We start from the raw sequence: 57,215 nt of genomic DNA on the forward strand, positions 1-57,215 counted from the left end.
GACCATGGCGGCCGTCTCCGGCACCGACGAGGGCGCCACGGCCGGCATGCAGATGGCCGACGCGCCCAGTACTCCCGGCTCGATTCTGCGGGTCGGCCGCGACAAGGCGGTCTGCCGGCTGGGCACCCCGTCGGACTGGTTGTTCGTCTCGCGGGTCCACCTCGAGTTCCAGTACGGGTCCGACGGCGCCTGGCACCTGACCTGGCTGCGCGGCTCGCAGCCGGACCCCTCCTCGGAGGTCGGCGTGCTCATCGGCGGCGTCACCCATCCGGTGGCGTACGGCGGCACCGTCGCGCTGCCGCCCGGCGGTTCCGGCGAGGTCGTCGTCCAGGACCGCACCTCGCCCCGCAGCGTCAACGTGGGCTTCTACCACGAGCTGTGACACCGGGGGCCGGGACCGACCGGACCTGGCCGACCGGCCCGACCGGCCCGGCCCGCCCGAACCGTGCCGACCGAACCGTGCCGACCGGACCCGCGCGGCGGGCGGGCGTTCCGTCAGGAGATCACCCGCGCCAGCGCGAAGCCGTCGTAGCCCTTGGCGCCCACGGTCTGCAGCGCGGTGCCGCTGAGCCGCGGGTGCCCGGCGATCAGTTCCAGCGCCTCGCGGGTCCCGCGGACGTCCGGCGCATCGCTCCCGGCGTCGGCGACACGGCCACCGCGGACCACGTTGTCGACGACGATCAGACTGCCCGGCCGGGTGAGCCGCAGCGCCCACTCCACGTAGTGCGCGTTGTTGACCTTGTCGGCGTCGACGAAGACCAGGTCGAACGGGGGCGGGTCCTCGTCGGCCAGCCTCGGCAGCGACTCCAGCGCCGGGCCCACCCGCACCTCCACGACGCCGTCCAGGCCCGCCCGGGCGAGGTTCCTGCGGGCGATCTCCGCGTGCCTCTCCTCGTACTCCAGGGTGACCAGGCGGCCCTCCGGGGGCAGGGCACGCGCCATCCAGATGGTGCTGTACCCGGCCAGCGTGCCGATCTCCAGGATGTTCCGCGCGCCCTGCGTCTCGGCCAGCAGACGCAGCAGTTTCCCGGTGCCGGGCGACACGCTGATCGGCGGCAGACCCGCCGCCTCCGCGTCGCGCAGCGCCGCGGTCAGCGCCTCGTCCCCGGGGGCCAGCAGGGTGGACAGGTAGTCGTCGACGTCGTTCCAGCGAGCCGAGTCGCTCATCGGGCCTGACCCTTCCTCGAGATGGTGACGCTTCCTCGGATTGTCGTCCCGTCGCCCCGTCTCCGGCGAGAGCGCCGCGCCCTCCACGGACCCACCGCGCGGTCAGTCCTGGACGCGGCCGAAGCGCGGGCCGTAGGAGTCGACGGTCACCTCGTAGTCGGCGACCCGCCCGCCGTCGCGGACCGTCCGGCACAGGTGTCCGGTGGGGGCGCCCTCGTCGACGGCCTCGGCGACGGGCATGTCCGCGCAGCTCAGCGTCATGCCGGCGGACCCGCCGAACTGCTCCCAGAACGCGTCGTGGACGCGCTTGGCGAGCAGCAGGCGCTTCTTCGGCTCGGCGCGGTACGGGGTGAGGACGTCGCCCTCCTCGTAGGACTCGCCGATGGTGACGGTGTACGGGATCTCGACACCCTCGTAGGTCACGATGCACGCGCTGGAGGCGTTCGCCTTCCGGGTGACGCCGTCCGGGCACACCGCGGTGGTCCTCCCCTCCACCCGGGCGTCGCTGAGCAGGTCTCCCTGGAGCGCGTACTCGACCTGGCTGGTGAAGTCGGCACCGCGGCCGGGCCTGCCGGGCGGATCCTCCATGTCGGAGCCGCTCGCGGCCACGCCCTGCTGGGGCCCGGTGATCCTCACCGGCAAGGGGTCGGCGTCCGCCGTGGAACGTGCCGGCGCCGGGCTGGAGGCGGCTCCCGGCTTGTCCGCCGGGTCACCCGGAGCCGCCTCGTCCTCGGAACCGCAGCCGGCGATCAGCAGGGCGGCGGCCGTGACGCCCAGGAACAGTCGGGGAATTCGTCGCATGGGCGAAACCCTACAAATCCGCCCGACGCGGCGGGGTGGAAACGGCGTGCCCGGGACAGGGCGGGGGCGGAAATCGGTTGGCGGGCCGGTGGTGCGCCGTCAGGATCGGGACATGAGCACTCCCGCGCCGACTCCGTCCCCGTCCGCGGCCCCGTCGCCCCTGCCGCCGTCCGGGCCTCCTCGTACGGCGCCGCCCGCGACGGGGGTCGCCTCCGCGGCCTGGTCGGTGTCCCCGGAGGACGTGGGTTCGGCCGACGCCGCCGCTCTCTGGCGCGCGTACTACACGGAGGTCAGCGACCGCTACTACCTGCTCCACGAGGGCCGGCGCAGCGATCCGGACCAGTTGGCGCGGGGGATCGCCGCCGAGACCGGGGAGACGCTGCGTCCGCCGGGCGGCACGCTGCTGGTCGCGCGGTACGACGGCGTGGCGGCGGGGACGGCGGGCGTGCGCCTGCTGGGCGACCCGGAGGAGGGGGTCGCCGAGCTCAAGCGGGTGTTCCTGCTGCCCCGGTTCCGCGGCAGGGGCGGCGCGGCACTGCTGATCGGCGCGGCGGAGGACGCGGCCCGGGCGCTGGGCGCGAGGCGCCTGATCCTGGACACCCGCAGCGACCTGGTCGAGGCGAGGGCGCTGTACGCGCGGCTCGGCTACCGGGAGACCGCGCCGTACAACGACGACGCCTACGCCGAGCACTGGTACGCCAAGGAGCTCCCCCCACCGGACCGCCCGCCGACCGCCCGCAAACCTGCCGCGCACTGACCCCGGCGGAACGAGCACCGGCCCCGGCCCGACCTGCGCACCGCCCCCGGGCGGATCGCACATGCCCGCCGGACCGGCCGCCGACCCGCCGCGCAGCCACCACGCACTGACCCCGGCCGGAACGAGCGCCGGCCTCCGGGCCCGACCTGTGCACCGTCCCCTGGCGGACCGCACATGCCCGCCGGGCCGGCCGCGAAGCCGCCGGGCACTGACCCCGGGTGGACCCGGGCCCGACCTGCGCACCGCCTGCTGGGCGGATCGCGCATGCCTACCGGGCCGGCCGCGGGCCGGCCGCGCAGCCGCCGCGCACTGACCCCGGGCGGAACGAGCGCCGGCCTCCGGGCCCGACCTGCGCACCGTCCCCGGGCGGAACGAGCACCGGCCCCCGGCCGGAACGAGCACCGGCTCCCGGGCCGGGCCCGCGCACCGTCCGCCGGGCGGACCGCGCACCTCCCCCCGGGGCGGCCCCGGTGGGCGCAAGACCGGCCGTTTCGCCGATGCAGCGGCCGGACGGGCGGCGCGACTCTGGCGGCGTCGGATTCCCCACCCCCGTTCGGAGGGTCCCATGCGTCGCCCCCTGCGCCGTCTCCTCGGCTTCCTCGCGGCCTTCGCCATCGCCTGCACCGTCTCCGGTCCCGCCGCCGCGGCGCCGCGGACCGCGGCGGCCGAGGTCACCCCGCTCAGCACCAGCACGCCGGTGGTCTTCGTCCACGGCTACACCGGCAACGCGTCCAACTGGACCACCGCCATGTCGGTGTTCCGCGCCAAGGGCTGGTCCGGTGACCGGCTGTTCGCCTACGAGTACAACTCCTACGGCAACAACGTGAGCAACGCGCAGGGCCTCGCGTCGTTCGTCCAGAACGTCAAGTCGCGGACCGGCGCGAGCAAGGTCGCCATCGTCAACCACTCGATGGGCGGCCTGGTCAGCCAGTACTACCTGAAGGTCCTGGGCGGCAACGCCAACGTCAGCCACCTGGCCTCGATCGCCGGCGCCAACCACGGCACGACCTACGCCGGCGCCTGCCTGATCTACGTGACCTGCCAGCAGATGTACCCGGGCTCCTCGTTCATCGCCCAGATCACCTCGGGCGACGAGACGCCGGGCAGCACCCAGTACGCCACCTGGTACTCGGCCTGCGACGGGATCATCCTCCCGTACACCAGCACCCGGCTGGACGGCGCCGACAACAATCCCGTGCTCTGCCAGACGCACATCGGGTTCCTCGCGGACACCTCCGTGCTCGGCGACATCGCGGACTTCGTCTCCTGACGCGCCCCGCCCGACGGAAAAGGGCCCGGCTCCCTCGCGGGGGCCGGGCCCTGCCGTAGGGCGGGCGACGGTCACGGTTTCTCGAAGGCCACCGGCGCCTCGAAGGCGGCCTGCCGCGTCGCCCGGCGCAGCGCCCGCAGGACGGCCGGCCCGACGGTCACCGTCAGCACGGCGGTGAGCAGGGCGCGGCCGAGGTCCCAGCCCATGGACGTGGTGAGGCAGTAGGCCGCGAAGTGCGCCAGGTTGACGGAGAGCGGGGCGCCGGGGACGGGCGAGACGGCCGGGGCGATCTGGCCCGTCATGAACGGCCAGCCCCAGAGGTTCATCAGCGTCCCGTAGCCGAACGCGGCGAGAAACCCGTAGGCGGCCAGCACCGCGATCTCCACGCGGCCGCCGAGCCGCCGGGGCAGCAGGCCCGCGCCGAGGGTGAACCAGCCCAGCGAGAGCATCTGGAACGGCAGCCAGGGGCCCACCCCGCCGGTCAGCAGGGCCGAGGCGAACAGGGTCACCGAGCCCAGGACGAAGCCGAAGCCGGGGCCGAGGACCCGGCCGGCCAGCACCATCAGGAAGAACGTCGGCTCCAGTCCGGCCGTGCCCGCCCCGATGGGCCGCAGCGCGGCGCCGGCCGCGGCGAGCACGCCCAGCATGGCGACGGCCTTCGCGCCGAGGCCCGACTCGGCGATGGTGGCCGTGGTGACGGCCACCAGGAGCAGCAGCAGCCCGGCGAACAGCCAGGGGGCGTCCTGCTGGTGGGCGGCCACCGAGGAGCCGGGCGGCGCCAGCAGGGGCCACAGGAAACCGGCCAGGCCCACGCAGCTGACCAGCAGCAGCGTGAGCGCGGAGCGGCCGCCGAGACGGACGGCACGGGTACGGACGGGGGCCGCGGCGGGGACGGCCACGGGCGTCGGCGGCGGGGTCGGTGGCGGCGTCGGCGGCGGCGTCGGCGTCGGCGTCGTCGGGGGGATCGCGGTCATGCCAGCGCCTCCCGGACCTGCCGCACGGTCAGCCAGCGCTGCGGGGCGAGGACCTTGGTCACCTGCGGGGCGTAGGCGGGCAGCGCCAGCACCACCTCGGCGGTCGGGCCGTCGGCGACGACCTCGCCGTCGGCGAGCATCACCACGCGGTGGGCGAGGTCGGCGGCCAGTTCGACGTCGTGGGTGGCGAGGACCACGGCGTGCCCCTCCTCGGCCAGCCGCCGCAGATGGCCGACCAGGCGGGTCTTCGCCGCGTAGTCCAGGCCGCGGGTCGGCTCGTCGAGCAGCAGCAGCGGCGGGCGCGCGGTGAGGACCACCGCGAGGGCGAGGGTGAGGCGCTGGCCCTCGGACAGGTCGCGGGGGTGCGTGGAGTCCGCGATGCCCGGCAGGAGCTCGGTCACCAGGGCCCGGCAGGAGCCGGACTCGGCGCCCGCGTCGCGGTCGGCGGCGGCGCACTCGGCGGCCACGGTGTCCGCGTACAGCAGGTCCCGCGGCTCCTGCGGGACCAGGCCGACCCGGCGGACCAGGTCACGCGGCCGGGTGCGGTGCGGGACGGCGCCGCAGGCCAGCACCGAGCCGGAGGCCGGCTCCACCAGGCCGACCAGGGCGGACAGGAGGGTGGACTTGCCCGCGCCGTTGCGCCCCATCAGCGCGACGGTCTCCCCGGGCGACACGGTGAGCGACACCGACCGCAGCGCCTCGACCGAGCCGCGGCGCACCACCAGCCGGTCCACCGCGGCGGGCACGGGGGCGGGAGCGGGGAGGCCCCCGGACGCCGTCGCGGCGCCCGTACCACCGGGAGCCCCGGCGAGGGACGCAGGTCCGGGTTCGGATGCGGGCCCGGTGCCTGCGGTGCCGGACGCGCCGCTCGGGCCGGGGGCGAGGTCCGCCGCCCCCCGGTGGCGGGAGCGCCACCAGCGGCGGCGGGCGGGCTCGGCGGTGAGGGCGGGGACGGCGAGGGCGGCGGGGACCGGCACCGGGGGCCTCGTGTCGTCGGCCGTGGCGAGCCGTTCCCGCAGGCCGGAGGCGCGGCGACGGGCATCGCGGACGGTGAGGGGGAGCGGGGACCAGCCGGCCAGGCGGCCCAGCTCGACCACCGGCGGGAAGACGGGGGACGCGGCCATCACCTCGGCCGGGCCGCCCACCACCGGGGCCTCGCCGGGACCCGGCAGCAGCACCACCCGGTCCGCGTAGTGCACGACCCGCTCCAGCCGGTGCTCGGCCATCAGCACCGTGGTGCCCAGGTCGTGCACCAGCCGCTGCAGCACCGACAGGACCTCCTCGGCGGCCGCCGGGTCCAGCGCGGAGGTCGGCTCGTCCAGGACCAGGACCCGCGGGTGCGGGGTGAGCACCGACCCGATGGCGACCCGCTGCCGCTGCCCGCCGGACAGCGTGGAGACGGGCCGCTCCCGCAGGTCGGCCAGACCCAGCAGGTCCAGCGTCTCCTCCACGCGGCGGCGCATCACGTCCGGGGCGAGGCCCAGCGACTCCATGCCGTAGGCCAGCTCGTCCTCGACCGTGTCGGTGACGAAGTGCGCCGTCGGGTCCTGTCCCACCGTGCCGACCACGTCCGCCAGTTCACGCGGCTTGTGGGTGCGGGTGTCGCGTCCGGCGACCGTCACCCGGCCGCGCAGGGTGCCGCCGGTGAAGTGCGGCACCAGGCCGTTCACCGCGCCCAGCACCGTCGACTTGCCGACGCCCGACGGCCCGACCAGCAGGGCGAGTTCGCCCTCGGGGATCTCGAAGTCGACCCCCCGGACGGCGGGTTCGCGCGCGCCGTCGTACGTGACGGAGACGTCCTCGAAGCGGATCACGGTCGTCGGTCCTTGCCGTTCGGTACGGAGGCGGAGGCGGAGGCGGGGGCGTTGGCGGAGGGGGACGCGGAGGCGGACACGGGTGCGGGTGCGGAGGGGGACGCGGAGGCGGAAGCGGATCCGGGTCCGGGGGCGACGTGCGGGGCGAGGAAGGCCGGCAGCAGCCCCAGCAGCACGGCGGCGGCCGGCCACAGCGGCAGCTCCGGCGCGGTCGGCGGCGTCACCGGAGGGGTCAGGGCCGACGGGTCGTGCGCCGCGGCGAGGACCGTCAGCGCGGCCACCGCGACGCCGGAGCCGGAGACCAGCCAGGCGCGCGCGCCCCACCGCTCGGGCCGGTAACGGGTGCGCGGGGTGCGGCGGCCGCCCAGCCACAGACCGGCCAGCGCGGCCGTGACGCCGGCCAGCAGCAGCGGCAGCCCGTACACCCCGCCGACCGCGCTCAGCAGGCCGTAGGAGCCGGCGGCCACGCCGAGCAGCCCGCCCAGGGTGAGCACCGCCGTGACGCGCCGCTCGGCGGCGGGCACCGCGGCGGTGCGGCCGTAGCCGCGCGCGTCCATCGCGGCGGCCAGCGCCACCGAACGCTCCAGCGCGCCCTCCAGCACCGGCAGGCCCACCTGGAGCAGACCCCGCACGCCCCGGTCCGGCCGCCCGCGCAGCCGCCGGGCGGCGCGCAGCCGCAGCACGTCGCCGATCAGGTGCGGCGCGAAGGTCGTCGCGACGACCACCGCCACCCCCACCTCGTAGAGCGCCGCCGGGAGGGCCTTCAGCAGCCGCGAGGGGTCCGCCAGCGCGTTCGCCGCGCCCACGCAGACCAGCAGGGTGGCCAGCCGCAGGCCGTCGTACAGGGAGAACAGCACCTCCTCGAGGTGCACCGGGCCGCCCAGCCGCATCCCCTGCGCCCAGTCCGGCAGCGGGACCTCGGGCAGACGGAACAGCAGGTGGGTGCCGGGGATCGCGGTGCCGAACACCAGGGAGAACACCAGCCGGATCCCCAGCACCAGCAGACCCAGCTTGACGAACGCGCCGTACGAACGCGCCCAGGGGGCGTTCGAGCGGCAGGCCATGACCACGTAGGCGCTGACCCCGATCAGCAGGGCCAGCAGCAGCGGGTTGCGGGTGCGGGACGCGGCGACGCCCAGGCCCAGCGCCCACACCCACCAGGCGCCCGGGTGCAGCGCGGAGGCGCGGGCCCTGGCGGCGTCCCGGTTCGCGGTCACGGTCATCGCTGTCGTCCCGTCATCCCCGCCTGCGCCGGGCCTGCCAGACGGCCGCGCCGCCCAGCACCAGCACGGCGCCCGCGCCCGCCCACAGGCCGAGCGACGGGCCCTGCGCCGGGGCGTCGGCGTCCGCGGTGCCGGCCGAGTCCTCGGCCGCTCCGGCACCGGCGTCGGCATCGGCGGAGCGGTCCGCGGTGGCGACCTGCTCGCCGCAGCCCTGGCGCGGGTAGCCCTCGATGGCGCACAGCAGTGCGCCGCTGTCGTAGCGCAGCGGCGGGGCCACGGCGGCCAGCGCGTCCGCGGCGGAGGCGTCCTCGGCCACGCTCGCGCAGGCGGTGCGGCCCGCGGGCGGCTTCTCGCCCCCGGGCGCGTCCGCGGCGGTGCCGAAGTCGATCACCAGGGCGATCCGCTTGCGGCCGTCCCGCTCGGGGGTGCCGTCGCAGACCTTCGCGAACGGCTCCGTGTTGCGCGGGGTGGCCGCGTCGGCGGAGTCCTCGCTCACCGAGAAGCGGAAGCCCTGCGTGGACCCGTCCTGCGGACGCAGCGTGGCCGGGCCCTGGGTGGCGTACGCCCACTTCTGCCCGTCGAGCTCCCAGAAGGACCAGTACCGGTACCCGGCCGCCTGGGCCGTGCCCGCGCCCTGCGTGAGCAGGGCGCAGGTCAGCGGCGCCAGGACGGCCGCGGCGAGGGTGCGCGGGAGCCTCACGGCCGCCGCTTCCGGACCGTCAGCAGGACCGCCGCGGCCGCCAGGAGCACCAGCACGGCGCCACCGGCCCACCACACGGCGGGGGAGAGCCCGGCGTCGGCCTTCCTCCCCGGCTCGGCGGCGTCCTCGGCCTCGGCGGCCTGCGGGGCGGGACCGGTGGCGTTCAGCAGCTCCACCAGGTCCTGTCCGCCGAAGTCGCGCGGGTCGGCCCCCATCGCCCGGGCGGCCAGGACCAGCTGGGCGTAGGCGGCGGGACCGGTCTGCTTCGCCCAGGCGGTGCCGTTGTCCCGCAGGTGGCCCAGGGCCTTCTCGGCCTGGTCGGCGTGACCGGTGGAGGCCAGGGCGATCACCGCGTCGGCGGTGTTGCCGAGGTCGGGCTGCGGGTCGGCGCCGGGCAGCGCCGAGGTGAGGTGGCCGTCGTCCGTCAGCGGGCCGGCCAGGTAGGCGGCGCCGTTCTCGGCGGCCTGCTCCGGCGTCTTCGCCTCGGCGCACTTCGCGGCGGAACCGGCCGGCTTCGTCTTCTCCCCGCCCAGACCGGCGCCCAGCGAGCCCAGCACCGCGGCGGCGGTCGCGTCGGCGTTGGCGAGCAACTTGCCGGACTTGTCGGGCTGGTAGGCGAAGGCGCCCGCGTCCTTGCCCTCGCACGGCAGGGCGAACGTCAGCAGCGCGTCCAGGGGCGACTTGCCGCCCTTGACCGCCTCGGCCGGCTTCTGGCCCGCGGCGGCCAGCGCACCGACCACCACGGAGGTGGAGTTGGCGTCGGAGGGGGTGCCGGGGTTGTAGCCCCAGCCGCCGTCCTTGTTCTGCACGGAGAGCAGCCAGTCGACGGCCTTGCCGACGACGTCGTCATGACCGCCGAGTGCGGCCAGCGCCTGCACCGCGGCGGCGGTGCTGTTGCTGTCCACCATCGTCTTCGGGTCGCAGGCCTTCGACGGGTCCGGGCGGAACGCGGCGAACGAGCCGTCGGCGCACTGCTGGCCGGTCAGCCAGCCGACCGCCTCGGCGGAGGGCTTCACGCGGGCGGAATCCTGGGCGAGCAGGGTGAGCGACTGGCGCCAGACGCCGTCGTAGGTGGGGTCGGTGGAGCCGTGGAGGCCGGCGGGTATCTCCGGGGGCTCGGACGGCGACGCGGCGGGCGCCGGGTCGTCGGCGAAGGCGGCCGGGGCCCCTCCGGCGCCGAGTACGGCGGCAGCGGCCAGGACCGCGGCGGCGCGGCGAACGTTCATGGTGGCGGAGTGCCTCTCCCTGTGGGGGAGCCAGGCAGCGACGGGCGCACGGTGCGGGCCCGGCGGCTCGGCTCCGTATCCCTCGACGGTGCCGGCCACCGGCGGGAGCCGGCGGCCATGAGCCGGTCACGGTCGGTCGGGGCATTCCGGCTCGCCACCGGCCTGCGGCGGCTCACGGTTGCGGGTCAGCGCCGGATTTGCACCGGCTTCCCCCCGAACGGGTGTGATGACGACCGGGCCACTCTACCGGCACGCCCCGGCGCCGCCAGGGGCGCGGTACCGGCCCGGAACCGTCCGCTCCGCACCCCGCCGCGTCCCCGCGGACCGCTCCGGGTCCCGACGGGGGCACATATCCGGCCATGACGGCCGTGAACAGGGCCGAGAGGCCCTCGACCGGCGGCGGTGGCGCGGCTAGATTCCCTGGATGGTGCTGATCGGGGTCGGCCGAACCGCCGACGTGTACGTGCTCGACGAGCGGTGGGTCCTGCGCAGGTACCGCGACGCCGCGGCCGGGGACGCGGAGGCCGAGAGCGACCTGATGACCCACCTCCACGCGTGCGGCTACCCGGTTCCCCTGGTGCGCCCCCGCGACGAGGGCACCGCCCGCACCGACCTGGTGCTGGAGCGGCTCGACGGCCCGACCATGGCGGGCGCGCTGGTCGCCGGGCTGATCACGCCGCAGGAGGCGGGCACCCTGCTCGCCCTGCTCCTCACCCGGCTGCACCGGGTGCCGCCGCGCACCGCGGAGGACCCCGCCACGCGGATCCTCCACCTCGACCTGCACCCCGAGAACGTCATCCTCACCTCCGCCGGACCCCGCGTCATCGACTGGGCCGACGCCGTCGAGGGCCGCCCGGGCCTCGACTGGGCGATGACCTCCCTGATCCTCGCCCAGTACGCGGCCGCCGCCGGGCGCGGCACCGGCGCCCTCGCCCACGAGGTCCTGGCCGCGCTGCTGTCCGACCCGGAGGCCGGCCACCTCACCCCGTCGTCGCTGGCCCAGGCGCTGCGGCGCCGGGCGGCCAACCCCACCATGACGCAGCGTGAGATCGCCGTGCTCGACCAGGCCGGGGCCGCCGTCCGGGAGGTCACCGGCCTGCGCGCGGCCTAGGCGGCGCGCGCGGGCGGCCGGTCGCCGGCCGGAGCCGGACATCTCCCCATGTCAGCAGGGACGTCGGTGCGCCCGCGCCGTGGCGAGCATCACCTGGCAGACTTTCCCCAGTCCGGCTACCAGCGGGTAGATTCGGACAGTCTCTTTCGTGATCACCAGTGATCGCGCGTGATCGTCCGAGACTTGTTGCCGGTAGCCGCCGCGACGTAACCTCGCGGGACAGTTCAGGAGAAGGGGGCCGTACGTGACCGCTGAGGCCATGGCCGCCGACGGTCAGCCGGCTCTGCGCATCGCGCTCCTCACCTACAAGGGCAACCCGTTCTGCGGCGGGCAGGGCGTCTACGTGCGCCACCTCTCGCGCGAACTCGCCCGGCTGGGCCACAGCGTCGAGGTGATCGGCTCCCAGCCCTACCCGGTCCTCGACGAGGGCGACGACCTCGCCGGGCTCTCCCTCACCGAGCTGCCCAGCCTCGACCTGTACCGCCAGCCCGACCCGTTCCGCACCCCGCGCCGCGAGGAGTTCCGGGACTGGATCGACGCGCTGGAGGTCGCCACCATGTGGACCGGCGGCTTCCCCGAGCCGCTCACCTTCTCGCTGCGCGCCCGCCGCCTGCTGCGCGCCCGCCGCGGCGACTTCGACGTCGTCCACGACAACCAGACCCTCGGCTACGGCCAGCTCGGCGACCTCGGCGCGCCCCTGGTGACCACCGTCCACCACCCCATCACCGTCGACCGGCAGCTCGAACTCGACGCCGCCGACGGCTGGAAGCGCCGCCTGTCGGTGCGCCGCTGGTACGGCTTCACCCGGATGCAGAAGCGCGTCGCCCGCCGCCTGTCCTCGGTGCTCACCGTCTCCGGCAGCTCCCGGCAGGAGATCGTCGACCACCTCGGCGTGCGCCCCGAGCGGGTCCACGTGGTGCACATCGGCGCCGACACCGACCTGTTCTCGCCCGACGCGTCCGTCGCCAAGGTCCCCGGCCGGATCGTCACCACCTCCAGCGCCGACGTGCCCCTCAAGGGCCTGGTCTTCCTCGTCGAGGCCCTCGCCAAGCTGCGCACCGAACAGCCGCACGCCCACCTGGTGGTCGTCGGCAAGCGGGCCGAGGACGGGCCCGTCGCCCAGGCCATCGAGCACTACGGTCTCGAGGACGCCGTCGAGTTCGTCAAGGGCATCAGCGACGCCGAACTCGTCGACCTGGTCCGCTCCGCCGAGGTCGCCTGCGTGCCCTCGTTGTACGAGGGCTTCTCGCTGCCCGCCGCCGAGGCCATGGCCACCGGCACCCCGCTGGTCGCCACCACCGGCGGCGCCATCCCAGAGGTCGCCGGCCCCGACGGCGAGACCTGCCTGGCCGTGCCGCCCGGCGACCCCGGCGCGCTGGCCGCCGCCCTCGGCCGCCTCCTCGACGACCCGCAGCTGCGGGCCCGCCTCGGCGCCGCGGGCCGCGCCCGCGTCCTGGAGCGCTTCACCTGGAAGCGCGCCGCCGAGGGCACCGTCGCCCACTACCGCGAGGCCGTCGCACGCCGCCGGGCGGGCCGTGACGCGCCCGTCGCCCCCACCCCGGCCACCGGCCACTACCGCGAAAGCAGGACCCCGTGCTGACCGTCGACTTCTCCCGGTTCCCGCTCGCCCCGGGCGACCGTGTCCTGGACCTCGGCTGCGGAGGAGGCCGGCACGCCTTCGAGTGCTACAAGCGCGGCGCCCAGGTCGTCGCCCTCGACCGCAACGGCGAGGAGATCCGCGAGGTCGCCAAGTGGTTCGCCGCCATGAAGGAGGCCGGTGAGGTCCCGGCCGGCGCCACCGCCACCGCCATGGAGGGCGACGCCCTCAACCTGCCCTTCCCGGACGCCTCGTTCGACGTCGTCATCATCTCCGAGGTGATGGAGCACATCCCCGACGACAAGGGCGTCCTCGCCGAGATGGTCCGCGTCCTCAAGCCGGGCGGCCGCATCGCGGTCACCGTGCCGCGCTACGGGCCGGAGAAGGTCTGCTGGGCGCTCTCCGACGCCTACCACGAGGTCGAGGGCGGCCACATCCGCATCTACCGGGCGAACGAGCTGCTCGCCAAGATGCGCGAGGCCGGCCTGCGCCCCTACGGCTCCCACCACGCGCACGCGCTGCACTCGCCCTACTGGTGGCTCAAGTGCGCCTTCGGCGTGGACAACGACAAGGCGCTGCCGGTACGGGCGTACCACAAGCTGCTGGTCTGGGACATCATGAAGAAGCCGCTGGCCACCCGGGTCGCCGAGCGCGCCCTCAACCCGGTCATGGGCAAGAGCTTCGTGGCGTACGCGACCAAGCCGCATCTGCCGGCCGCCGTCGCCGCAGTCGCCGGCGCCGACGTGCCCGCCGGGGCGGACGAGCCCGTCGGGGCGGACGCGAAGTGACCACCCCGCGTACCGAGCACCTCGTCCTTCCCGGGGTGCTCACCGCCGAGCAGGCCGCCACCACCGTGCGCGGCCTGCTCGCCGTGCAGCGCGAGGACGGCGCGATTCCCTGGTTCCGCGGCCACCACCTCGACCCGTGGGATCACACCGAGGCCGCCATGGCCCTCGACGCGGCCGGCGAGCACGAGGCCGCCGAACGCGCCTACCTGTGGCTCGCCCGGCACCAGAACCAGGACGGCTCCTGGTACGCCGCCTACGCCGACGGCGCCCACGACGAGGTCACCGACCGCTCCCGCGAGTCCAACTTCGTCGCCTACGTGGCGGTCGGCGTCTGGCACCACTACCTGTCCACCGGCGACGACACCTTCCTCGACCGGATGTGGCCGGTCGTGTACGCCGCCGTGGAGTTCGTGCTGCGGCTGCAGCAGAGCGGCGGGCAGATCGGCTGGAAGCGCGAGGACGACGGCACGGTGGTGAACGACGCGCTGCTGACCGGCAGTTCGTCGATCCACCACGCGCTGCGGTGCGCGCTGGCGGTCGCCGAGCAACTGGAGGAGCCGCAGCCCGACTGGGAACTCGCGGTGGGCGCGCTGCGGCACGCCATCCGGTCGCACCCCGAGCGGTTCCTCGACAAGAACCGCTACTCCATGGACTGGTACTACCCGGTCCTCGGCGGGGCGATGGAGGGCGCCGAGGCGCGGGAGCGGATCGCCTCGCGCTGGGACGAGTTCGTCGTCCCCGGGCTCGGCGTGCGCTGCGTCGTCCCCAACCCGTGGGTCACCGGGGGCGAGTCCTGCGAGCTCGCGCTCGCGCTGTGGGCGGCGGGGGAGTCCGACCGGGCACTGGAGATCCTCCAGTCCGTGCAGCACCTGCGGGACGACGAGTCCGGGCTGTACTGGACCGGGCTGGTCTTCGAGGACGGCGCCATATGGCCGCAGGAGCTGACCAGTTGGACCGCGGGGTCGCTGCTGCTGGCCGTCGCGGCGCTCGGGGGCCACGAGGCCACCTGCGCCGTCTTCGGCGGCGACCGCCTTCCCCGGGGCCTCGACCCCGACTGCTGCGACCCCACGCCCACCGGACCCGCCTGACCCGGGCGGGGGAAGCGGGTACCCGGACGGGGGTACAGCGGTCGCCGGTCCACCGGCGCCGGGTGACGCTGCGGGAAGAACCGTTCTCTTCCCCGGAGGCACACCCATGCCCGTCACGATGCGCCGCCTGGTACTGGCCGTCACCCTGTGCTGCGCCCTCGTCGCCGGTACCGCCGGCTGCGGCGCCGAGGAGCACTCCGCCTCCTCCCCGCAGGCGAACACGCAGGCGCACCCCAAGTCCGTCGACGACCAGGCCATGGCGCAGATGCAGGCCGAGGCGAACCAGGCCGAGGCCCAGGAGATGCGGGCCGAACCCACGCCCACCAGTTCCGCCGAGAAGCAGAAGTTCGCCAAGACCCGCTTCGTGGTGAACGCCGGCCTCGCCGCGGGCGCCACCTACCAGTGGATCGTCAAGCCGTTCCGCGCCGGCAAGTTCAAGAAGGGCGCCGACGGCCGCCGGCTGTCCCTGGTGAAGGCCGGCCTCGCCGGCGTCTTCACCTACAACCGCCTCAAGGCGGCGCTCGACAACGCCAAGGGCGACCCCACCCTCGCGAAGGCGGTCGCCCCGCTGGAGGAGGGCCTCGACAAGCTGAAGGACCTGCCCAACCAGCTCCGCAAGGGCGACAACACCGACGACATCGTCAACAACTTCGACAGCCTGATCAGCGACGTGAAGGACGCGGGGAAGTCCGCCGGCGCCGAGGTCCAGGACAAGGTGCCGTCCGCCGGCCAGCTGCAGAGCACCCAGTGACGTAGGGCCGGCCCCGCCCGGTCACGGCACGACGAAGGCCCCCGCCGGTGAACCGGCGGGGGCCTTCGTCACGGGCCGACGCGAGCCGTCAGCCCCGCTGGATGCCCGAGGAGTCCTGCAGCAGACCACGACGGCCGTCCTGGGTCTGCGCGATGAGGCCCGGACCCCGCTGGTCGACCGCCAGGTACCAGACGCCCGGCGCCAGTTCGGCGATCTGCGTCGGCGAACCGTCCTCCGCGTACAGCGCACGCGGCGCCGGCACGGCGAACCAGAACGGCGAGAACTCCGGCGACGGCTGCTGCGGCTGACCCTGCGGACCCGGCCCCTGCTGCGGCTGCCCGCCGAACTGCGGCTGCTGCGCCCCCGGGTAGCCGTACCCCTGCGGAGCCTGCGCGCCGTAGGGCTGCGGCGTCGCCGGACGCGGCGTCGCGCTGATCAGCGGCGCCTTGAGCGGCTCCACCAGACCCCCGGCGACCGCCCCGCCGGCCAGCAGCAGCGCCGCGATGAACCCGAGGATCAGCCCCGCGCCGGCACCGCCCTCGGAGTCCAGCAGCATCCACAGCAGGTACCAGAAGGCGAACACCGTGAAGGCGACCCCGACGGTCCCGAGGTCGTGGCCGGCCACCTTGCGGGGCTGCGGCAGGCACCGGTTGACGACGATCAGCGCGGCGCCGATCACGCCGCCCATGAAGACGGCCAGCGCGATCGGCAGGCTGCTCCAGGCCGAGAAGGAGATGCCGAAGTCGTTGTCACTGAGGTCGAGGAACGACGCGATGAACAGCAGCAGCGCTGCTCCGATCACCACGCCGTCGCCCCGAGTGAGGGAGCGGATGTTCACTACAAGTCCTTCGTCGTCTGTGTGGTCGTGTCGTACCGGGCTCTGCCGCGGATTGGACCCTACCGTTCGCACCGTCACCGCGGTCACCCGGTGGGCGGGTCCGCGCACGGGGGACGCTCATCCGCCCAGGAACCCCACGATTCCGTCGGAAATGCCCTGTGCGGCCTTCTGACGCCACTTGCCGCTGGTCAGCAGCGCGGCGTCCTTGCTGTTCCGCATGTTGCCGCACTCGATGAACACTTTGGGGACCTTCGACAGATTGAGACCCCCCAGATCCTTCCGCGTGACCAGCCCGGTGCCGTCGCCCACGTAGTCGGAGGGCGCGCTGCCGGTGGCCCGCACGAAGTTGCCCGCGATGCGTTCGCCCAGTTCACGCGAGGGGCCGACGATCGGCCGGGTGTCCGCGCCGCCCCCGGTGACCGTGCCGGGCAGGATCACGTGGAAACCGCGGGCGCCGGCCGAGGAACCGTCGGCGTGCACCGACACCACGGCGTCCGCCTTGGCCTCGTTGCCGATCCGCGCCCGCTCGTCGATGCACGGCCCCCACGGGCGGTCGCCGTCCTGGGTCAGCTCCACCGTGGCGCCCTGCTCCTCCAGCAGGGTCCGCAGCCGCCGGGACACGTCGAGGGTGAACCTCGCCTCCGCGTAACCGGCGTCGGTGGACGTGCCGGTGGTGTCGCACTCCTTGCCGCCGTTGCCGATCCGCACGGTGCGGTTGATCTCCGCGGTGTGCGCGGCGTTGCCGGTGTTGTGCCCTGGGTCGATGACCACCACCTTGCCGCGCAGCGGGCCCGAACCGGCGGGCGGCCTGGCGGTGGAGGAGACGGACGGCGCGGAATCACCGTCGGGAGACGGCGACTTGAGGCCTGCGGTCGGTGAACCGCTCGCCGTGCCGCGGGAGTCGGACGAGGGGGCGGCGTCGGCGCGGCCGCCGTCGCCCGGGCCGCCGGTCACCACCCGCTGGACGGCCACCCCCGCGGCGGCCAGCGCCACCACCAGGGCGGCGATCAGCGCGCGGCGGCCCCGGCGGGGGCGCGGCGGGGGAGCGGGATCGAATTCCGGACCTGCGTACGACACGGGGCGAGCCTAACGGGGCGGGGCGGCTTCCCCGGCGGGGCCGCCCGGGTGGCTCCCGCCCAGGGCCCTCAGATGCCGGCGCCGGTGCGCCGCAGGACCCGCAGGGTGCCGGTCGCCGAGACCTCGGTGAACGCGCCGGACTCCAGGGCGCGCAGGTACACGCGGTACGGGGCCTGGCCGGTGAACTCGTCCAGCTTGACCGGGAAGACGTCGTGGATCACCAGCAGTCCGCCGTCCGCGACGTGCGGTGCCCAGCCCTCGTAGTCGGCGTTCGCGTGCTCGTCGGTGTGCCCGCCGTCCACGAACACCAGGCCCAGCGGCGCGCCCCACACCGAGGCGATCTGCGGGGAGCGCCCCACCAGCGCCACCACGTGCTCCTCCAGGCCGGCCCGGTGCAGGGTGCGGCGGAAGGACGGCAGGGTGTCCATCAGCCCCAGCTCGGGGTCGACGGTCTCCGGGTCGTGGTAGTCCCAGCCGGGCTGCTGCTCCTCGCTGCCGCGGTGGTGGTCCACGGTGAGCGCGAGGACCCCGGCCCGGCGGGCGGCGTCCGCCAGCAGGATCGTGGAACGTCCGCAGTAGGTGCCGACCTCCAGCAGCGGCAGACCCAGCCGGCCTGCCTCGGCGGCCGCCGCGTAGAGGGCGAGGCCCTCGTCCGCGGGCATGAAGCCCTTGGCGGCCTCGAACGCCGCGAGGACCTCGGGGGCGGGGTCGACGGTCGTGGCCATGGGGCTCCTCGGGAGACGCGCGGGGGTGCGGGCGGTGCTGCGCGCCCATGGTGCCGTACCGGGTCCCGGGGCCGGTGAGGGGGGTTGGACGGGGCCTGGTCAGCCGGTTTCCTCCCGCAGGGCGGCGGCCAGCGCCGGGTCGACCACCGTCTCGCCGGTGAGCACGCGGCGGATCGCGACGGCCAGTTCGTCGACCGGACCGTGCTTGACGAGGAACCCGGCGGCTCCGGCGGCGAGGGCGCGGCGCACGTACGCGGGGCGGCCGGAGGTGGCCAGGAGCAGCACCCGGCAGTCGGGGGCCTGGGCGGTCAGCTCGGCCGCCAGGTCCAGGCCGCCGCGGCCGGGGAGGGCGACGTCGAGCAGTGCCACGTCGGGGCGGTGGGTGAGGACGGCGTCGAGCACCTCGTCGCCGGAGGCGGCCTGCGTCACGACCTTCAGGTCCGGGTGCATCTCCAGCAGCAGGGCCAGGCCGCCGTGGGCGGTGCGGGGGTCCTCGGCGAGCAGGAGGCGGACGGAACGGGCGGGCCGGTGCGGCGGAGGCATCTCGTTCACGGGCCCAGCGTAGGTTCACCTCCACCCCCGGACCGGCCGCTGCCGCCTCCGCACCCGGGTGATTCCCGCGCCGTCCTGCCCCGGCGGTGTGGGCTCCGCCGGGGCCGCGGCGTCACACCGTGGCGAGGGGGGACTGCTGGAGGGGGACGGGCCGCACCGGGACGGACGCGGAGTCCGCGACGTCCGCCGGGGGCGCGAGGACCGTGGCCAGGCCGCACGGCTCCTCCCCCGCGGCGTACGGCAGCCGCAGCTCGCCTCCCGCGTCGAACCGTCCCGCGCCGATGAGCCACCCGGCCGGCGCGGCCACGTGCGTCACCCGCCGGTCGGCCGGGCGCCACAGCCCGATCCAGCTGCCGCCCACTCCGTCCACCCGCAGCGCCACCGAGCACGCCTCGGGCGTCAGCACCTGCCCCGGCTGGACGGCGAACGGCGTCATCACGCACTCGGCGGGACACAGCCCCTCCGGGAACCTGACGGGCAGCGTCGAACCCAGCACGCCCCAGCCGAGCCGGTGCCGCCCGGGGGAGGGGGCGTCCGAGCGGATCAGCAGCAGCCCGCTGTCCGGGTCGGCCGTCACCAGCCGGTCGTCGCTCTCCGCCGAGATCTGCAGCAGCGGCGAGACCTCGCAGCCGCGCGCCAGGTCCACCACCACCGTCTTGGTGCGGCCGCCCGCCGCACGGTCGAGGGCCAGCATCCGGCCCTCGTGGTCCAGCCACACGCCGCCCGAGCAGTGGCCCCGGACCTCGCCCAGGTGCTCGGGACCGCAGGAGCCGCCCGCCACCAGCCACACCGCCGTGGAACCACCGGGGCTGACCGCGACCGCGTAGGCCCGCCGGCCGTCGGGGGCGGGCGGCAGCAGCCGCAGCGACTCGCCGTCCGGGCACTCGACGGAGCCGACGGACAGCTCGCCGGTACCGGGACCGGTGGGGTAGAGGAGGGAGAACGTGTGCCGCAGGCCGGCCGTGCGGTGGATCAGCACCCGGCCGTCGCTCATCGGCTGGACCTCGGCGTCCGGCTCCTCCGGCTGGTTGCCGGGCAGCGGGACGACGTACGGCTCCGGCCCGCCGAGGGCCCACCGCTCGGGGAGCCAGGACTCGCCGTCCGCGGCGAGGGTCAGCCGGGCGGCGTACGTCCCGTCCCGGGTCAGCACGCACTCCGGCGCCGGCGGGGGCAGGTACCGCGCGACGGGGCGGGGCGGGGTGGGCTCCCGCACCCAGCGGGAGGCGGGGCGGGGAGACGTTTCCGCCGCGCGGGCCGCACGCGGGCCGCCGTGGGCGACGGTCACCTCCGCGCCCTTCAGCACGACGGGCCGCACGCCGCGCACCCCGTGCGGTGCCGGCACGGCGAAGCCTTGGCCCAGGGAGGCCCCGGCCCCCGCGGCCGCCCCGGCGTCCACGGGGGTGGCGGTGCCGCGGCCCGCGCCCGGCGGACCGCCGGTCTCCCGGGGCGACGGGAACACCGGGCGCCCGTCGCCGGGCCCGGCCCCCGCGAGGACCTCCCGGCCGTCCCCCGCACCGTGCCGCCCGGCCTGCGCGGGAGCCGCCCGGCCGTCCCCCGCACCGTGCGGGAGCCGCACCGCGCGCACCCCCCGCGCGTCCACGGGCGGCCGTACACCGGCCGCCCCCCGGGCCCCGGCGGCAGGCGCCCCGCGCCCGGCGGGCCGTGCGGTGCCCGGCCCTCCGGTATTTCCGGCGGCCGGAGCTCCGGGCCCGACGGGCGGTGCGGTGCCCGGTCCTCCGGGGTTTCCGGCGGCAGGCGCCCCGCGTCCGGCGGGCCGTGTGGTGCCCGGTCCTCCGTTTCCGGCGGTGGGCGTTCCGCGCCTGCCGGGTGGTGCGGCGCCCGGTCCTCCGGCGTTCCCGGCGGCCGGAGCTCCGGGCCCGACGGGCGGTGCGGTGCCCGGCCCGCCGGCGTCCCCGGCGAAGGGTGTTCCGCGCCTGCCGGGTGGCGTAGGTGTCCGGTCCCGGGCGGCCCCGGCGGCAGGAGCTCCGGGCCCGGCGGGTGACGCGGCGCCCGGACCCCCGGCGGTGGACGTCCCGCGGTCGGCGGAGGGTGCGGTGGCCGGCACCCGGGCGTACCCACCCGTGGGCGCCCCGCCCCCCGGCACCGGCAGGGTCCGCACGACCGTCGCCCCCTGGGGCGGCGGAACCGCCCCCGGGCTGGACGCGCCCGGGGCCGCGGGGGCCACCGCCAGCACGTACGGCGGTGTCGCGGACGGCGTCGCGTCCGCGTCGCCGGCCGGAGCGGCAAGCGCCCCGGCGTCGTCAGGTTCCGGCGCCGCCTGGGCGCCCACTTCGGTCATGGTCACGTCGTCCTCCGGAGCCACCGGCTCGACGTCGGTGGAGAGCCTGGGGGAGGCACAGGCTGTCATCCTCGGTCACCTCCAGTGACGAAACCTAGGTTCGTACGCGCGCCCGGATGAGCCACCGCTCCCCGCTTCACCCGTACGTGTGGCCCTCGCGCCGTTCGCGTGCTCCGCCGCCACCCCGTGTGCTGGCCCGCCGCCGGTGGGGCCGTGCCCACCGGCGGCCAGGTAGCCTTGCCCCCGTGCCCCGTCTGTCTGAAGTCATCGCCGCCCTGGAGAACCTCTGGCCCGCCGAGCGCGCCGAGTCCTGGGACGCCGTCGGCACCGTCGCGGGCGACCCGGACCAGGAGGTCACCCGCGTGCTGTTCGCGGTCGACCCGGTCCGCGAGACCGTCGACGAGGCCGTGCAGCTCGACGCGGACCTGCTGGTCACCCACCACCCCCTCTACCTGCGCGGCACGACCACCGTCGCGGCGTCGACGTCCAAGGGCCGCGTGGTGCACGACCTGATCAAGAACGACGTCGCCCTGCACGTGGCGCACACCAACGCCGACAAGGCCGACCCCGGCGTGTCCGACGCCCTGGCCGGCGCCCTCGGCCTGCGCGTGCTGCGCCCTCTGGTGCCGGACCGCGACGACCCGGCCGGCCGCCGAGGCCTCGGCCGTGTCTGCGAGCTGGACGCCCCCGAGACGCTGCGGGAGTTCGCCGCCCGCGCCGCCGCGAGCCTGCCCGCCACCGCGCAGGGCATTCGGGTGGCCGGCGACCCGGACGCGAGGATCCGCACCGTCGCCGTCAGCGGCGGCTCCGGCGACAGCCTCTTCGACGACGTCCGCGCCGCGGGCGTCGACGCCTTCCTCACCGCGGACCTGCGCCACCACCCGGTGAGCGAGGCCCGCGCCCACAGTCCTCTCGCGCTGATCGACGCGGCCCACTGGGCCACCGAGCAGCCCTGGTGCCAGCTGGCCGCCGCCCAGCTGGAGGAGATCTCCGAACGGCACGGCTGGAACCTGCGGGTCCACGTGTCCACGACGGTCACCGACCCCTGGACCGCCCACGCGGCGTCCACCCACCCCACCCACTGACCTCACCTACTGGAGCCCCCAACTGAACGCCGCGCCCGCCGACCAGATCCGACTCCTCGACGTCCAGGCCCTGGACATCCGTCTCCAGCAGCTGGCCCACAAGCGTCGCTCGCTGCCCGAGCACGCCGAGATCGAGTCGCTGAACAAGGACCTCGCCCAGCTGCGCGACCTGCTCGTGGCCGCGCAGACCGAGGAGAGCGACTGCGCCCGCGAGCAGACCAAGGCCGAGCAGGACGTCGACCAGGTCCGCAAGCGCGCCGCCCGCGACCAGCAGCGCCTGGACTCCGGCGCCGTGTCCTCCCCGAAGGACCTGGAGAACCTGCAGCGCGAGATCACCTCGCTGGCCAAGCGCCAGGGCGACCTGGAGGACGTCGTCCTCGAGGTGATGGAGCGCCGCGAGTCCGCCCAGGCCCGCGTCGACGAACTCACCGAGCGCGTCACCGCCGTCCAGGGCAAGCTCGACGACGCCACCGCCCGCCGCGACGCCGCCTTCGGCGAGCTCGACGGCGAGAGCGCCACCGTCACCAAGGAACGCCAGGTCGTGGCCGCCTCCGTCCCGGCCGACCTGCTCAAGCTGTACGAGAAGCTGCGCGAGCAGCAGGGCGGGGTCGGCGCCGCGCGCCTCTACCAGCGCCGCTGCGAGGGCTGCCAGCTGGAGCTCAACATCACCGAGGTCAACGAGGTCCGCGCCGCGGCCCCCGAGACGGTGGTGCGCTGCGAGAACTGCCGCCGCATCCTGGTCCGCACCTCCGAGTCGGGCATCTGACCCTCCTCTCCTTCCAAGGGGCGCTGCGCGTGCGGGAGTTCGTGATCGAGGCCGACGGCGGGTCCCGGGGCAACCCGGGACCCGCCGGCTACGGCGCGGTGGTGGCCGACGCGGCGACCGGCGAGGTCCTCGCCGAGACCGCCGAGTACCTGGGCGTCACCACCAACAACGTGGCCGAGTACAGCGGCCTGGTCGCCGGTCTGCGGGCGGTGCGGGAGCTCGCGGCCGCCGAACTGGCGGCGGGCGGCGAGGTGTCGGTCCGCGTCCGCATGGACTCCAAGCTGGTCGTCGAGCAGATGTCCGGCCGCTGGAAGATCAAGCACCCCGGCCTCGCCCCGCTCGCCGAGGAGGCGCGCGGCGTCCTGCCGACCGGGAATGTCACCTACGAGTGGATCCCGCGCAAGGACAACAAGCGCGCCGACCGGCTCGCCAACGAGGCGATGGACGCGGGCGCGCGGGGGGAGGCGTGGATGCCGTCCGGGCGTCCGGCCCCCACCGAGAAGCACCTCGCCGACCTGCGCGCCGCCGCGGGCGTCGCGGCGAAGCCGACCGCAGGGCCCGCCACCGAGACTCCCGGCTCCGGCGAGGCCCGCGGTTCCGGCGAGGTTCCCGGCTCCGGCGAGGCCCGCGACTCCGCCGAAGCCCTCGGCTCCGGCGAGGCCCCCGGCTCCGGTGAGGCCGTGGTCCGGGAGGCTCCGCGGCAGAGCGCCCCCCAGCAGGGCGCGGGCGGGCAGGCCGCCCCCCGGCAGGGCTGGTCGGCCCCCGACCTCGGCGCCCCGGCCACGCTCGTCCTGCTCCGGCACGGCGAGACCCCGCTGACCCCGCAGAAGCGCTTCTCCGGCAGCGGCGGCACCGACCCGTCCCTCTCCGAGGCCGGCCTCGAGCAGGCGCGCCGCGCCGCCCGGCTCCTGGCCGCCCGCGGCACCGTGCAGGCGATCGTCAGCTCCCCGCTGGCCCGCACCCGCGAGACCGCCGCCGTCGTCGCCGACCGCCTCGGCCTCGACGTCACGGTCGACGAGGGGCTGCGCGAGACCGACTTCGGGGCCTGGGAGGGCCTCACCTTCGCCGAGGTGATGGAGCGGCACCCCGAGGACATGGACGCCTGGCTGGCCTCGCCCGACGCCCGTCCCACCGGGGGCGGCGAGAGCTTCAACACCACCGCCGCCCGCGTCGAGGAGGCCCGCGACCGCCTGATCGCCGCCCACGCGGGCCGCACGGTCCTGCTGGTCACCCACGTGACGCCCATCAAGACCCTGGTCCGCCTCGCGCTCGGCGCGCCGCCGGAGGCCCTGTTCCACATGGAGCTGTCCGCCGCGTCGATCTCGGCCGTCGCCCACTACGCCGACGGCAACGCCAGCCTCCGCCTCTTCAACGACACCTCGCACCTGCGGTAGGCACGGCACCGAGGGGCGCCGACGGAGCGGCTAGTGGATCTCCCGCACCACCACGTCGAGCGCCCACGGCTTCCCCGCCTTCGCGGGAGGCTCCGCCTCCACCGTGTGGCCGAGGTCCCGCAGCGCCTCCACCAGCTCCGCCGGGTCCTCCGGATCCGCGCCGCCGGTCAGCAGGGCGCGGACGATCCGCCCCTTGGTGGCCTTGTTGAAGTGGCTCACCACCGAGCGCTTCTCCACGCCGTCCACCAGCTGCGCGTGCAGCACCCGCACCGTGGCGGTCCGCCCCGCGACCTCGCCCTTGGGCTTCCAGGCCGCCGCGTAAGCCGAGGACCGCAAATCCAGCACCAGCCCGTCCCCGGCGGCCTCGGGCATCGCCTGGGCCATCGGCCCCCGCCAGTGCGCGGCCAGCGCGCCCGTACCCGGCAGTTTCACGCCCATGGAACACCGGTAGGACGGGATGGCGTCGGCCACCCCGACCGCGCCCCACAGCCCGGAGAACACCAGCAGCTGCCGCGCGGCCCGCGCCCGGGCGGCGTCGTCCAGCTCGTTGAGCCCCAGCGCGTCGTACAGCACGCCCGTGTAGATCTCCCCGGCCGGCCGTGCCCCCGCCGTCGGCAGCCCGGCGTTCTTGGCGACCTCCCCGCGCAGCCCCTCGCTCAGCCCGAGCACCTCACGGGCCTTCTCCTCGTCGCCGGAGCACAGCTCCACCAGCTCCTCCAGCACCGCCCGCCGGGCCCCGTTCAGCGCGGGCAGCGACAACGACTCCAGCCGCACCGGGGCGCCGTCACCGGACGGCGCCTTGCCTTCGGAGGGGGGCAGCAGGACGAGCACGGGAGACTCCTTCGGGGGTTGTGGAACCCAGCCAGCCTACGACGCGCGACCCGCGCCGCGATCCGTGGTGCGGGGCTGCCGCCGTGTGCCACGATCGAGGTAAAGCACCTCGATCTCCTGGACGGTGATCAGCGCATGTCCGACTCTGGTGAGCGACCGAACGGAGGGCGTGACATGACCGCCATGGCACACGAGCCGCTCACGCACAGTGACGTCGTGCTCGAAGGCTTCCTCGCCCTGGACACCCCGGAGGGCTTCCGGGCAGAGCTGATCGAGGGGGAGATCGTCGTGACGCCACCGCCCGACGGGGAGCACGAGGATTACATCGACCTGATCCTCACGCAGGTGAAGGCGCATTCACGCACGTCCATGCAGTTCTCCGGGCACAAAGGGCTGAAGCTCGACAGCGGCGGAGCCTGTCCGAAGAACTACGCGATCCCGGACGCGACCTTCGCGCCGGCATCGCTCCGCCTGTTCCGCGGAGCCGACCCCTGGATGCCGTGCGAGGGTGTGGCCATGGTCGTCGAGGTGACCTCGACCCGCGCCGTGGCGAACAGGGAGTCCAAGCGGCGCTGCTACGCCCGCGGAGGCATCCCCCTCTACCTGCTCGTGGACCGGGACTCCTCCTCGCTGACCCTGTTCAGCGACCCCGAGGGTGACGACTACCTGCAGGCGCGCAAGGGCCCCTTCGGCAACCCCATGCCGCTACCCGAACCGTTCGGCTTCGAGCTCGACACCTCCGAGTTCCTCTGACCCCGCCGGGTCGGGCGGCCCGCCCGGGCCCGGTAGCATGGTGCCCACGGCAGACGAGCCGGGCGGGCGGCCGCGTGAGTGCCTCAGGGCGCTCCCGAGGAACGTCCGGGCTCCACAGGGCAGGGTGGTGGCTAACGGCCACCCGGGGTGACCCGCGGGACAGTGCCACAGAAAGCAGACCGCCGGGGACCTCGGTCCTCGGTAAGGGTGAAACGGTGGTGTAAGAGACCACCAGTGCCCAGGGTGACCTGGGCAGCTAGGTAAACCCCACCTGGAGCAAGGTCAAGAGGGGCATCCTCCGCGAGGAGGGCGCCCTGCGCGGACGATCGAGGGCGGCCCGCCCGATGTCCGCGGGTAGACCGCTGGAGGCCGGTGGCAACGCCGGTCGTAGATGGATGGCCGTCGCCGACGGGACCGCGAGGCCCCGTCGGAACAGAACCCGGCGTACAGCCCGACTCGTCTGCCCCCGGGCTTCCGCCGGATCGGGTGAAGACTCCGTCAGCGCCGTCCGCATCGCCTGATCGGTGACATGCACATGGGATTAGATGGGTGCATGTCTTCCACCAGCAACAAGCAGTCGCAGGCCTTAGAGCCGCGTGTCCTGCTCGCCGCTTCCGTCACCGTCTTCCTGTGGGCCTCCGCCTTCGTGTCGATCCGCGCGTGCGCCGACTACTTCTCCCCCGGGGCGCTGGCCCTGGGCAGGCTCCTGTCGGGTGCCGTCGTCCTGGTGTGCGTCCTCCTGGCCACCAGGGGAGGGCTGCCGTCGCGCAAGGCCTGGCCGGGCATCGCGTGTTCGGGCGTGCTCTGGTTCGGCGGCTACATGGTGCTGCTGAACTGGGGCGAGCAACTGGTCGACGCCGGGACCGCGGCGATGGTGGTCAACATCGGGCCGCTCGTCATCGCGCTGCTCGGCGGCTGGCTGCTCAAGGAGGGGTTCCCGCCGATGCTGCTGGCGGGGATGGCCGTGTCGTTCGCCGGCGCGGTGGTGGTCGGTCTCTCCATGTCGGGGGAGGGGAAGTCCTCGACCCTGGGCGTGCTGCTCTGCCTGCTGGCGGCCCTCGCCTACGGCGGCGGTGTGGTGTCCCAGAAGCCGGCGTTGAAGCACGCCACCCCCATGCAGGTCACCACCTTCGGCTGTCTGATCGGCGCGGTCGTCTGCCTGCCGTTCGCCGGCCAGTTGCTGGGGGACCTGGCCACGGCGCCCGCCACGGCCACCCTGAACATGGTCTACCTGGGGGTCTTCCCGACGGCGCTGGCCTTCAGCACCTGGGCCTACGCGCTGTCGCGGATCAGCGCGGGCTCGCTGGGGGCCACCACCTACGCGGTGCCCGCGGTCGTGGTGCTGATCTCGTGGATCGCCCTGGACGAGGTGCCCGGCTGGCTCACCCTGCTCGGCGGCGCGGTGTGCCTGGCGGGTGTGGCCGTCTCCCGGATGCGACGACCCGCGGGACGGGCCCCGGCCGCGGCGGCCGCGGCGACGCCGGAGGTGGCGGGCGAAGCGGGCGCCGAAGGCACGGAACCGGACGGGGTGCGCACCGACTCCGGGCGCTGACCCGTCCCGAAGCACACCGACCCTGAGCACACCGACCCTGAAGTACACCGGCCCGAAGTACACCGGTCCGCAGTACACCGAAGGCGCGTCCCGGAGAACGTTCCGGGACGCGCCTTCCGCGTGCGCGCGCAGACCGCCGGGCGGCGGAGTCAGACGACGATCTCGGTCTCGTTGCGGCCCAGCAGATAGCCGAGCTGGACCCGGGTGTCCGCCCCCAGTTGCTGTTTCAGCGCGGCGATGTGGCCCTGCAGGGACCGCTCGCTGATGCCCAGGCGGCGGGCGATGCGCTTGTCGGAGTAGCCGGCCACGAGCAGACTGCTGATCGAGTCGCGCAGCGACGGGATGACCTCCCTCGCGGCCACGGAGGCGTGCAGCGGGACGAAGGGGAACTCCTTGGCCCGGTCCCAGGAGCGCTCGAAGGTGTCCCTCAGGAACCGCACAATCGCGGTTTCCCGAATGGCGAGACCCGTGGTGCGGCTCTCGTTCGCCGAAATGAATGCCACGGCGTCGTCGACGATGATCAGGCGGTCGAAGAATTCGGCGAGAGTTCGCACGCGCACCCCGAACTCCGTCACCGCCCTGACGTATTGCTTGGTCGTTTCGTCGAAACGGGTCGTGTGCTGATACAGGGTCCGCATGGAGACGCCCGCCTCGATGTGCCTGCGGACCGACTCCAGCGCCTTGTCCAGGACCGGTCCGGGGCGCGGACCGTCCGGCTGAGCAGTGAGGATCTCCCTGCGGGCGCCCGCCAGGGCCGCCCCGATCGCCTCGTTGATGGCGTCCAGCCCGTGCAGGTACGCGATCGCGGGCACGGCCTGGGCGGGTTCCGGAGGGGGCGGCGGCGTCACCGGATCGGCGGCGGGCCTCGCCTCGGCAAGCCGGGACAGAACGCTCAACTGCTCCGCGATGGACCGCACCGCGGTCTCAAGGTCCTCCCGGCCGGCGGACGGGTCGGGATCGCTCTGTGCCGATAAGTCCCTGTCTGCGCCTTCCGTCACGTCGCGCTCCTCTCGCGGGGTGCCCGGATTGCCTGTCTTCTCATGGTTTGGATGCCTCGGGTTCCAGCAGTGCGGATACCTGAGTCATCTTAGGGCTCCGATTCCTTGCCGCGGCAAGGAAGAGTGATCCGTGCGGGATCGGAGCGGACCTGGAGCAGCCGATTCCGTAATCGATTCGCATTCGCGTCGCCCTCGTCGGCCTTTATTCGTTCGGCTTTCCAAAAGAGAGGATCGGACTGTCATGCCCGAAAACAAGAGCGCCTTCCGGACACAGTCGAGCCGCACGTCCAGCACCCGCACGCCCGCCGCCCGCACTTTCACGGTGCGCAGAACCCTCGCCGCGGCCGCCCTGCTCGCCGCGTCGGTCTTCGCCGCGGTCACCCCGGCGCTCTCCACGGTCCTGGCCGACGGCGAGCCCCTCGGGGACGTCGGCTGGAACCGGAAGGGCGCCGTGACGGCCGGCTCCCTCGACGACGTCGGCTGGAACGGCCCCACCCCGCTCCCCACCCCCGTCCCCTCCCCCTGAGCACTCCCCCTCCCCGTCACGAGAGAGCGAAGGACACACCCCGCGATGAGCACCTCCCCCTGGTTCGTGACCCGACCGGACGCCGCCCCCCGGCCGGCCGTGCGCGTCTACTGCTTCCCCCACGCGGGCGGCAACGCGAAGTCCTTCCTCGGGTGGCAGGCCGACCTGGCGGGCGAGGCCGAGATCGTCGGCGTCTGCCACCCCGGCCGCGGGCACCGCTTCCGCGAGGCCCCGCTCGAGCGGGTGCCGGACCTCGCCGACGGCGCGGCCGAGGCCATCGCCGGCACCGACCGCCCCTTCCTCCTCTTCGGTCACAGCTTCGGCGCCGTCCTCGCCTTCGAGGTGGCCCGGCGCCTGGGACCGTCGGCGGACCTCCGCCACCTCGTCGCCTCCGGCTGCTCCGCCCCGGCCCTGCTGCCGACCCGGCGCGTGGTGGAGACCGCGCGGCTGGACGGCCCCGCCTTCACGGAGGCGGTCGGCTTCTTCGGCGGACTGCCCCCCGAGGTCGTCGCCGACGAGGCGCTGCAGGAACTGCTGCTGCCCCACCTGCGCTCCGACTTCCGGACGGTCGCCGGCTACACGTACCGGCCGTCGGCCCCCCTCGACGTCCCGGTGACCCTGATCAACGGATCGGACGATCCGCACGTCGACGCCGCCGCCCTCGAGCCCTGGGCGCGGGAGAGCGTCCACCCCCCGGTGCTGCACCAGGTGCCCGGCGGCCACTTCTACTTCGAGGACGCGCCCGGCCTCGTCACCGACGTCCTGCGTCCACTCGTCCGGGCGGTTGATCAGGGATCGGCCCACCGCGGGGAGCATGTGGAGGTTGTCTGAACCCCGCACGCCACCCGTACCGGCGCGAACAGCGCAGAGAGGACCCGCCGTGAACCCGGCCTCCACCGACCAGCACCGACGAGCCGTCGCCTTCCGCCGACTCCACGAAGCGGACGTGCCGTTCGTCGTCCCCAACCCGTGGGACGCGGGCACCGCGCGCATCCTGGGCGCCCTCGGATTCTCCGCGCTCGCCACCACCGGCGCCGGGCTCGCCTACAGCAGGGGAGTGCCGGACGGCGAGGGACGGCTCGGCCGGGAGGAGATCCTGGAGAACGCCAGGTGCATCGTCGGGGCGACCCCGCTGCCGGTCACCGCCGACCTGGAGAGCGGCTTCGGCGACACCCCGCAGGAGGTGGCCGAGACCGTCCGCCGGGCCGCCGGGGCAGGGCTGGTCGGCGGCTCCGTCGAGGACTCCACGGGCCGGCCGGGCGACCCCGTCAGGCCACTGGAGGAGGCGGTCGAACGGGTCGCCGCGGCGGTGGAGGCCGCCCGGGGCCTCGACTTCCCCTTCACCGTCACCGCCAGGGCGGAGAACTTCTTCCAGGGCAGGCCCGACCTGCCGGACACCGTCCGCCGGCTGCAGGCCTACCAGGAGGCCGGCGCGGACGTCCTCTACGCCCCCGGGCTCCCGGACGCCGGCGCGATCCGCACCGTCTGCTCCGAGGTGGACCGGCCCGTCAACGTGCTGCTGGGGGCGCCCGCGCTGGCGCTGACCGTCGAGGAGCTGGGCGCGCTGGGAGTCCGCCGCATCAGCGTCGGCTCCGCCATGGCCCGGGCCGCGCTCGGCGCGCTGGTCCGTGCCGCGCAGGAGATCCGGACCCACGGTTCCTTCACCTTCGGAGCCGACGCACTGCCGTACGCCGAGGTCAACACGATGATGGCGGCCGAGCTCCCGCCCGGCCCACAGGAGGACCGAACGCCGTGAGCACGCGCATCCCGAACACCCGAAACCAGAGCACCCGGGACCAGGCCCTCCGGGACCAGGGCCCCCGAAACCCGAGCACCCGGGACCGGAGCGGGCGGACCCCGAGCGGTCGAACCCCGGGCGCCCCGCCCGACGGCGGACCCGCCGGCCACGGCACGCCGTCCGGCGGAGCCCCGGCCGGCGGCTCCCCGGCCGGGAGCACCGCACCCGCCGGCGCCCCCGATGCCGGACGCCGGGGCGCGACCGCCTCCTCGCACCTGTCCGGCCCCGCCTACGTCCTGGGCGAGAAGGAGCTCGACCACACCGTGGTGGAGGACCTCGTCGAGCGGGCCCGCGAGTTCGGCATGCCGCCCCAGGCCGCACTGTGGGGGTGGGGCACGGTGCGGCGGACCGCCGAGACCCTGCAGAGCCTCGCGGTACGCGCCGGCCTCACGACCCTGCGCACGAGCGGGACGGACCCGTCGGACGTCGACTGCCTGGTGCTGTGCTCCACCCGCTTCCCGGGCGGTCCGCGCACCCACGGCCGGTTCGTCCAGGAGGTCCTGGACGGTCTCGGACTGGAGAACGCCGCGTTCACCGGCGTCACGCTCAACCGGTGCACCAACCTGCTGGCCGGCCTGCGCCTGGCCCAGGCGCTGGTGACCTCCGGCCAGCACCGCAAGGTGCTGGTGGTCACCACCGACCGGGTGACGGACGAGTCGCGGCGCCTGGAGAAGTTCGCCCTCTTCAGCGACGGGGCGGCCTCCGCCCTGGTGAGCGCCGAGCCGCTGGGGCCGGACGCCTACGAGATCGTCGCCGGCGCCTCGGCCCAGGACCGCAGCGAGCTGGAGTGGACCAACGAGGTCAGCCCGGTGCTCTCCCGCACGGTCAACGAACGGATCCTGCACGCCGCCGAGATGAAGATCGGCGACATCGACGCGGTCCTGCACCTGAACCTCTTCAAGCCGCTCGTAGTCCTGAAGGAGCGGCAGGCCGGGTTCACCAAGGACCAGCTCTGGCTGGACAACATACCGAGGTTCGGCCACTGCTTCGCCGCCGATCCGCTCATCAACCTCGTCGACCGGGCGCAGAACGGCCAGGTCAAGGACGGCGGGAGCTACCTGCTCGCGGCGAGCGTGCCCGGCGTCCGGATCGGACTCCTGCTGCGCAGGCGGCCGGCCGCCACGGCGCCCGGCCTCCAGGAACACCACACCCAGGGGACCGCCGGGCCCACGGCCCCGCGACCCGCCACCCAGGCAGACGAGACCGGGGAGTCACGATGAACGCCAGCACCGCATTCGCCCTGCCCGACGCCATGACGTCGCTGCCCCGGGGCCCCCGCCACTTCGGGCCGAGGGCCGCCGAGGAGGCCGCGGAGATCGTCGCCGGCCCGCCCCGGGCGCTCTTCGGCCGGCTGCTCACCGACCAGGAGAGCGAGACCACCCTGCTGGTCGCCCTCCAGGTGGTGGAGTCCTTCCTCGCCTCCGCCCGGCTGCCCGCGCAGCCGCCCCTCGACGCGGCCGACGTCGCGGCCTGGACGGCCGGCGTGCGGCGGGAGATCGAACCCGCCGTGCGCGCCCTGCGGGACAGGCCGCGGGAGACCCGCGAGCTGGTCCTGCGGCAGCGCGCCCCGCTCACCCTGCTCGGGGCCTGCTGGCTCGACACCGTCTCCCAGGCTGCCACCCAGCCCTCGGTCGTGGTCAACCGGCTCTTCGGACACCACTGGCTCCTGCAGGGCGAGGGAGAGTTCGAGCGCGGGCAGCTCGCCCGCCGCCGGCGCTCCCTGGCCGAGCAGCGGGTCCACGTGCCGGCGGTCGAGTCCGCCGACTTCCTCCGGCAGACCGAGGCCCGGCCGCTGACCGCCCTGACCGCCGCCTTCCACCTCGCCCTCTCCCGCCTCCCCTCCTCCTTCCTCCCCGAAGTGGTCGGCGTGCACTACGCGACGGCCGCGCTCGGCACCGACTCCCTGCTCCTGGGGGACGAGCCCCTGCTGGCGGAGGAGGACGTCCGGCCGCTGGTGGAGGAGTACCTGCTGTTCGCCGGGAAGTCGCCCACCGGTGAGGACGACCGTGCCCGGATGCTCCGCGCCGTCGCCCTGGTCCTCGACCTCGAGCGCGAACACGTGGCGACACTGACCGAACTCGCCGACCGGCACGACGGACTCTCCCTGGAGGGGAGGGTGGCCCGCATCGTGGAGCGGCACGCCGCGTTCGCCGGCCGGCAGCACCGCGGCGTGCGGGTGGGGGACCGGCGGCTGGCGGACTGGCTCGGCGACCCGGACCTCGACCTGCGCGAGTTCGTCGCCCGCTTCCGCGAGTCCCGGCAGATGAGGACCGACGCCGACGGGAACTGCCGCTTCCTGAAGTCGATCAAGTTCGGAGGCCCGATGTTCGGGATCTTCGACGAGCGTGAGGCCGCCGTCTTCACCGAGTGGAGCAGGGCCATCGCCGCCGGGGAGAGCCCCGACCTGGACTTCGAGCCCGACACGGCGGGCGACGCCCGGTTCGAGGAGCGGGCCGCGGCGCTGCGCGCACACCGGCCGGCGGAGCTGGTGCTGGAGGACGCCCCGGCCGGACTCGACGACCGCCACCTGCTGCACCGCGTCGTCAACGTCGAGCAGTACCCGCACATCCTGCCGGTGGCCCGGAAGCTGGCCGAGGCCGGACTGCGGGACGCCGAGATCCTCTTCCGGTACGGAGGCGGCGGGAAGCTGACCGACGCCTCGTACTTCGACTACACGCCCGAGGCGCTCATGGAGCGCGTCGACCGCATCTACTGGGACAAGCTGGTCGACCCCTACCGGCCGCTCACCGAGATCCCCGACCGCGACGAGGTCGTCTTCCAGCAGACCACCTACGCCCTCGGCAGCCTCATCGACGGCGCCTGGGCCCACCGCATCGGCAACCTCGGGCGCAACGACCGGCGGAGCGACGCGATGCTCTTCTCCATCTACGCCGACGAGATGGGCCGCGGCGACCTGGCCAAGAACCACATCACCCTGATCCACCAGGTGCTGGCCAGCATGGACATCCACCTCCCGCACATCCGCCAGCCCGAGTTCCTGGACCAGGGCGACCTGCCCGACCACCTCTACGGCTTCTCGCTCCACCAGCTGTCCCTGTCGCTGTTCCCGGACAGCCTCTACAACGAGATCCTCGGCTACAACCTGGGCATCGAGATGTTCGGTCTCGGCGAGATGCGGCTGCACGAGATACAGAAACTGCGCCGCCACAACTTCGACGTCTCCTACGAGGAGGCGCACCTGTCGATCGACAACTTCTCCGCCGGCCACGCCCGCCAGTCCGCGGACATCGTCGTCTCCTTCCTGGAGGACGTGCGGCGCCGCTCCGGCGAGGAGGCCGTCCAGCGCGAGTGGCGCCGGGTGTGGCGCGGCTACGCCTCCTTCGCCTACTTCGTCGAGCACCACCTGGTCCGGCAGGCGCTGGAGCAGGAGCAGGAGCTGGAGCAGGAGCGGGAGGCCGGCGCGGCCGGACCCCTGCCGCAGGACGAGGCCGACCTCCTCATCTGACCCGCCGCGCCGGCCACGGGGCCGGCCGCCCCGACCGACCGCTCCCGAACCGACCACCGGAGAAGGACCAGGATCATGGAACCAGCCACCAGCTTCGACCCGGAAGTCCTCGCGCTTCCCTTCTACGACGACAGCCACCGCGACCTCGCCCGGGCCGTCGGCGTCTGGTGCGACGACAACGCCCCGCTGTGGCGCGGGATCCGGGAGGAGGACCCGGACAAGGCGGGGCTGACGCTGGTGCGCCGGCTCGGCGAGGCCGGCTGGCTCTCCTTCCTCGACCCCGCCGCCGGCCAGGCGCACCCCGGGGACCACCGCGCCCTCTGCCTGACGCGCGAGGCCCTCGCCTACGCCGAGGACCTGGCCGACTTCGCCTTCTCCATCCAGGCGCTGTCCGCCACCCCGGTGATCCGCTTCGGCAGCGACGCGCAGAAGGAGGCGTACCTGCCCCGGATGGCCTCCGGGGAACTGGTCGGAGCCTTCGCCGTCTCCGAGGAACAGGCCGGAAGCGACGTGGCGGCCGTGGAACTGCGCGCCGAACGCGACGAGGACGGCGGCTACGTCCTCGACGGGCGCAAGGCGTGGATCGCCAACGGCACGATCGCCGACGTCTTCGTGGTCGTGGCGCGCACCGGCGGCGCGCCCGGCGCGCTCGGGCTGACCACCTTCCTGGTCCCGCGGTCCACGCCCGGGCTGGAGGTGCTGCCCCTGGAGCCGCTCGCCCCGAGATCGTTCGCCCACCTCTCGTTCACCGGCTGCCGGGTGCCCGCGGACGCCGTGCTGGGCAGGCCGGGGCGGGGATTCGTCGTCGCCATGGACCTGCTGGAGCGGTTCCGGATGACCGTGGGGGCGGCGGCGCTCGGCTTCGCCCGGCGGGCGGCCGACACCGCGCTGGCGCGGGCCCGGACCCGCCGGGTGGCCGGCGGGCTCCTCGCCGACCAGCAGCTGACGAAGGCCGTCCTGGCGGACATGGAGGTCTCGCTCGACGCGGCCGCGCTGCTGGTGGCCCGCGCCGCCTGGGAGGCCGACCGCGGCAACCGCCGCTTCGCCCACCACTCCAACATCGCCAAGCTCCACGCGACCGAGGAGGCCCAGCGCGTCGTCGACTCCGCGGTGCAGCTGCTGGGGGCGTCCGGGCTGGTCCGGGACAGCGTCACCGAGCGCCTGTACCGGCAGGTCCGCTCCCTGCGGGTCTACGAGGGGACCTCCGAGGTCCTGCGGCTGTCCATAGCCGGAGCGCTCGACACGCGCCGGGCGGACCGCGCCGCCGCGGACCTCACCGCCTGACGGCGGGCCCGCCGCCGGGGCCGGCGGCCCACCTGGCACCGCCGCCACACGGTCCGAGCCACCCCCGGCCACCCCGGTACCGCCCGTGGCCCCCGCCCGCACGGGTGGAGCCGATCCCCCCGCCCTCCGATCCCCCCCCGCCTTCCGAGCACGGTCCGCCCAGACGGGTTGATCCCCGCCCTCCGAGCCCCATCCGCCCTGACGGGTCGAGCACCCCGCCCATGACCCGCACCTCACCCGCCCAGGCGGGCGGAGCGGATCCGCCCTGTGTCCGAACTCGCCGCCCGGCCGGGCCCGTTCGCCCCGTCCGCCCCCGCTGCCCATCCGCCCGGGCGGTCCCGTCGATCCGCCCGTCGATCGCGCCGTCCGCGCCGAACCGCCGTACCACCGACCGCGCCGTGTGCTCGCCGCCACCGCGCCGCCGACCGAGGAGAACCCCGGTGACCACCCCCGTCGAAGCCGTCCGGATGCCCGACCCCTACCCCTACTACGCCGCCCTGGTGGCCGAACGCCCGCTGGCGTACGACGAGAGAGCCGGCGCGTGGGTGGCGTGCGACGCCACCGCGGTGGGCGCGGTGCTGCGGGCCGGGCAGCTGAGGGTGCGCCCGCCCGAGGAGCCCGTCCCGGCCGGCATCCGCGGCACCGCGGCCGGCGAGGTCTTCGGCGACCTGGTGCGGATGACCGACGGCGAGCTCCAGCGCCGCCTGAAGCAGGTGGTGACGCAGGCGCTCGGCGCGGTGGACGCGCAGGAGGCCGCACGGTCCGCCGCCGGGCACGCCCGGGCCCGCATCGCCGAGGGCTTCGACCGGAACCTGCTGGAGGACCTGATGTTCTCCGTGCCGGCCCGCACGGTCGCGTCCCTGTGCGGCCTCGACCAGGGCCGCGGCGCGGAGGCCGCCCGGCTCGTCGGGGACTTCGTCCAGTGCATCCCGGCCTCCGCGACGCCGCCGCAGCAGGCCGCCGCGGCCACAGCCGCCGCCCGGCTCCAGGACCTCCTGGGCCCCGCCCTGGAGAAGGAGGAGGGCGGACTCCTCGCCGCCCTGGTGGCCGCGGCCCGCAGCCACTCCTGGACCGGGACCGCCCCGCTGCTGGCCAACGCCGTCGGCTTCCTGTCCCAGACCTACGACGCCACGGCCGGACTGATCGGGAACACCCTGCTCGCCCTCGCCCGGGGCGAGCGGATGCCGGCCGGCCCGGACGGCGCGGACGCCTTCGTCACCGAGGTCGCACGGCACGACGCCCCCATCCAGAACACCCGCCGCTTCGCCGCGGCCCCCTTCCGGCACGGCGACGCCGAGATCCTCCCCGGCCAGCAGGTCCTGGTGGTCCTGGCCGCCGCCAACCGTGACCCCGCCGCCAATCCCGACCCCGCGCGCTTCCGGCCCGACCGGACCGACCCGGTGGTGCTGACCTTCGGCGCCGGAGCCCACGCCTGCCCCGGCCGGACCCTGGCCGTCGCCGTCACCCGGGCGGTCGTCCGGGAGCTCCTGGACGCCGGCTTCGACCCGGCCGCGCTGCCCGCCGAACCCGCCTACCGCCCGCTGGCCAACGCCCGCATCCCCGTCCTGTGACCACCGCCCGCCCCTCGCACGTCACCGCCGAGAGAGAAGGTTCCGCGACCATGCCGGAGACCCCGCACCTGTGGATGCGGCACGAGACCCGCCGCAGCGAACGACGCGCCCCGCTGGTCCCCGAGGACGCCGCACGACTGGTCCGCCAGGGCGTCGCCATCACCGTCGAGGAGTCCGACCGGCGGGTCTTCCCCCTCGAGGAGTACGCCGCCGCCGGCTGCCGCACCGTCCCCGCCGGGAGCTGGACCGACGCCCCGGGCGACGCCTACGTCCTGGGCCTCAAGGAACTCCCCGCCGAACCGGCCCGCCTGGAGCACCGCCACATCTACTTCGGCCACGCCTACAAGGGCCAGGACGGCGCGGGCGAGCTGCTGGACAGGTTCGCCGCCGGCGGGGGCGCGCTGCTCGACCTGGAGTACCTGGTGGACGAGGACGGCCGCCGTCTCGCGGCCTTCGGCTACTGGGCCGGCTACGTCGGCGCGGCACTCGCCCTGCTGCACCGCCGGGGCATGCTCAAGCCGCCGCTGCGGCCGCTCGCCAAGGAGGAACTGGACGCCCTGCTGCGCGAGGGCGCGGACCAGGACTGCCGCGCCCTGGTGATCGGGGCGCTCGGCCGCTGCGGCCGGGGCGCCTGCGACGCGCTGGCGGCCGGCGGGGTGGAGGCCACCCGGTGGGACGTCGAGGAGACCCGCGACCTGGACCGCCGGGCGCTGCTCGGCCACGACCTCCTGGTGAACACCGTGCTCACCACCCGCCCGGTGCCCCCGTTCCTGCGCCGCGAGGACCTGGACACGCCGGGACGCCGGCTGTCCCTGGTCTCCGACGTCACCTGCGACGTGACCTCGCAGTGCAACGTCCTGCCCGTCTACGACCAGGTCACCGACTGGGACGCCCCGGTGCGCCCGCTGGCCTGCGACGGCCCGCCGGCCGAGGTCATCGCCATCGACAACCTGCCGTCGCTCCTGCCCGCCGAGAGCAGCCGCGCCTTCTCGGCGGAGCTGGCCCCCCAGCTCGCCCTGCTCGGCGGGGCCGGACCGGCGTGGCGGCGCGCACTGCGCTCGTTCGAGACCGCCGCCGCCGACAACGAGAGGGAGAGCCATGTCCACTGACCCCATACCGGAGACCGAACGCGCGCAGGAGTCCCCACGGACGGCGGCGCCCGCGAGCGGCGTCGTCCACTGGATCGGCACCGGGCTGTCCACCGGACCCACCGGACTGCGGCTGGTCTGCGACCGGGCCGCCCGGGTGGTGCTGTGGGACAGGACCGCCGAGCGGGCCGCCGCCCGCCTCGCCGCCCTGGGCCTCGCCGGCCGCGCCGAGACCCGCTCCCTCACCGACGAGGCGCTCGCCGCCGCGCTGGGCCCCGGGGACGTCGTCGTGTCGATGCTGCCCGCGGGCGAGCACCCGCGGCTGCTGCGGATCGCCCTGGCCGGCCGCGCCCACTTCGCCTGCACCAGCTACGTGTCGGACGAACTGGCCCGCCTGGCCGACGAGGCGCGCGGCCGGGGCCTGGTGGTGCTCACCGAGGCCGGCATCGACCCGGGCGTGGACCACCTGATGGCCCACCGGCTGGTGGAGCTCGCCCGCGAGGCGGTCGGCGACACCGCGGAGACGGCCGACCTCGTCTCCTACTGCGGCGGAGTCCCCGCCGTCCCCAACGCCTTCCGCTACCGCTTCAGCTGGGCGCCGTACGGGGTGCTCGCGGCGCTGGGCACGCCCGCCCGCCACGTGCACGGCGGCGAGGTCCGCACCGTCGAGCGGCCCTGGGAGGCCACCCGCGTCCACCGGCTGGGCGGGGAGGAGTTCGAGGTCTACCCCAACCGCGACAGCGTGCCCTTCGTCGCCCAGTACGGGATACCCGAGGGCTGGCGGCTGCGCACCTTCGTCCGCGGCACCCTGCGCAACGCCGGCTGGCACGACGCCTGGCAGGACGTCTTCGCCACCGTGAGCGGCGGCGACGAGCGGCGCGTCCGGGACCTGGCCGCCGAGCTGGCCGCCCGTCACCCCACCACCGCCACCGACCGCGACCGGGTGGTGCTCTCCGTGGCGCTGGACGTACGGGCCGCCTCGGGCGCCCGCTGGCAGGGCTCCTACCTGCTGGACGTCACCGGCGAGGCGGACGAGAGCGCGATGGCCCGGTGCGTCTCGCTGCCCCTGGCGTTCGGGGTGACCCGGCTGCTGGACGGGGCGCTGCGGGCCGGAGTCAACCGGCCCGCCCCGCCCGAGGACGCCGCCTCCTGGCTGGACTCCCTGGCGGCGGCAGGCCTGCCCGCCGTCTTCCACGAAACCGCTCCCCACCTCGCCGACATGGAAGGAACCCCGGCATGAACAACACCACCGAACGGCCCGAGGCGTTCGTCCTCACCGGGGCCTTCTGGGTCGTCTGCCGCAACACCCGCTACCTGCAGGAGCTCGCCGACCGCGGACTCAAGGTGCTGCTGATCACCCCCGAGAGCTACCGCGAGCACGCCGGGCGCTGCATGGCCGACCCGGACCACCCCGCGTCCCTCGTCGACGAGGTGGCCTTCGTCGACGGGTCCCTGGACCAGGAGGGCTCGTTCACCGCGGGCTTCGTGGCGCGGGCCCGCGACTGGAGCCGCCGGTACACGATCGTCGGCGCGTACGCCGTGGGCGAGACGCTGGTGGAGCCGACCGGACTGCTCGGCGACGTCCTGGGCCTGCGCGGTCCCGGACTGCGGGCCACCAAGGTGTGCCGCAGCAAGTACCTCCAGCGCTGGTACCTGGAGGAGTTCTCCCCCGCCTCCACGGTGGTGCCGCCGGGCGAGCGGGCCGCGCTGGACGCGGACGCCCTGGAGTACCCCGTGGTGGCCAAGCCGGCGACCCGCCACTCGAGTTCCGGCGTGGTCACCGTGGCCGACGCCGCCGCGCTGCGCGCGGTGGTCGCCGCCTACCCCGCCCACGAGACGGTCCTCGTCGAGCAGAAGTCCACGGGCCAGGAGTACTCCGTGGAGAGCCTGGTCCAGGACGGCAAGGTGATCTTCGCGGCGGTCACCCGGAAGGAGACCACCGAATCGGCCGCCCGGACCTTCGTCGAACTCTCCCACTCCGTCCCCGGGGTCCGCCCCGGCCAGGACCAGGAACTGCTGGACGCCAACCGGGCGATGCTGGAGGCGCTGGACTTCCGCGACGGCATCGCCCACGCCGAGTGGCGGCTGGCGCCGGGCGGCCGGCCCCACCTGATGGAGGTCGCCGCGCGCACCCCCGGCGACGGCCTGCTGGCCCTCTACCAGCTCGCCACCGGGGCCCCGCTGGAGCCGGAGATCGTCAGGATCGCGCTGGGGGAGACGGCCTCGTACCCGCAGCCGCGCCGGTGGGCCCGGCAGATCTACCTGGAGCACGAGGAGGGCGTCCTGGAGGACGTCCACGTCGACTGGCCCGGGGTGAGCGCCACATGGGTCGGTGACGGCGGCACGTGGCCCGAGGCGGAGGCCGGCCCGGTGGACGCGCCGCCCACCCTGCGCGCGGTCCTCGTCCTCAAGGACCGGGACGCCCGGCTGGGGCCGCTGGAGAGCTCCGAGGACCGCGCGGTGACCTTCCTCATCGACGCGCCGACCCCCGAGCAGCTCGACGCGCTGGAGGAGCGGGTGCGTGCCGCGGTGCGCCTGACGGTACGTGAGGAGGCCGGGGATGTCGTCCGACCGGCGGCTTGACGCGGACAGCGGCCTGGAGAAGGCCCCGGCCACGGTCCTGGGCACCCTGCGGGAGGCTCCGCTCGCGGTGAGGACCGTGCTGGCCGGCGTGCTGGTCAACCGGCTCAGCGGATTCCTCAACATCTTCCTCGTCCTGTTCCTGACCGCGGAGGGCCACTCGCCCGGCGACGCGGTGACGGCGCTCGGCTTCTACGGCGCGGGAGCCGTCCTCGGATCGCTCGTGGGCGGGACGGCGGTCGACCGGCTGGGGGTGCGCGCGGCGACCGTGGTGTCCATGGCCGGGACCGCCTTCCTGACGGCGTCCCTGCTCCACCTGCCCGGTCTGCCCCTGCTGCTGGCGGCGGTCGCGCTCGCCGGTCTGTCCGCCCAGCTCTTCCGGCCCGCCTCGGCGACCCTGCTCTCCGAGCTGACGCCGCCCGACCGCCACGTGATGATCTTCGCGATGTACCGGTTCGGGCTGAACGTCGGCGCGACCGCCGCCCCGCTGGTCGGCTACGGCCTCTACCACGCCGGCGGACAGGGGTACGTCCTGCTCTTCTGGGGGGAGGCGCTGATCGCGCTGCTGTACGCCGCGGCCGCGTGGGCCACCCTGCCCGCCCGGGCCGGGCGGACGGACCGGGGCGGGCGCACACCCGACGGAGGCGAGGGGCCCGGGCGCGGCAGCTACGCGGCCGTGCTCCGCGACCGGCGGTTCCTGCTCTACCTGGTCGCCGCCTTCTGCCACGCGGCCGTCTACGTCCAGTACACCTCGACCCTGCCGCTCTACATGCAGGACGTGGGCATGGCGATGTTCTGGTACACCTTCGCCGTCGCCCTCAACGGCTTCGTGGTCGTCGCCTTCGAGCTCCTGGTCACGAAGTACGCGCAGACCTGGCCGCTGAAGGTCACCATCGGCCTGGGCTTCGCGGTGGTCGGTGCGGGCGTCGCGCTGTACGGGCTGCCGATCGGGCCGGCCGCCGTGGTCATCGGCACGCTGGTCTGGTCCCTCGGCGAGATCATCGGCGGCCCCTCGGTGTTCGCCTACCCGGCGGGCGCGGGCCCCGCGCACCTGAGGTCGCGCTACATCGGCGGCTTCCACTTCATGTTCGGCCTGGGCACCGCGCTCGGCCCGGTCATCGGCGGCTGGCTGCTGCTGAGGCTGGACGGCGGGTCCCTCTGGCCGGTCGTCGCCCTGGGATCCCTGGCCGCCACCGTCTGCGGACTGGCCGCCGTCCGCCGCCCCGCCGTGGCGCGGGAGACGGTCAAGGAGACGGCGCAGGCGCCGGCCGCGGTGGGCTGACGCCGCCGGCCGGGCACCGGTCGCCGCGCGGCGACCGGGCCGGCCACCCCGCCACCACCGCACCCCACCACACCACCTCACCACCTCACCCGTCACCGCCGGGCCACCGGGCCGGCGGGCCCGGCGGCGGCCCCGGCCTGCCCTCGTACCGGGCCCGCCGCCCCCGCTCCGCCAACTCCCGGCTCACCGGACCCGGCTCGTCGACATCCGCCGCACCACCCCCGGTTCATCACCGCATCCGTATCGAAGGAGAGGCTCGACCATGGGGCAAGACAAGAGCGCGACAGGCCCGGCGCACTACCGCTGCGTGGGGGTCGGGGTAGGACCCGCGAACCTCAGCCTGGCGTCCCTGCTGCACGAACTCCCGGACATGCCGAACCTGTTCCTGGACCGCAGGGCGGCGTTCGGCTGGCACGACGACCAGCAGATACCCGGAACCACCCTCCAGGTGTCCATGTTCAAGGACCTGGTGAGTCTGGCGGACCCCCGGTCCCCGTTCTCGTTCATGGCCTACCTGCACGAGCAGGGGCGCGTGTACCACTTCCTCAACGCGCAGTTCGACGAGATCCCGCGCCGCGAGTGGCGCAACTACCTGGCCTGGGCCAGCTCCCGCAACCCCAACGTCCGCTTCGGCGAGGCGGTCCAGGAGGTCGACTTCCAGGACGGGCGGTTCGTCGTGCGCACCGACCGCGCGGAGGTGACCGCGGACAACGTGGTCGTCGGCGTCGGCAGCAGGTCCTGGGTCCCCGAGCCGGCCCGCCCGCACCTGGGCCCCACGCAGTTCCACGTCAACGAGTTCCTCACCTGGGCGCGTGACCTGGGCGGGAAGCGGGTCGTGGTGGTGGGCGGCGGGCAGTCCGGGGCGGAGGCCGTCAGCAACCTGATCTCCCGGTCCGGGGCCGAGCTGCCCCGCCGGGTCTCGTGGATCTCCCGGCGCAGGAACTACTTCCCGATCGACGACACGCCGTTCACCAACGACTACTACATGCCGGACTACGCCGACCACTTCTACCGGCTGCAGCAGGAGACCCGGCTCAAGCTCAACGTCGAGCACATCCTCACCAGCGACGGCATCTCCGGGTCGACGCTGCGGGAGATCTACCAGCGCATCTACGTCCACCGCTTCATCGACGGCCGGCAGGACCTGATCGGGCTGCACCCCAACCGGGAGGTCACCGAGGTCAACCGCGCCCCCGGCGGCGGCTGGGACCTCACCGTCCGGCACGCCGACGAGCCCGGCGCGGCCGACCACTTCGAGGCCGACGTGGTCGTCTGGGCCACCGGCTTCAAGCCGGCCGCGACACAGTTCCTCGCGCCGATCGCCCACCGCCTCGAGCGGTCGGGCGAGGAGCTGCGGGTCGACGAGGACTACGCGGTCCACTGGGACGGGCCCGCCGACCGCAGCCTCTTCGTGCAGAACGCCGTGCGCGGGCAGCGCGGCCTCGCCGACCCCAACCTGAGCCTCAACGCCTGGCGCAGCCGGCGCATCGCCGACCGGCTGTGCGGCGTCCGCCACGACGAGCAGCTGCCCTCGTTCGTCGAGTGGTCGACCAAGGCGGCCGCCGTCGGCCAGTGGGAGGCCTGACCATGACGGACAGGACCGACTACGCCGTCGTCGGCGCCGGGGTCCTGGGCTGCCTGATCGCCCGGGAGATCGTCCTGCGTGACCCGTACGCCACGGTGACCGTGCTGGAGCGTGAGGCGGTCGCGGGCGGCGCGAGCCGCCGCTCGGCCGGCCTGCACTTCCCCCGGGGCGGGACCTCCCGGGTGCGGGAGATGGCCGACGACAGCCAGCGGCGGTACGAGCGGCTGAGGTCGCAACAGCCCGGCCTGCCCATCCACAGCCTGCCGATGACGGTGATCGCCCCGGCCGGCCGGGAGGCGGAACTGCGCGAGGCGTACGTGCCGGACGCCGGGCTGAGGCCGGCGACGGAGGCCCCCGCGATCCTCGGCGGCGTCCCCGCGGGCATGGACGTCTGGGAGGCCGACGGCTGCCAGTACGCGGACGTCCACTCCCTCACCCACGTCCTGGCGGCCGGGCTGCGCCCCTCGGTCCGCTTCCGCGAGGGCGTGCGGGTCGACGCGATGGAACCGGCCGCCGACGAGGTACGGCTCGCGCTCAGCACGGGCGACGTGATCGAGGCGGGACACGTGGTCCTCGCCCCCGGCCCCTGGGTGGCCGCCCCCGCCTGGTGGGAGCTGACGAGGCCGCTGGGCGTCAGGGTCAAGAAGATCGTCGCCCTGCACATCGAGCGGCCCCCGGCCCCCGGAGACGGAGCGGTGGTCCTCCACGAGGAGGACGCCTTCCTGCTGCCGTACCACGACCGCGGCCACTGGCTGTTCAGCTACACCTGCCAGGAGTGGGACGTCGACCCCGACACCGTCCCCTCCACGCTCTCCCCGGAGAACCGGCGCGAGGCCCTGGAGATCCTCGGCCGGTACGCCCCCGGCCTGGTCCCCGACAGCCGGTCCGGCCGGGTCTTCTGCGACGCCTACTCCCCGGGGCGGGAGCCGGTGGTGCGCCCGCTCACCGAGGACGGCCGGGTCGTCTTCGCCGGCGCCGCGAACGGCTCGGGCTACCGGCTGGCCCCCGCGCTGGCGGCGCTCACCGCCGATCTCCTTCCGCTTCCTTCTTCCCGAAAGGTCATGTCGTGATCATCCACAGGTACGACGAGAACGTCCTCTCCGAGGCATTCGGCATCGACATGAGCGACGTCGAGGGGCTGGGCACCGGCGCCGGCTGGGGGCGGGTCGTCCCCGGCGCCGCCTCGGACAGCCACCAGCACGACGAGACGGAGATGTTCGTCATCGTCGCGGGCCACGGCGAGATCGTCGTCGACGGACGCCCGCACCCGGTCGAGCCGGGCACGGTCGTGGTCTTCGACCCGTTCGAGTCGCACGTGCTGCGCAACACCGGCGACGGCGACCTGGTCTTCCTCACCCAGTACTGGCGCGACTCCCGCCGCGCCCTGGAGTCCGCCGGGAACGCGGAGCGGAAGAACTTCGGCGAGCGTCCGGTGTTCGTCTTCTCCACCCCGCCCACCCCCAACGGCGACCTCCACCTCGGCCACCTCTCCGGCCCCTACCTCGGCGCGGACGTCTTCGTCCGCGCCCGGCGGATGCAGGGAACCAACGCCTGGCACCTGACCGGCAGCGACGACTACCAGAGCTACGTGGTGGCCGCCGCCCGCGCCGACGGCCGGGGGCCCGCCGAGACGGCCGCGCACTACAGCGCCGAGATCGCCGCGACCCTGGCCCTGATGGACATCCGGCCGGACCAGTACACGGTCACCGACGCGGACCCCGCCTACCGGGAGGGCCTGCGGGACTTCTTCAGCCGCGTGGTCGCCGACGGCACCGTGAAGGTCACCGACTCCGACGCCCTCTTCGACGCGGACAGCGGACAGTACCTCTACGAGGTCGACGTCAAGGGCCGCTGCCCGAGCTGCGGTTCGGGCACCGGCGGCAACATCTGCGAGGAGTGCGGCGAGCCCAACGTGGTCACCGACCTGGTCGACCCCGTCTCCGCCGGGTCCACCCGCCCGCCCCGGCGGGGCACGGCCGCCCGCTGGACGCTGCCGCTGCACGAGTTCGCCGACGAGACGGCCGCCCACCACCGCCTGGGGCGGGTCCCGGCCCGGCTGCGCGAGCTCGCCGCCCGCCTGTTCGCCCGCCCCTCCCTGGACATCCCGGTCAGCCACCCCTCCGCCTGGGGCGTGCCGCCGGCCGAGACCGACGTGGACGGCCAGGTCATCTGGGTGTGGCCGGAGATGTCGTACGGCTTCCTGCACGGCATCCAGGAACTCGGCCGCCGCCTCGGGGAGGACTGGCGCGCCGCCCGGCCGGAGCAGGACTGGAAGATCGTCCACTTCTTCGGCTACGACAACAGCTTCTACCACGCCGTCCTCTACCCGGCCCTGTACCGGCTGGCGTTCCCGGAGTGGACGCCCGACATCGACTACCACGTCAACGAGTTCTACCTGCTGGAGGGCGCCAAGTTCTCCACCAGCCGGCGCCACGCCATCTGGGGCAAGGAGATCCTCAACCCCGACACCGTCGACGCCGTCCGCTACTTCCTGTCCTCCACCCGCCCGGAGGGCTCCCGCACCGACTTCCGGCGCGCGGCCTACGAGGCGACCCTGAACGACACGCTCATCGGCTCCTGGCAGGGCTGGCTCAACGACCTCGGGTCCCGCGTCGGGGAACGCCACGACGGTCTGGCCCCCGACGCCGGCACCTGGACGCCCGAGCAGTCGGCGTTCCTGGCCAGGCTCGGCACCCGGCTCGCCGCCGCCACCGGCGCCCTGGCGCCCGACGGGTTCTCCCTGAGCCAGGCCGCCGCGGAACTCGACGGCATCGTCGCCGACACCCTGCGCTTCTCCCGCCAGGAGGAACTCCTCGCCCGCGACGCCGGCTGGCACAGCGAGGCCCGCACCGCCCTCGCGCTGGAACTGGCCGCGGCCCGGCTCCTCGCGCACGCCGCCGCCCCCGTCATGCCCCGCTTCGCCGCGCGGCTGGCCGACGCGCTCGGCCTGCCGGAACCCTCCGCCTGGCCGGACACCGTCGCACTCGTCACCCCCGGCTCGAAGATCACCCTCACCGACGCGGTGTTCTTCCGGCCCACCGACGCCCGGGCCGAGGCCGAGGCCGACGCCCGGGCCCAGGCCGCCGAGGCCGCGGACGGCTCGCGCGTCGTGCGCCAGTGGCTCGCCGCGACCGTCCGCGACCTGCTCCAGCTGTCCGGGACGGAACTCACCGGTGACGCGGACCTGGTCGGCGTGGGGCTCAGCTCCCTGCAGGCCGTGACCCTCCAGTACCGCATCCTCGAGGAGTTCGACGTGGACCTCACCCTCGACGAGCTGCTCGGCTCGACGAGCCTGGACGACCTTGCCCGGACCGTCGAGGGACGCGTCGGATCCCCGTCGCCCGCCGGCATCGCGGCCGAGGGGGACCGATGAGTCTCTTCGAGGTCCTCCGCGAGATCGAGAGCCGCGGGCTGTCCATCACCGTCGACGGTGACGACCTCAGGCTCCAGGGCGGCCGGGAGAGGATGGACCCCGCGTTCATCTCCCTCGTCAGGAACGCCAAGCAGGAACTGGTCGCCCACCTCTCCCAGGAGGCGAGGAGCGGCGGCCCCGGCTTCCCCCTCACCAGCCTCCAGCGCTCCTACCTGCTGGGCCGCGGCGGCATCTTCGAGATCGGGGACGTGGCCAGCCACGTCTACCACGAGATCGAGGGCCGCTGGGACGTCGACCGCCTCCAGGCGGCGCTGCGCAGCGTGGTGGACGCGCACAGCGCACTGCGCTCCCGCTTCCCCGGCGACGACCGGCAGACGACGCAGGCCCGCGGCGACGGGCCCACGATCGGCCGCCTCGACCTGCGGCGCGAAAGCCCCGAGGAACAGCGGCGCATCCTCCTCGACCTGCGCGAGCAGCGCTCGCACCGGGTCCTGCCGGCCGACCGCACGCCCCTGCTCGCCGTCGACGTGACCCTCCTCGCCGACGACCGGATGGTGCTCCACGTCAGCCACGACGGCCTCGTCATGGACGGCATCAGCATGTTCCTGTTCTTCCGCGCCTGGCACGAGGCATACCAGGCGCACCAGGGCGGCGGCGCCCCGCCGGCCGGCGGCCCCGACGAACTCGTCTACGAGGACTACCTCGCCGCCCTGCGCTCCGGACGCGACCGGGCCCCGGCCCACCGCTCCCGCGAGTACTGGCTCGCCCGGGCCGAGAAGCTCGCCCCCCACCCGGACCTCCCGCTGCGCACCAGCCCCTCGGCGCTGACCCGGTCGCGCTTCTCCCAGCGGCAGGTGCGCCTCGACGCGGCCACCTGGACGCGGGTCAAGGAACGCGCCGCGGAGGCCGGGCTCACGCCCTCCGCGCTGCTGCTGAGCGCCTACGCCGAGACGCTGTCCGCCTGGGGCGCCGGACCGGCCTTCACCCTCAACACCACGGTGGCCGTCCGGCCGCCCGTGCACCCGAGGATCTTCCAGGCCGTCGGCCAGTTCTCCGACACCCTGCTCGTCGAGGTGGAGATCGACCGCACCGTCTCCTTCGAGAAGCGCGCCCGCGCCCTGCAGACCAGGCTCCGCCGCGACCTCGACCACCACCACTTCTCCGGCGCCGACGTCATGCAGGAGATCGCCCGCCACCGCGGCTCGGTGGGCGCCGCCAGGATGCCGTTCACCTTCAACAGCGCCATCGGGCACGCCGACGGCGTCGACGGCTCCACCCTGGAGCTGTTCGGCCGCGAGACCTTCAGCGTCAGCCAGACCCCCCAAGTGTGGCTCAACGCCTTCGCGATGGAACAGCACGGCGGTCTCGTCGTCCAGCTCGACGGCGTCGACGAACTGTTCCACGAGGGCCTCCTCGACGACCTCGCCGACGGCTACCGCACGCTGCTCACCGCCCTCGCCGACGAGGAGGCCTGGCGGCGCAGGACCTTCGACCTGCTGCCCGCCGCCCAGCGCGAGCGCCGCCGCCTGGCCAACGACACCGCCACCGAGCGCGCCTGGACCATGCCGGGCGGGGCGATCGCCGCCCGGGCGGCCCGCACGCCCGACGCCCCGGCCGTGATCACCGCCGGCGGGAGCCTCACCTACGGCGAGCTGCTGGCCCGCGCCGCGGACGCCGCACGATGGCTGCGCGCGGGCGGCGTCGGCCGCGACGAACTGGTCGGCCTGGTGATGCACCGCGGACCCGAGCAGATCGTGGGCATCCTCGCCACCGTGCTCGCCGGAGCGGCCTACCTTCCGATCGACGCCGCACTGCCGGCCGAACGGCAGGAGTACATGCTGCGGGACGGCAGGGTCACCCACGTCCTGACCGGCACCGGATGGCAGGACCCCACCGGGCGGATCCGGGCGAGGCACCTGGACCTGACCGGGCCCGCGGGCCCCGTCGGCGAGCTGCCGGCGCCGCTGCCCGGAGCCGGCCCCGACGACCTCGCGTACGTCCTGTACACCTCCGGCACCACCGGCGCCCCCAAGGGCGTCATGGTCAGCCACCGCAGCGTGATCAACGTGGTGGAGGACTGCCGGGAGAGGTTCGGCATCCACTCCGGCGACCGCTTCTTCGCGATCAGCGCCTTCAACTTCGACCTGTCGGTGTGGGACGTCTTCGGGGCGCTGACCGCCGGAGCCGCCCTGGTCGTGCCGGACCGCGACCGGGCGGCCGACCCCTCCCACTGGCTCGAGCTGTGCGCCGGCGCGGGCGTGACGGTGTGGAACTCGGTGCCGGCCATCGTCGCCCTGCTGCACGAGCAGGCCCTCGCCGAGAACACCGTGCCGCCCGCCCTGCGCCTGGTGATGATGAGCGGCGACCGCGTCCCGCCGGCCCTGCCGGCCGCGCTGCGCCGCCTGAAGCCGGACCTCGACGTCGTCTCCCTCGGCGGACCCACCGAGACCACGATCTGGAACATCCTGCACCCGGTCCTCCCGCACGAGGACGGCAGCGAGTCCATCCCGTACGGCCGGCCCAACTCCAACAACCGGGCCTACGTCCTCGACCAGGACGGCCTGGACTGCCCCGACTGGGTGACCGGCGAGATCTGCGCCGCCGGCACCGGCCTGGCCCGCGGCTACTGGAGGGACGAGGAACGCACCGCCCAGCGGTTCTTCCACGACCCGGTCCGCGGCGAGCGGCTCTACCGCACCGGGGACCTCGGCCGCTACCTGCCGAGCGGCGAGATCGCGATCATGGGCCGCGGTGACTTCCAGATCAAGGTCAACGGCTACCGCATCGAGGCCGGCGAGGTCGAGACCCGGCTGGTCGCCCTGGACGCGGTCGCGCAGGCCGTGGTCACCCCCGGCCAGGGGGCGCGGGGCAGCAGGCTGGTCGCCCACCTGGTCCCCGCCGGGGACGCGCGGCCCTCGGCGGCCGACCTGCGCGAACCCCTGCGCCGGACGCTGCCCGACTACATGGTCCCCGCCGTGGTGGTCTGGCACGACGAACTCCCGCTCACCCGCAACCGCAAGGTCGACCGCGCCCGCCTGGCGGCCCTGCCCGTCGAGGAGCCCGACCGCGCCACCGCCCCGGCCGCCGGCCAGGACGACGGCGCGCCCGCCACCGGGACGGAGAAGGTCCTCACGGAGATCTGGAGCTCGGTGCTGCGCGGGGTCGCGGTCGGCGTGCACGACCGCCTGGCCGACCTGGGCGGCGACTCCATCGCCGCCGCGCGGATCCTCACCGCGGTCCGCAAGCGGTTCGGGGTCACCATCCCGCTCGACATGTTCGCCGAGATGGACACCGTCCGCGCCATGGCCGCCACCCTCGCCCCCCAGGACGGTGCCTCATGACCGCCGCCCCCACCGGCGACCTCACCGGCGCCCGGCCGGCACCCGGCTGCTCGGTCCTCAACGACGTCGTCTCCCTCCCGCCGGCCGGCGGGACGATCTCCTTCGCCCGCCTCGACGGCGCCCGCAGCATGCCGCTGACCGAGCTGTACGAGCTCTCCGGCCGCCTGGCCCGGAGGCTGCGCGCACGCGGCATCGGGTCCGGCGACCGGATCGGCGTCCTCGCCGCCAACTGCCCGGAATGGGTGCTCCTCGACCTCGCCGCGCTGCGGCTGAAGGCCGAGACGGCGGGCTTCGACCCCGGCAAGTTCGACCCCGACGACGACCTCGCCGGACGCTACGACCTCGCCCTCCTGTTCACCGACCGGCCGGCCACGGCACCCCGGACCGTCCCGATGACCCTGGTGGGCGACCTGCTCGCCGAGGAGGACGACCCGCACGAGCCGCCCCTGCCCCAGGTGGTGTGGGAACCCGACGACGTGACGACGGTCAAGTTCACGTCCGGCAGCACCGGCGTGCCCAAGGGCCTGGGCGCGACCGCCGGCAGCGTCGACGCCTCGCTCGCGGCGGTGCAGGAGATCTTCGAGCACAAGCCCGGCGACGACCTGTTCGTCTTCCTGTCCCTGTCGCTGCTCCAGCAGCGCTACTGGGTGTACTCGGCGCTGGCCCACGGACACGACGTCACGATCAGCACCTACGAGGCCGCCTTCGCGACCCTGCGGCGCACCCGGCCGACCGTGGTGATGGGCGTGCCGGCCTTCTTCGAGACGGCGAAACGCCAGATCGAGGCCCGGCTGCGCAGGCCGGGCGGCGAGGACACCCTCCAGGAGGCGGCCCGCCGGGTCTTCGGCGACCGGATCCGCTACCTGTGGACCGGATCCGCCCCGGCCGCACCGGCGATGCTGCGCTTCTTCGACGAGGCGGGCCTGCCGATCTACGAGGGGTACGGGCTCAACGAGACCTGCATCGTCACCAAGAACCACCCCGGCGCCCACCGGGAGGGCAGCGTGGGCCGGGTGCTCCCCGGCAAGGAGGTCCTGTTCGACGAGGACGGGGTCATCTCCGTGCGCAGCGACCGTCCCGTCAACCGCGCCTACGCCTACGCCGCGCCCGGCGACAGCGAGCGCGTCTTCGGCCCGGACGGGACCGTGCGGACCGGTGACGTCGGGCACCTCGACGAGGACGGCTTCCTGTTCGTGCGGGGCCGGGCCGACGACGTCATCGTCCTCGACAACGGCAAGAAGATCGTCGTCAGGCCGATGGAGGAGAGCATGCGCTCCGGCGCGGCCGTCGCCGAGTGCGTGCTGTTCTGCCCCGCCCAGACCGAACTGGTCGCCGTGGTGTCCCCGGCCTCCCTGCCGGCCGACCACGCGGCCATCGCGCGGCAGCTGGCCCGCGCCAACGCCTCGGCCGCCCCCGACGAGCGGATCGGCCGGGTCATCGTCGCCGACGAACCGTTCAGCGAGGCCAACGGCCTGCTCACCTCCCAGTTCAAGCCCCGCAGGAGTCACATCCTCGACGCCTACCGGGCACGCGTCCACGACCCGAAAGAAGGCATCCATGCGTCCTGACATCGAGCTGACGGCCAGGGACCACCTCTCCGCCGTGCTCAACCCGCCCGTCGCCCCCGAGGCGATCGACCCCGACGCCGACCTGGCCGGCGTCTACGGGCTCACCTCGCTGAACAAGGTCCTCTTCCTCACCGAGGTGTGCGAGGCCGCCGACGTGGACCTCGGCCACTTCACCGAGGACGACCTCGCCGACATGCGCACCCTGCGCACCGTCGCCGAGTCGCTCACCCTGCACAGCGGAAAGGCGGTCTGACATGAGCTGGAAGGACTTGGCGCCCGCGGTCCTGGAGAACGAGCACGTGCTGCTGCGGCCCGTCACCGAGGCGGACCGCGAGGGTGTGCGCGCCGTCGCCATGGACCAGGACATCTGGCGCTACTTCGTCTCCCTGGTGGAGAGCGACGCCGACTTCGAGACGTTCTTCGCGGCCTGCCTCGCCGACCAGAGGGCCGGACGGCGAGTCGTGTTCGTCATCGTCGACAAGGACAGCGGCCGCATCGCCGGCAGCATGAGCTACGGGAACATGGCCGAGGCCGACGCCCGGCTGGAGATCGGCTGGTCCTGGCTGGGACGCGACTTCCGCGGACGCGGCGTCAACCGCTGGGCCAAGTACCTGCTGCTGGAGCACGCCTTCGAACGGCTCGGCGCGCAGCGGGTCGAGTTCAAGACCGACGTGCTGAACGAGCAGGCCCGCCGGGGCCTGCGCAACATCGGAGCGGTCGAGGAAGGCGTCCTGCGCAGCTTCAACTACATGCCGGGCGGGCGGCGCCGCGACGCCGTCTACTACAGCGTGCTCGGCGGCGAGTGGCCCCGCGTGAAGGCGGAGCTCGCCGTGAGGCCGAAGGTCTCCCGGCTGGACACCGTCGGATGACCCCCGGCGGGGGCATCCCCCTCGTCCGGGCGTCGGGCTCGCCCTACGACCTCGGACACGCCCACGGCGAGGCCCTCGCCGGCCCCCTGCGCTCCTTCCTCGACGACTCGGTCGGCCGTCTCGGCAAAGTGATGCACGAGCCGGTCACCTGGGACGGACTGCGGCCGCGGATCGCCGCCCACCGGGCGGCGGTCGCGGCGGCCCTGCCCGACCTGGCCGAGGAGGTGGCGGGGCTGGCGGCGGGCGCCGGGATCACCGACGAGGAGGCGTGGCTGCTCCAGCTGCGCAGGGAGATCATGGGGTACCGGAAGATCCGGGCCGCCGGCGACTGCACCACCTTCGCGCGCGCCGGCGCGTCCGGCCCGGTGCTGGCCCAGACCGTCGACCTCAACGGCGACCTGGACGACCACCTGGCGGTGCTCGACCTCGCCCAGCCTGCCGGCGGGCACCGCGCCCTGGTGCTCAGCTTCGCCGGGCTGCTCGGCTACCTGGGGCTCAACAGCCGCGGCCTCGCCGTCGGGCTCAACCTCGTCCTGGGCGGCGAGTGGCGCCCGGGCGTCCCGCCCTACCTGGCCATCCGCCACCTGCTGGACACCGCGGGCAGCGTCACCGAGGCGCTGGAGGCGCTGGACGGCCTGCCGCTCGCCAGCTCCCGGAACCTGGTGCTGTGCGACCGGCGGCGGAGCGTGTACGTCGAGATCCTGGAGAACGAGACGCGGATCGTGGCGGAGGCGGAGGTGGCGCACGCCAATCACTTCCTGCACCCCGACTTCGCCCCGCGGGACGAGATCAACGTCTTCGCCCGCAACTCCTCGGTCCGCAGGCTCGACGCGGCCCGGGCCGGGCTGGCGGGCATCCCGGCCGGCGCCGGGGCCGAGGAGTACTTCGGCCTGCTCTCCCGGCCGCCGATCAGGGTGCCCGACCGGGGCGACATCAGGGCCGAACGCACCGTGGCCGCCGTGGTCGCCTTCCCCGACCGGGGGGAGCTGCACGTCCGGCGGGGCGACCCCGCGCTGACCGGGACCCAGGTCTTCCGCCTCCACGACGACCCGCCGGTCGCCGCCGGCCCGGCGGCGACCGGGGTGGCAGGGGCGGCAGGGGCGGCGGCGGCAGGGGCGGCGTCGCGGATCGGGGGAGGTGCGCGGACATGAGGAGGGGCGACACGGGGGGAGGGCGGAGATGAACGGTGACGCGGCGGTGCAGTTCTGGCTCGTCGACCTCGACACGGCGGAGCCGGCGTGGACCGGCCCGGACCCGGCGGCCGGCCACCGGGCCGGCACCTGCCGGGTCCTGGCGACCGAGGAGGAACGGCGGCGTGCGGCGGCGTTCAGGAGCCCGCTCACCGCCCGCCGGTTCCTGCACTCCCGGCTCGCCATCCGGGCCCTGCTGGGCACACGCCTGGCGACGGGTGCGGGCGGGCCGCGGCTGGCCCGCCTGCCCGGGGGCAAGCCCTACCTGCCGGAGCATCCGGGAGTCCACGTCAGCTGGTCGCGGTCGGACGGCCTGCTGCTGGTCGGCGTGGACGAACGGGGACCGATCGGCGTGGACGTGGAGAGCCCGCGCTTCATGCCGACGCCCGAGGACGTGCTGGAGACCGTGTGCGACACCTTTCCGCGTCCGCTGTCCGACGCGGGCTTCTGGCCCGCCTGGACGATGCTGGAGGCGGCCGTCAAGGCCACGGGGGTGGGGCTGGCGAGCGGCGGGAAGGACGTCGAACTCCTGCCGGGCGGCGGGGAGGAGGTCCTCCTCGGCCGCGTCCGGGGGCATCCGCCCGGCCGGTGGCACGGACGGACCCTGCGGTGGCCCGCCGCCGAGGGCCGCCCGGCCGCGGTCGCCGCCGTGGTGACCGACCGGCTGCTGCCGGCCCGGCTCTCCGTCGTCCGTTCCCCTGCCTCCGGCCTGCTTCCGGCGCCGGGAGCGAGGGAACCGTTCCTGGTGCCCGGACCGCCGGGCGCCGACAGCCCGTGGAGTGGCTGGAGCCATGAGGAGGAGGCCGTCTCGTGCCTGACGATCTGACACCGGCGCCCGTCGCGACGCCGGCGCCCGTCGTGACACCGGCGCCCGTCGCGACGCCGGCGCCCGTCGCGGTGCCGGCCGTCCGGGAGAGCGCCGGACGGTGCGAGCTGCGGGTGGGCGTGCCGGCGGCCGACGGGGCCGGGCTGGCCCTCGCGGTGTCCGAGGCCCTCACGGGGGAGCGGACGCCGGTGGGGTCCTGGACGCGCAGGGGCGGCGCGCGGGAGCTGACCGCCCCCGGGGTGACCGCCCGGCTGACCGGGGGCTGGGACGGCCCCACCCTCACGCTGACCCGGCGGGCCGGGCGGACGGGCCCGGAACTGGACGGCTCCCTGCTGGCGCGGATCGCCGGACCCTCCGGTCACGGGGTGGACGACGAGCCGTGGGACGCGGGCCGGGGCGGCACGGCGGCCGCGTCCTCCTTCCGGGTGTCCGACGGCAGCGAGACCACCTGGTACCGGGCCTGGCGGAGGCTCGCGGAGCTGTGCGGTCTTCCGTCTTGGGCGTGCGCGGAGGTCGTCGCTCCCGGCGTCCTGCGCACCACCGGCCCCCGGGACCCGGTCCTCGTCCACGACCACGTCGGTCCGCCGCCGATGCCGCCGGGCTGGCTGCTGCAGTCCTGGTCCGCCCACCAGGAGGGCCTGCACCACTTCTTCCTGCGTCCCGGTAGGGGCGCCCCGGTGCCCGACGTGCGCTCCGCACGCCCGGAGGAGAGGGAGCGGGCCGCCGCCCTCCGGCGCGCCTGGACGGCCCTGGCCGCCCGGACGGCCGGCGGGGGCCCGCCGCCGGGCGCACCCTCTCCGGTGCTGCCCTCGTTCGGGGACCTGCGCCTGCCCTGAGGCCGCCCGCCTGCCCGCCTGCCCGCCTGCCGCGGCCACCCGGCTGCGGCAGGGCCTGCGCAGGCCCGCGGGAAACCCGGGTGACGCCGTGATCGGGACCCTCTACCGTCGCTCCAATGTCCTCAGCCTTCGCGCACCTCACCGCCCGTCCGATCGCCCCGACGGACGCCGCGGGCCTGTCCGCACTGCTCAACGCCATCGAGGCCGTCGACGTGTTCGGCGAGTACTACTCCGAGGAGGACGCCGCCGAGCAGATCAACGCCCCGCTCCTCGACCTCGGGCGCGGCACGGTGGGCCTCTTCGACGGCGACCTGATGGTCGGTTACTCCTCCGCGGCGCACCAGCCGCGTGCCGAGGGCGTGCACCGGGTGACGCTGAGCGGCGGCGTCCATCCGGATCACCGGCGCCGAGGACTCGGCACCGGGCTGCTCGCCGCCGGGATCGCGTGCGCCAGGACGCTGCACGCGCTCCACCACCCCGCTCTGCCGCTGGCCGTCGCCGTCCGGAACAACGCGCGCAACGCCGGCGCCCTCGCCTGCTACCGGGCCGCGGGCATGACGCTCTCCGGCTCCTCCTCGCACCTGCGGCGCCCGCTCGACGCCGGCGTCGCCGACGTCCCGGTCCCCGAGGGCCACACCGTGGAGGCCTACGCGGCGGGCAACGACGCGGACTTCCACCTGACCAGCGACGAGGCCTTCCTGGAGAGCCGGGGCGGGGTCCCGATGCCGCCGGAGCGCTGGCGCGAACTGCTCGGCTGGCAGGCCTTCCGCCCGGACCTCAGCTTCCTTCTGCGCGAGGACGGCAGCGGCGCCGCCGCCGGCATGGTGCTGGTCTTCTCCTGGGACGCGGACACCGAGGCGACCGGTGTGCGCGACGCCCAGATCCTGCGGATCGGCACCCGCCCCGGCCACCGCGGCCGCGGCGTCGCCTCCGCGCTGCTCGGCCACGCGCTGCGCGCCGCACAGGACGCCGGCTTCGACCGGGTCAGCCTCGACGTGGACGCCGAGGAACTGCCCCGGGCGCACGGTCTGTTCGAGCGCGCCGGCTTCACCGTCGCCCGCACCGAGGTCGTGCACACCCTCGAGTTCACGGGCCGGGCACAGCACCCGACCGGCTGAACGCCGCGTCACGCAGCGGCAGGGCCGCGCGGTGCGGAGCGCCATGAACGTCTTCGAAAGTTTCGAGGCCGTCGCCCTGTCCTGCGTGTCGGATGCTCGCGATTCCGCCCCGCCTCTCCCGTTGCCCCACGCCATCAGCAGTGTGAGCAGTGCTCAACGGCCCGTCAAGTAACGCGCGGGATACGGAATTGTTTCCGAAAGAACGTCGAAAGTGTTGACAGGTTCATGGGGTGCTGCGGAAAACTGCGGCCACGTCGAACGACAGGGAACCGGCATCCCGTCACGCAACGTGACGGACGCCGGGTCGGTACCGCACGGACACGGGTGACCCCCGTCCGTGTCCGTGTTCCATGCAAGGCCGCCGGGCGGCAGATACCGCCCGGACCCCCCGCCAGCCTTCATCGGAAGGAAGAAGCATGCAGCAGGACGGCACGCAGCAGGACCAGCTCCCGTACAACCCGGCCCCCTTCGGCCTGAGCCGCCGTGGCTTCCTCGGCGGCGCCGGCGCCGCCGCGCTCGCCACCGCGTCCGGGCTGGTGCTGCCCGGCACCGCCCACGCCGCCACCACCATCACCACCAGCCGGACCGGTACGGACGGCATGTACTACTCGTTCTGGACCGACGGCGGCGGCTCGGTGTCCATGACGCTCAACGGCGGCGGCAGCTACAGCACCCAGTGGACCAACTGCGGCAACTTCGTCGCCGGCAAGGGCTGGAGCACCGGCGGACGCCGGACGGTCCGCTACAGCGGCTACTTCAACCCGTCGGGCAACGGCT

The 57,215-nt window shown here is 74.7% G+C and carries 49 protein-coding genes, 1 other RNA gene, 1 pseudogene and 1 riboswitch (2 of these 52 running past the window's edge); of the genes and pseudogenes, 37 read left to right on the forward strand and 14 right to left on the reverse strand.

All coding sequences use genetic code 11. The features are described from left to right. A protein-coding gene (locus tag Sfr03f_RS10860; protein ID WP_108953638.1) for an FHA domain-containing protein crosses the window boundary here: on the forward strand, positions 1-382 show its 3' portion. 11 nt of this gene lie to the left of the window's left edge; 382 of the gene's 393 nt are visible here — the last part of the coding sequence; the start codon falls outside the window, past its left edge; the stop codon is at positions 380-382. 113 nt (positions 383-495) lie between these two features. Here Sfr03f_RS10860 and Sfr03f_RS10865 read toward each other — a convergent pair whose 3' ends face one another. Together Sfr03f_RS10865 and Sfr03f_RS10870 are read right to left on the reverse strand one after the other, a co-directional pair. After that, positions 496-1,167, reverse strand: coding sequence for an O-methyltransferase (locus tag Sfr03f_RS10865; protein WP_108953639.1), 672 nt, complete (start codon positions 1,165-1,167; stop codon positions 496-498). Positions 1,168-1,269: 102 nt separating this feature from the next. Beyond that, positions 1,270-1,968: a hypothetical protein gene (locus Sfr03f_RS10870; protein ID WP_108953640.1), complete on the reverse strand. Its 699-nt coding sequence runs from the start codon at positions 1,966-1,968 to the stop codon at positions 1,270-1,272. Positions 1,969-2,080: 112 nt separating this feature from the next. Between Sfr03f_RS10870 and Sfr03f_RS10875 the strand changes: the two genes are divergently transcribed. Continuing rightward, entirely contained in the window at positions 2,081-2,725 is a 645-nt protein-coding gene (locus Sfr03f_RS10875; RefSeq protein ID WP_108953641.1) for a GNAT family N-acetyltransferase, read from the forward strand. Positions 2,726-3,290: 565 nt separating this feature from the next. Then, positions 3,291-3,995 carry an esterase/lipase family protein gene (locus tag Sfr03f_RS10880; RefSeq protein WP_108953642.1) on the forward strand — a complete coding sequence of 235 codons (705 nt, stop codon included), beginning with the start codon at positions 3,291-3,293 and terminating at the stop codon, positions 3,993-3,995. A 71-nt stretch (positions 3,996-4,066) separates the two neighbouring features. Here the strand turns inward: Sfr03f_RS10880 and Sfr03f_RS10885 are convergent, their stop codons facing one another. Genes Sfr03f_RS10885 through Sfr03f_RS10905 form a run of 5 tightly spaced genes read right to left on the reverse strand, consistent with a single transcriptional unit; the run spans position 4,067 to position 9,932 of the window. Next, positions 4,067-4,969, reverse strand: coding sequence for an ECF transporter S component (locus Sfr03f_RS10885; protein ID WP_108953643.1), 903 nt, complete (start codon positions 4,967-4,969; stop codon positions 4,067-4,069). Beyond that, positions 4,966-6,783 carry an ABC transporter ATP-binding protein gene (locus tag Sfr03f_RS10890; protein ID WP_108953644.1) on the reverse strand — a complete coding sequence of 606 codons (1,818 nt, stop codon included), beginning with the start codon at positions 6,781-6,783 and terminating at the stop codon, positions 4,966-4,968. Before Sfr03f_RS10890 ends, Sfr03f_RS10885 begins: the two co-directional genes overlap by 4 nt. Next, positions 6,780-8,006, reverse strand: coding sequence for a CbiQ family ECF transporter T component (locus tag Sfr03f_RS10895; protein ID WP_108953645.1), 1,227 nt, complete (start codon positions 8,004-8,006; stop codon positions 6,780-6,782). The genes Sfr03f_RS10890 and Sfr03f_RS10895 overlap by 4 nt, the downstream gene beginning before the upstream one ends. Before the next feature lie 13 nt (positions 8,007-8,019). Beyond that, the gene (locus Sfr03f_RS31175) at positions 8,020-8,706 is read right to left on the reverse strand and encodes an SCO2322 family protein (protein WP_372514410.1); all 687 of its coding nucleotides are present in this window, start codon (positions 8,704-8,706) and stop codon (positions 8,020-8,022) included. Then, entirely contained in the window at positions 8,703-9,932 is a 1,230-nt protein-coding gene (locus tag Sfr03f_RS10905) for an SCO2321 family membrane protein (protein WP_108953646.1), read from the reverse strand. Before Sfr03f_RS10905 ends, Sfr03f_RS31175 begins: the two co-directional genes overlap by 4 nt. Positions 9,933-10,071: 139 nt before the next feature. After that, positions 10,072-10,145, reverse strand: a riboswitch (cobalamin riboswitch). 211 nt (positions 10,146-10,356) lie between these two features. On the opposite strand from Sfr03f_RS10905, the gene Sfr03f_RS10910 reads away from it, so the two are divergent. From Sfr03f_RS10910 to Sfr03f_RS10930, 5 genes are all read left to right on the forward strand, one after another. Beyond that, positions 10,357-11,043: a phosphotransferase gene (locus Sfr03f_RS10910; RefSeq protein WP_108953647.1), complete on the forward strand. Its 687-nt coding sequence runs from the start codon at positions 10,357-10,359 to the stop codon at positions 11,041-11,043. 259 nt (positions 11,044-11,302) lie between these two features. Then, a complete protein-coding gene (locus tag Sfr03f_RS10915; RefSeq protein ID WP_108953648.1) occupies positions 11,303-12,643 on the forward strand; it encodes a glycosyltransferase family 4 protein in 1,341 nt (446 codons plus the stop codon). After that, positions 12,637-13,428, forward strand: a complete 792-nt coding sequence (locus tag Sfr03f_RS10920) for a class I SAM-dependent methyltransferase (protein ID WP_108953649.1) — start codon at positions 12,637-12,639, stop codon at positions 13,426-13,428. Before Sfr03f_RS10915 ends, Sfr03f_RS10920 begins: the two co-directional genes overlap by 7 nt. Continuing rightward, the gene (locus Sfr03f_RS10925) at positions 13,425-14,516 is read left to right on the forward strand and encodes a prenyltransferase/squalene oxidase repeat-containing protein (RefSeq protein WP_108953650.1); all 1,092 of its coding nucleotides are present in this window, start codon (positions 13,425-13,427) and stop codon (positions 14,514-14,516) included. Before Sfr03f_RS10920 ends, Sfr03f_RS10925 begins: the two co-directional genes overlap by 4 nt. Positions 14,517-14,622: 106 nt before the next feature. Continuing rightward, positions 14,623-15,267 carry a hypothetical protein gene (locus Sfr03f_RS10930; RefSeq protein WP_108953651.1) on the forward strand — a complete coding sequence of 215 codons (645 nt, stop codon included), beginning with the start codon at positions 14,623-14,625 and terminating at the stop codon, positions 15,265-15,267. Positions 15,268-15,355: 88 nt separating this feature from the next. Here Sfr03f_RS10930 and Sfr03f_RS10935 read toward each other — a convergent pair whose 3' ends face one another. The 5 genes and pseudogenes from Sfr03f_RS10935 to Sfr03f_RS10955 form a co-directional block, all read right to left on the reverse strand. Continuing rightward, the gene (locus Sfr03f_RS10935) at positions 15,356-16,105 is read right to left on the reverse strand and encodes a DUF5336 domain-containing protein (protein ID WP_108953652.1); all 750 of its coding nucleotides are present in this window, start codon (positions 16,103-16,105) and stop codon (positions 15,356-15,358) included. Positions 16,106-16,222: 117 nt separating this feature from the next. Then, positions 16,223-17,182, reverse strand: coding sequence for an N-acetylmuramoyl-L-alanine amidase (locus Sfr03f_RS10940; RefSeq protein ID WP_108953653.1), 960 nt, complete (start codon positions 17,180-17,182; stop codon positions 16,223-16,225). 68 nt (positions 17,183-17,250) lie between these two features. Continuing rightward, entirely contained in the window at positions 17,251-17,907 is a 657-nt protein-coding gene (locus Sfr03f_RS10945) for a class I SAM-dependent methyltransferase (protein ID WP_108953654.1), read from the reverse strand. A gap of 120 nt (positions 17,908-18,027) precedes the next feature. Continuing rightward, positions 18,028-18,450, reverse strand: a pseudogene (locus tag Sfr03f_RS10950) (response regulator); the annotation flags it as partial. A 121-nt stretch (positions 18,451-18,571) separates the two neighbouring features. Further along, positions 18,572-20,035 carry a hypothetical protein gene (locus Sfr03f_RS10955; protein ID WP_372514411.1) on the reverse strand — a complete coding sequence of 488 codons (1,464 nt, stop codon included), beginning with the start codon at positions 20,033-20,035 and terminating at the stop codon, positions 18,572-18,574. Between the two features lie 968 nt (positions 20,036-21,003). Between Sfr03f_RS10955 and Sfr03f_RS10965 the strand changes: the two genes are divergently transcribed. From Sfr03f_RS10965 to Sfr03f_RS10975, 3 genes are read left to right on the forward strand one after another with little or no spacing between them, the layout of a single operon-like run. Next, positions 21,004-21,843, forward strand: a complete 840-nt coding sequence (locus Sfr03f_RS10965; protein ID WP_108953656.1) for a Nif3-like dinuclear metal center hexameric protein — start codon at positions 21,004-21,006, stop codon at positions 21,841-21,843. 22 nt (positions 21,844-21,865) lie between these two features. Beyond that, on the forward strand, positions 21,866-22,609 hold the full coding sequence (locus tag Sfr03f_RS10970; RefSeq protein WP_108953657.1) for a zinc ribbon domain-containing protein: 744 nt from the start codon (positions 21,866-21,868) through the stop codon (positions 22,607-22,609). 29 nt (positions 22,610-22,638) lie between these two features. Next, entirely contained in the window at positions 22,639-24,003 is a 1,365-nt protein-coding gene (locus Sfr03f_RS10975) for a bifunctional RNase H/acid phosphatase (RefSeq protein ID WP_108953658.1), read from the forward strand. Between the two features lie 30 nt (positions 24,004-24,033). On the opposite strand, the gene yaaA is transcribed toward Sfr03f_RS10975, so the two are convergent. Next, the gene (yaaA, locus tag Sfr03f_RS10980) at positions 24,034-24,834 is read right to left on the reverse strand and encodes a peroxide stress protein YaaA (RefSeq protein WP_108953659.1); all 801 of its coding nucleotides are present in this window, start codon (positions 24,832-24,834) and stop codon (positions 24,034-24,036) included. Positions 24,835-25,017: 183 nt separating this feature from the next. On the opposite strand from yaaA, the gene Sfr03f_RS10985 reads away from it, so the two are divergent. The 3 genes from Sfr03f_RS10985 to Sfr03f_RS10995 all read left to right on the forward strand — a co-directional run bounded on the left by Sfr03f_RS10985 (position 25,018) and on the right by Sfr03f_RS10995 (position 27,139). Continuing rightward, positions 25,018-25,587, forward strand: coding sequence for a Uma2 family endonuclease (locus Sfr03f_RS10985; RefSeq protein ID WP_108954054.1), 570 nt, complete (start codon positions 25,018-25,020; stop codon positions 25,585-25,587). A gap of 54 nt (positions 25,588-25,641) precedes the next feature. Then, positions 25,642-26,050, forward strand: an RNA gene (gene rnpB, locus Sfr03f_RS10990) — RNase P RNA component class A. A gap of 90 nt (positions 26,051-26,140) precedes the next feature. Beyond that, positions 26,141-27,139: a DMT family transporter gene (locus Sfr03f_RS10995; RefSeq protein WP_108953660.1), complete on the forward strand. Its 999-nt coding sequence runs from the start codon at positions 26,141-26,143 to the stop codon at positions 27,137-27,139. Positions 27,140-27,288: 149 nt separating this feature from the next. On the opposite strand, the gene Sfr03f_RS11000 is transcribed toward Sfr03f_RS10995, so the two are convergent. Further along, a complete protein-coding gene (locus Sfr03f_RS11000; RefSeq protein ID WP_108953661.1) occupies positions 27,289-28,137 on the reverse strand; it encodes a LuxR C-terminal-related transcriptional regulator in 849 nt (282 codons plus the stop codon). 241 nt (positions 28,138-28,378) lie between these two features. On the opposite strand from Sfr03f_RS11000, the gene Sfr03f_RS11005 reads away from it, so the two are divergent. From Sfr03f_RS11005 to xynA, 23 genes are all read left to right on the forward strand, one after another. Continuing rightward, entirely contained in the window at positions 28,379-28,663 is a 285-nt protein-coding gene (locus Sfr03f_RS11005; RefSeq protein ID WP_108953662.1) for a hypothetical protein, read from the forward strand. A gap of 45 nt (positions 28,664-28,708) precedes the next feature. Beyond that, positions 28,709-29,494, forward strand: a complete 786-nt coding sequence (locus Sfr03f_RS11010; protein WP_108953663.1) for a thioesterase II family protein — start codon at positions 28,709-28,711, stop codon at positions 29,492-29,494. Between the two features lie 49 nt (positions 29,495-29,543). Beyond that, a complete protein-coding gene (locus Sfr03f_RS11015; protein ID WP_245967520.1) occupies positions 29,544-30,419 on the forward strand; it encodes an isocitrate lyase/PEP mutase family protein in 876 nt (291 codons plus the stop codon). Next, on the forward strand, positions 30,416-31,681 hold the full coding sequence (locus Sfr03f_RS11020; RefSeq protein WP_308216782.1) for a 3-oxoacyl-ACP synthase: 1,266 nt from the start codon (positions 30,416-30,418) through the stop codon (positions 31,679-31,681). The genes Sfr03f_RS11015 and Sfr03f_RS11020 overlap by 4 nt, the downstream gene beginning before the upstream one ends. Then, positions 31,678-33,927, forward strand: a complete 2,250-nt coding sequence (locus Sfr03f_RS11025) for an iron-containing redox enzyme family protein (RefSeq protein ID WP_108953665.1) — start codon at positions 31,678-31,680, stop codon at positions 33,925-33,927. Before Sfr03f_RS11020 ends, Sfr03f_RS11025 begins: the two co-directional genes overlap by 4 nt. 75 nt (positions 33,928-34,002) lie before the next feature. Further along, positions 34,003-35,211 carry an acyl-CoA dehydrogenase family protein gene (locus Sfr03f_RS11030; protein WP_108953666.1) on the forward strand — a complete coding sequence of 403 codons (1,209 nt, stop codon included), beginning with the start codon at positions 34,003-34,005 and terminating at the stop codon, positions 35,209-35,211. 440 nt (positions 35,212-35,651) lie between these two features. Next, on the forward strand, positions 35,652-36,782 hold the full coding sequence (locus Sfr03f_RS11035) for a cytochrome P450 (RefSeq protein WP_218028148.1): 1,131 nt from the start codon (positions 35,652-35,654) through the stop codon (positions 36,780-36,782). A gap of 50 nt (positions 36,783-36,832) precedes the next feature. Beyond that, positions 36,833-37,891, forward strand: a complete 1,059-nt coding sequence (locus Sfr03f_RS11040) for a saccharopine dehydrogenase (protein ID WP_108953667.1) — start codon at positions 36,833-36,835, stop codon at positions 37,889-37,891. Next, positions 37,881-39,110 (forward strand): saccharopine dehydrogenase C-terminal domain-containing protein, encoded by a 1,230-nt coding sequence (locus tag Sfr03f_RS11045; protein ID WP_108953668.1) that lies wholly within the window; start codon positions 37,881-37,883, stop codon positions 39,108-39,110. The genes Sfr03f_RS11040 and Sfr03f_RS11045 overlap by 11 nt, the downstream gene beginning before the upstream one ends. Beyond that, positions 39,107-40,453: an ATP-grasp domain-containing protein gene (locus Sfr03f_RS11050; RefSeq protein WP_108953669.1), complete on the forward strand. Its 1,347-nt coding sequence runs from the start codon at positions 39,107-39,109 to the stop codon at positions 40,451-40,453. The genes Sfr03f_RS11045 and Sfr03f_RS11050 overlap by 4 nt, the downstream gene beginning before the upstream one ends. Further along, entirely contained in the window at positions 40,431-41,732 is a 1,302-nt protein-coding gene (locus tag Sfr03f_RS11055; protein WP_108953670.1) for an MFS transporter, read from the forward strand. Before Sfr03f_RS11050 ends, Sfr03f_RS11055 begins: the two co-directional genes overlap by 23 nt. Before the next feature lie 262 nt (positions 41,733-41,994). Then, positions 41,995-43,317 carry a lysine N(6)-hydroxylase/L-ornithine N(5)-oxygenase family protein gene (locus Sfr03f_RS11060; RefSeq protein WP_108953671.1) on the forward strand — a complete coding sequence of 441 codons (1,323 nt, stop codon included), beginning with the start codon at positions 41,995-41,997 and terminating at the stop codon, positions 43,315-43,317. 2 nt (positions 43,318-43,319) lie between these two features. Further along, positions 43,320-44,387, forward strand: coding sequence for an NAD(P)/FAD-dependent oxidoreductase (locus Sfr03f_RS11065; protein WP_108953672.1), 1,068 nt, complete (start codon positions 43,320-43,322; stop codon positions 44,385-44,387). Next, positions 44,384-46,690 carry a class I tRNA ligase family protein gene (locus tag Sfr03f_RS11070; RefSeq protein ID WP_108953673.1) on the forward strand — a complete coding sequence of 769 codons (2,307 nt, stop codon included), beginning with the start codon at positions 44,384-44,386 and terminating at the stop codon, positions 46,688-46,690. The genes Sfr03f_RS11065 and Sfr03f_RS11070 overlap by 4 nt, the downstream gene beginning before the upstream one ends. Then, positions 46,687-50,031 (forward strand): non-ribosomal peptide synthetase, encoded by a 3,345-nt coding sequence (locus Sfr03f_RS11075; RefSeq protein ID WP_108953674.1) that lies wholly within the window; start codon positions 46,687-46,689, stop codon positions 50,029-50,031. Before Sfr03f_RS11070 ends, Sfr03f_RS11075 begins: the two co-directional genes overlap by 4 nt. Next, positions 50,028-51,599: an AMP-binding protein gene (locus Sfr03f_RS11080; protein ID WP_108953675.1), complete on the forward strand. Its 1,572-nt coding sequence runs from the start codon at positions 50,028-50,030 to the stop codon at positions 51,597-51,599. The genes Sfr03f_RS11075 and Sfr03f_RS11080 overlap by 4 nt, the downstream gene beginning before the upstream one ends. Then, complete coding sequence (locus Sfr03f_RS11085) at positions 51,589-51,852, forward strand: acyl carrier protein (RefSeq protein ID WP_108953676.1); 264 nt, start codon at positions 51,589-51,591, stop codon at positions 51,850-51,852. The genes Sfr03f_RS11080 and Sfr03f_RS11085 overlap by 11 nt, the downstream gene beginning before the upstream one ends. A 1-nt stretch (position 51,853) precedes the next feature. Further along, complete coding sequence (locus Sfr03f_RS11090; protein WP_108953677.1) at positions 51,854-52,468, forward strand: GNAT family N-acetyltransferase; 615 nt, start codon at positions 51,854-51,856, stop codon at positions 52,466-52,468. After that, positions 52,465-53,619 carry a C45 family autoproteolytic acyltransferase/hydrolase gene (locus Sfr03f_RS11095; protein ID WP_108953678.1) on the forward strand — a complete coding sequence of 385 codons (1,155 nt, stop codon included), beginning with the start codon at positions 52,465-52,467 and terminating at the stop codon, positions 53,617-53,619. The genes Sfr03f_RS11090 and Sfr03f_RS11095 overlap by 4 nt, the downstream gene beginning before the upstream one ends. 28 nt (positions 53,620-53,647) lie before the next feature. After that, a complete protein-coding gene (locus tag Sfr03f_RS11100; RefSeq protein WP_108953679.1) occupies positions 53,648-54,484 on the forward strand; it encodes a 4'-phosphopantetheinyl transferase family protein in 837 nt (278 codons plus the stop codon). Continuing rightward, positions 54,469-55,320, forward strand: coding sequence for a hypothetical protein (locus Sfr03f_RS31525; protein ID WP_108953680.1), 852 nt, complete (start codon positions 54,469-54,471; stop codon positions 55,318-55,320). The genes Sfr03f_RS11100 and Sfr03f_RS31525 overlap by 16 nt, the downstream gene beginning before the upstream one ends. A gap of 116 nt (positions 55,321-55,436) precedes the next feature. Continuing rightward, positions 55,437-56,438, forward strand: a complete 1,002-nt coding sequence (locus tag Sfr03f_RS11110) for a GNAT family N-acetyltransferase (RefSeq protein WP_108953681.1) — start codon at positions 55,437-55,439, stop codon at positions 56,436-56,438. Positions 56,439-56,854: 416 nt separating this feature from the next. Further along, on the forward strand, positions 56,855-57,215 hold the 5' portion of the coding sequence (gene xynA, locus Sfr03f_RS11115) for an endo-1,4-beta-xylanase XynA (RefSeq protein ID WP_108953682.1). The gene runs 359 nt beyond the window's last position; the window shows 361 of its 720 coding nt (coding positions 1-361); its start codon is at positions 56,855-56,857; its stop codon lies off the right edge, out of view.

The organism is Streptomyces fragilis (assembly GCF_003112515.1).
Lineage (GTDB): Bacteria > Actinomycetota > Actinomycetes > Streptomycetales > Streptomycetaceae > Streptomyces > Streptomyces fragilis.

What these genes read in the sequence shown, in the direction of transcription:
- Sfr03f_RS11050 (WP_108953669.1), top strand. Translation starts at nt 39,107, where the DNA reads ATGAACAACACCACCGAACGGCCCGAGGCGTTCGTCCTCACCGGGGCC.
- Sfr03f_RS11110 (WP_108953681.1), top strand. Translation starts at nt 55,437, where the DNA reads ATGTCCTCAGCCTTCGCGCACCTCACCGCCCGTCCGATCGCCCCGACG.
- Sfr03f_RS11085 (WP_108953676.1), top strand. Translation starts at nt 51,589, where the DNA reads ATGCGTCCTGACATCGAGCTGACGGCCAGGGACCACCTCTCCGCCGTG.
- Sfr03f_RS10880 (WP_108953642.1), top strand. Translation starts at nt 3,291, where the DNA reads ATGCGTCGCCCCCTGCGCCGTCTCCTCGGCTTCCTCGCGGCCTTCGCC.
- Sfr03f_RS10905 (WP_108953646.1), bottom strand. Translation starts at nt 9,932, where the DNA reads ATGAACGTTCGCCGCGCCGCCGCGGTCCTGGCCGCTGCCGCCGTACTC.
- Sfr03f_RS11075 (WP_108953674.1), top strand. Translation starts at nt 46,687, where the DNA reads ATGAGTCTCTTCGAGGTCCTCCGCGAGATCGAGAGCCGCGGGCTGTCC.
- Sfr03f_RS10915 (WP_108953648.1), top strand. Translation starts at nt 11,303, where the DNA reads ATGGCCGCCGACGGTCAGCCGGCTCTGCGCATCGCGCTCCTCACCTAC.
- Sfr03f_RS11080 (WP_108953675.1), top strand. Translation starts at nt 50,028, where the DNA reads ATGACCGCCGCCCCCACCGGCGACCTCACCGGCGCCCGGCCGGCACCC.
- Sfr03f_RS11005 (WP_108953662.1), top strand. Translation starts at nt 28,379, where the DNA reads ATGCCCGAAAACAAGAGCGCCTTCCGGACACAGTCGAGCCGCACGTCC.
- Sfr03f_RS10910 (WP_108953647.1), top strand. Translation starts at nt 10,357, where the DNA reads ATGGTGCTGATCGGGGTCGGCCGAACCGCCGACGTGTACGTGCTCGAC.
- Sfr03f_RS11045 (WP_108953668.1), top strand. Translation starts at nt 37,881, where the DNA reads ATGTCCACTGACCCCATACCGGAGACCGAACGCGCGCAGGAGTCCCCA.
- Sfr03f_RS10885 (WP_108953643.1), bottom strand. Translation starts at nt 4,969, where the DNA reads ATGACCGCGATCCCCCCGACGACGCCGACGCCGACGCCGCCGCCGACG.
- Sfr03f_RS11055 (WP_108953670.1), top strand. Translation starts at nt 40,431, where the DNA reads ATGTCGTCCGACCGGCGGCTTGACGCGGACAGCGGCCTGGAGAAGGCC.
- Sfr03f_RS11030 (WP_108953666.1), top strand. Translation starts at nt 34,003, where the DNA reads ATGGAACCAGCCACCAGCTTCGACCCGGAAGTCCTCGCGCTTCCCTTC.
- Sfr03f_RS11010 (WP_108953663.1), top strand. Translation starts at nt 28,709, where the DNA reads ATGAGCACCTCCCCCTGGTTCGTGACCCGACCGGACGCCGCCCCCCGG.
- Sfr03f_RS10865 (WP_108953639.1), bottom strand. Translation starts at nt 1,167, where the DNA reads ATGAGCGACTCGGCTCGCTGGAACGACGTCGACGACTACCTGTCCACC.
- Sfr03f_RS10875 (WP_108953641.1), top strand. Translation starts at nt 2,081, where the DNA reads ATGAGCACTCCCGCGCCGACTCCGTCCCCGTCCGCGGCCCCGTCGCCC.
- Sfr03f_RS10870 (WP_108953640.1), bottom strand. Translation starts at nt 1,968, where the DNA reads ATGCGACGAATTCCCCGACTGTTCCTGGGCGTCACGGCCGCCGCCCTG.
- Sfr03f_RS10995 (WP_108953660.1), top strand. Translation starts at nt 26,141, where the DNA reads ATGTCTTCCACCAGCAACAAGCAGTCGCAGGCCTTAGAGCCGCGTGTC.
- Sfr03f_RS11100 (WP_108953679.1), top strand. Translation starts at nt 53,648, where the DNA reads ATGAACGGTGACGCGGCGGTGCAGTTCTGGCTCGTCGACCTCGACACG.
- Sfr03f_RS10945 (WP_108953654.1), bottom strand. Translation starts at nt 17,907, where the DNA reads ATGGCCACGACCGTCGACCCCGCCCCCGAGGTCCTCGCGGCGTTCGAG.
- Sfr03f_RS11025 (WP_108953665.1), top strand. Translation starts at nt 31,678, where the DNA reads ATGAACGCCAGCACCGCATTCGCCCTGCCCGACGCCATGACGTCGCTG.
- Sfr03f_RS10985 (WP_108954054.1), top strand. Translation starts at nt 25,018, where the DNA reads ATGGCACACGAGCCGCTCACGCACAGTGACGTCGTGCTCGAAGGCTTC.
- Sfr03f_RS11040 (WP_108953667.1), top strand. Translation starts at nt 36,833, where the DNA reads ATGCCGGAGACCCCGCACCTGTGGATGCGGCACGAGACCCGCCGCAGC.
- Sfr03f_RS10895 (WP_108953645.1), bottom strand. Translation starts at nt 8,006, where the DNA reads ATGACCGTGACCGCGAACCGGGACGCCGCCAGGGCCCGCGCCTCCGCG.
- Sfr03f_RS11095 (WP_108953678.1), top strand. Translation starts at nt 52,465, where the DNA reads ATGACCCCCGGCGGGGGCATCCCCCTCGTCCGGGCGTCGGGCTCGCCC.
- Sfr03f_RS11065 (WP_108953672.1), top strand. Translation starts at nt 43,320, where the DNA reads ATGACGGACAGGACCGACTACGCCGTCGTCGGCGCCGGGGTCCTGGGC.
- Sfr03f_RS11060 (WP_108953671.1), top strand. Translation starts at nt 41,995, where the DNA reads ATGGGGCAAGACAAGAGCGCGACAGGCCCGGCGCACTACCGCTGCGTG.
- Sfr03f_RS10930 (WP_108953651.1), top strand. Translation starts at nt 14,623, where the DNA reads ATGCCCGTCACGATGCGCCGCCTGGTACTGGCCGTCACCCTGTGCTGC.
- Sfr03f_RS11090 (WP_108953677.1), top strand. Translation starts at nt 51,854, where the DNA reads ATGAGCTGGAAGGACTTGGCGCCCGCGGTCCTGGAGAACGAGCACGTG.